The sequence below is a fragment of the Acidobacteriota bacterium genome (assembly GCA_009838525.1).
Lineage (GTDB): Bacteria > Acidobacteriota > Vicinamibacteria > Vicinamibacterales > UBA8438 > VXRJ01.
The window spans coordinates 1-57,042 of record VXRJ01000028.1; the positions used below are offsets into that span (position 1 = coordinate 1).

At 69.4% G+C, this 57,042-nt stretch carries 52 protein-coding genes and 1 pseudogene (1 of these 53 only partly in view); 24 read left to right on the top strand and 29 right to left on the bottom strand.

What is annotated here, in order from left to right; genetic code table 11:
- The 6 genes and pseudogenes from F4Y45_12130 to F4Y45_12155 form a co-directional block, all read right to left on the bottom strand.
- Positions 1-114, bottom strand: a pseudogene (locus F4Y45_12130) (RDD family protein).
- Between the two features lie 276 nt (positions 115-390).
- Complete coding sequence (locus tag F4Y45_12135) at positions 391-1,548, bottom strand: SAM-dependent methyltransferase (protein MXY25256.1); 1,158 nt, start codon at positions 1,546-1,548, stop codon at positions 391-393.
- Between the two features lie 49 nt (positions 1,549-1,597).
- Complete coding sequence (locus F4Y45_12140) at positions 1,598-3,109, bottom strand: PDZ domain-containing protein (protein MXY25257.1); 1,512 nt, start codon at positions 3,107-3,109, stop codon at positions 1,598-1,600.
- A 164-nt stretch (positions 3,110-3,273) separates the two neighbouring features.
- Positions 3,274-4,452, bottom strand: coding sequence for an aminopeptidase P family protein (locus F4Y45_12145; protein ID MXY25258.1), 1,179 nt, complete (start codon positions 4,450-4,452; stop codon positions 3,274-3,276).
- 99 nt (positions 4,453-4,551) lie between these two features.
- Positions 4,552-5,133, bottom strand: coding sequence for a hypothetical protein (locus tag F4Y45_12150; GenBank protein ID MXY25259.1), 582 nt, complete (start codon positions 5,131-5,133; stop codon positions 4,552-4,554).
- Positions 5,134-5,251: 118 nt separating this feature from the next.
- The gene (locus F4Y45_12155) at positions 5,252-5,710 is read right to left on the bottom strand and encodes a hypothetical protein (protein MXY25260.1); all 459 of its coding nucleotides are present in this window, start codon (positions 5,708-5,710) and stop codon (positions 5,252-5,254) included.
- Between the two features lie 15 nt (positions 5,711-5,725).
- Here F4Y45_12155 and F4Y45_12160 point away from each other — a divergent pair, with 15 nt between their 5' ends.
- Positions 5,726-6,142 (top strand): VOC family protein, encoded by a 417-nt coding sequence (locus F4Y45_12160; protein ID MXY25261.1) that lies wholly within the window; start codon positions 5,726-5,728, stop codon positions 6,140-6,142.
- A 21-nt stretch (positions 6,143-6,163) separates the two neighbouring features.
- On the opposite strand, the gene F4Y45_12165 is transcribed toward F4Y45_12160, so the two are convergent.
- The 6 genes from F4Y45_12165 to F4Y45_12190 are packed head-to-tail and all read right to left on the bottom strand — an operon-like array spanning position 6,164 to position 11,279.
- Complete coding sequence (locus F4Y45_12165; GenBank protein ID MXY25262.1) at positions 6,164-7,078, bottom strand: NAD(+) kinase; 915 nt, start codon at positions 7,076-7,078, stop codon at positions 6,164-6,166.
- Positions 7,079-7,082: 4 nt separating this feature from the next.
- Positions 7,083-7,838 carry a TlyA family RNA methyltransferase gene (locus F4Y45_12170; GenBank protein MXY25263.1) on the bottom strand — a complete coding sequence of 252 codons (756 nt, stop codon included), beginning with the start codon at positions 7,836-7,838 and terminating at the stop codon, positions 7,083-7,085.
- Positions 7,835-8,779, bottom strand: a complete 945-nt coding sequence (locus tag F4Y45_12175; protein MXY25264.1) for a polyprenyl synthetase family protein — start codon at positions 8,777-8,779, stop codon at positions 7,835-7,837. Before F4Y45_12175 ends, F4Y45_12170 begins: the two co-directional genes overlap by 4 nt.
- Before the next feature lie 7 nt (positions 8,780-8,786).
- Complete coding sequence (locus F4Y45_12180; GenBank protein MXY25265.1) at positions 8,787-9,047, bottom strand: exodeoxyribonuclease VII small subunit; 261 nt, start codon at positions 9,045-9,047, stop codon at positions 8,787-8,789.
- On the bottom strand, positions 9,040-10,458 hold the full coding sequence (locus tag F4Y45_12185) for an exodeoxyribonuclease VII large subunit (GenBank protein MXY25266.1): 1,419 nt from the start codon (positions 10,456-10,458) through the stop codon (positions 9,040-9,042). Before F4Y45_12185 ends, F4Y45_12180 begins: the two co-directional genes overlap by 8 nt.
- Positions 10,455-11,279: a TIGR00282 family metallophosphoesterase gene (locus tag F4Y45_12190; protein ID MXY25267.1), complete on the bottom strand. Its 825-nt coding sequence runs from the start codon at positions 11,277-11,279 to the stop codon at positions 10,455-10,457. Before F4Y45_12190 ends, F4Y45_12185 begins: the two co-directional genes overlap by 4 nt.
- A 105-nt stretch (positions 11,280-11,384) precedes the next feature.
- Here F4Y45_12190 and F4Y45_12195 point away from each other — a divergent pair, with 105 nt between their 5' ends.
- Positions 11,385-11,786 (top strand): DNA-directed RNA polymerase subunit omega, encoded by a 402-nt coding sequence (locus F4Y45_12195; protein ID MXY25268.1) that lies wholly within the window; start codon positions 11,385-11,387, stop codon positions 11,784-11,786.
- A gap of 5 nt (positions 11,787-11,791) precedes the next feature.
- Positions 11,792-12,070, top strand: coding sequence for a hypothetical protein (locus tag F4Y45_12200; GenBank protein ID MXY25269.1), 279 nt, complete (start codon positions 11,792-11,794; stop codon positions 12,068-12,070).
- Between the two features lie 67 nt (positions 12,071-12,137).
- On the opposite strand, the gene gatA is transcribed toward F4Y45_12200, so the two are convergent.
- On the bottom strand, positions 12,138-13,688 hold the full coding sequence (gene gatA, locus F4Y45_12205; GenBank protein MXY25270.1) for an Asp-tRNA(Asn)/Glu-tRNA(Gln) amidotransferase subunit GatA: 1,551 nt from the start codon (positions 13,686-13,688) through the stop codon (positions 12,138-12,140).
- A complete protein-coding gene (gene gatC, locus F4Y45_12210) occupies positions 13,685-14,008 on the bottom strand; it encodes an Asp-tRNA(Asn)/Glu-tRNA(Gln) amidotransferase subunit GatC (protein MXY25271.1) in 324 nt (107 codons plus the stop codon). Before gatC ends, gatA begins: the two co-directional genes overlap by 4 nt.
- Positions 14,009-14,127: 119 nt before the next feature.
- Here gatC and F4Y45_12215 point away from each other — a divergent pair, with 119 nt between their 5' ends.
- The gene (locus F4Y45_12215) at positions 14,128-15,000 is read left to right on the top strand and encodes a class I SAM-dependent methyltransferase (protein ID MXY25272.1); all 873 of its coding nucleotides are present in this window, start codon (positions 14,128-14,130) and stop codon (positions 14,998-15,000) included.
- A gap of 3 nt (positions 15,001-15,003) precedes the next feature.
- Here F4Y45_12215 and F4Y45_12220 read toward each other — a convergent pair whose 3' ends face one another.
- Complete coding sequence (locus F4Y45_12220) at positions 15,004-15,894, bottom strand: DUF1684 domain-containing protein (protein ID MXY25273.1); 891 nt, start codon at positions 15,892-15,894, stop codon at positions 15,004-15,006.
- 187 nt (positions 15,895-16,081) lie between these two features.
- On the opposite strand from F4Y45_12220, the gene F4Y45_12225 reads away from it, so the two are divergent.
- The 6 genes from F4Y45_12225 to F4Y45_12250 all read left to right on the top strand — a co-directional run bounded on the left by F4Y45_12225 (position 16,082) and on the right by F4Y45_12250 (position 26,327).
- On the top strand, positions 16,082-17,572 hold the full coding sequence (locus tag F4Y45_12225; GenBank protein MXY25274.1) for a hypothetical protein: 1,491 nt from the start codon (positions 16,082-16,084) through the stop codon (positions 17,570-17,572).
- A 54-nt stretch (positions 17,573-17,626) separates the two neighbouring features.
- A complete protein-coding gene (locus F4Y45_12230) occupies positions 17,627-19,000 on the top strand; it encodes an insulinase family protein (protein MXY25275.1) in 1,374 nt (457 codons plus the stop codon).
- Entirely contained in the window at positions 18,997-20,511 is a 1,515-nt protein-coding gene (locus F4Y45_12235) for an insulinase family protein (protein MXY25276.1), read from the top strand. Before F4Y45_12230 ends, F4Y45_12235 begins: the two co-directional genes overlap by 4 nt.
- A gap of 9 nt (positions 20,512-20,520) precedes the next feature.
- On the top strand, positions 20,521-21,672 hold the full coding sequence (lpxB, locus tag F4Y45_12240) for a lipid-A-disaccharide synthase (GenBank protein ID MXY25277.1): 1,152 nt from the start codon (positions 20,521-20,523) through the stop codon (positions 21,670-21,672).
- A gap of 9 nt (positions 21,673-21,681) precedes the next feature.
- Positions 21,682-24,978, top strand: a complete 3,297-nt coding sequence (locus F4Y45_12245) for a TonB-dependent receptor (protein MXY25278.1) — start codon at positions 21,682-21,684, stop codon at positions 24,976-24,978.
- An 86-nt stretch (positions 24,979-25,064) separates the two neighbouring features.
- Positions 25,065-26,327: an amidohydrolase family protein gene (locus F4Y45_12250; protein ID MXY25279.1), complete on the top strand. Its 1,263-nt coding sequence runs from the start codon at positions 25,065-25,067 to the stop codon at positions 26,325-26,327.
- A gap of 19 nt (positions 26,328-26,346) precedes the next feature.
- On the opposite strand, the gene F4Y45_12255 is transcribed toward F4Y45_12250, so the two are convergent.
- On the bottom strand, positions 26,347-28,188 hold the full coding sequence (locus F4Y45_12255) for an ABC transporter ATP-binding protein (GenBank protein ID MXY25280.1): 1,842 nt from the start codon (positions 28,186-28,188) through the stop codon (positions 26,347-26,349).
- Between the two features lie 63 nt (positions 28,189-28,251).
- Between F4Y45_12255 and dinB the strand changes: the two genes are divergently transcribed.
- The 5 genes from dinB (at position 28,252) to F4Y45_12280 (ending at position 32,478) form a co-directional block, all read left to right on the top strand.
- Positions 28,252-29,340 (top strand): DNA polymerase IV, encoded by a 1,089-nt coding sequence (gene dinB / locus F4Y45_12260; protein ID MXY25281.1) that lies wholly within the window; start codon positions 28,252-28,254, stop codon positions 29,338-29,340.
- The gene (gene rsgA / locus F4Y45_12265) at positions 29,255-30,400 is read left to right on the top strand and encodes a ribosome small subunit-dependent GTPase A (GenBank protein MXY25282.1); all 1,146 of its coding nucleotides are present in this window, start codon (positions 29,255-29,257) and stop codon (positions 30,398-30,400) included. The genes dinB and rsgA overlap by 86 nt, the downstream gene beginning before the upstream one ends.
- A 94-nt stretch (positions 30,401-30,494) precedes the next feature.
- A complete protein-coding gene (locus F4Y45_12270; GenBank protein MXY25283.1) occupies positions 30,495-30,833 on the top strand; it encodes a hypothetical protein in 339 nt (112 codons plus the stop codon).
- Positions 30,827-31,873, top strand: a complete 1,047-nt coding sequence (queG, locus tag F4Y45_12275; protein ID MXY25284.1) for a tRNA epoxyqueuosine(34) reductase QueG — start codon at positions 30,827-30,829, stop codon at positions 31,871-31,873. The genes F4Y45_12270 and queG overlap by 7 nt, the downstream gene beginning before the upstream one ends.
- Positions 31,874-31,899: 26 nt before the next feature.
- Positions 31,900-32,478 carry a YqgE/AlgH family protein gene (locus F4Y45_12280; protein MXY25285.1) on the top strand — a complete coding sequence of 193 codons (579 nt, stop codon included), beginning with the start codon at positions 31,900-31,902 and terminating at the stop codon, positions 32,476-32,478.
- A gap of 110 nt (positions 32,479-32,588) precedes the next feature.
- On the opposite strand, the gene ettA is transcribed toward F4Y45_12280, so the two are convergent.
- Both ettA and F4Y45_12290 read right to left on the bottom strand, forming a co-directional pair.
- Entirely contained in the window at positions 32,589-34,268 is a 1,680-nt protein-coding gene (ettA, locus tag F4Y45_12285; GenBank protein ID MXY25286.1) for an energy-dependent translational throttle protein EttA, read from the bottom strand.
- A gap of 80 nt (positions 34,269-34,348) precedes the next feature.
- Entirely contained in the window at positions 34,349-35,071 is a 723-nt protein-coding gene (locus tag F4Y45_12290; GenBank protein ID MXY25287.1) for a hypothetical protein, read from the bottom strand.
- 41 nt (positions 35,072-35,112) lie between these two features.
- Between F4Y45_12290 and F4Y45_12295 the strand changes: the two genes are divergently transcribed.
- Positions 35,113-36,195: an MBL fold metallo-hydrolase gene (locus tag F4Y45_12295; GenBank protein ID MXY25288.1), complete on the top strand. Its 1,083-nt coding sequence runs from the start codon at positions 35,113-35,115 to the stop codon at positions 36,193-36,195.
- Positions 36,196-36,229: 34 nt separating this feature from the next.
- Here the strand turns inward: F4Y45_12295 and F4Y45_12300 are convergent, their stop codons facing one another.
- The 6 genes from F4Y45_12300 to F4Y45_12325 form a co-directional block, all read right to left on the bottom strand.
- Positions 36,230-37,072, bottom strand: coding sequence for a hypothetical protein (locus tag F4Y45_12300; GenBank protein MXY25289.1), 843 nt, complete (start codon positions 37,070-37,072; stop codon positions 36,230-36,232).
- Positions 37,073-37,077: 5 nt separating this feature from the next.
- Positions 37,078-38,277 carry a hypothetical protein gene (locus F4Y45_12305; GenBank protein ID MXY25290.1) on the bottom strand — a complete coding sequence of 400 codons (1,200 nt, stop codon included), beginning with the start codon at positions 38,275-38,277 and terminating at the stop codon, positions 37,078-37,080.
- A gap of 138 nt (positions 38,278-38,415) precedes the next feature.
- Positions 38,416-38,841 (bottom strand): ferritin-like domain-containing protein, encoded by a 426-nt coding sequence (locus F4Y45_12310; protein ID MXY25291.1) that lies wholly within the window; start codon positions 38,839-38,841, stop codon positions 38,416-38,418.
- Between the two features lie 67 nt (positions 38,842-38,908).
- A complete protein-coding gene (locus F4Y45_12315) occupies positions 38,909-40,207 on the bottom strand; it encodes a beta-lactamase family protein (protein ID MXY25292.1) in 1,299 nt (432 codons plus the stop codon).
- Between the two features lie 40 nt (positions 40,208-40,247).
- Positions 40,248-42,254, bottom strand: a complete 2,007-nt coding sequence (locus tag F4Y45_12320; GenBank protein ID MXY25293.1) for a TRAP transporter fused permease subunit — start codon at positions 42,252-42,254, stop codon at positions 40,248-40,250.
- On the bottom strand, positions 42,230-43,261 hold the full coding sequence (locus tag F4Y45_12325) for a TAXI family TRAP transporter solute-binding subunit (protein ID MXY25294.1): 1,032 nt from the start codon (positions 43,259-43,261) through the stop codon (positions 42,230-42,232). Before F4Y45_12325 ends, F4Y45_12320 begins: the two co-directional genes overlap by 25 nt.
- A gap of 90 nt (positions 43,262-43,351) precedes the next feature.
- Between F4Y45_12325 and ggt the strand changes: the two genes are divergently transcribed.
- On the top strand, positions 43,352-45,073 hold the full coding sequence (ggt, locus tag F4Y45_12330) for a gamma-glutamyltransferase (protein MXY25295.1): 1,722 nt from the start codon (positions 43,352-43,354) through the stop codon (positions 45,071-45,073).
- Here the strand turns inward: ggt and F4Y45_12335 are convergent.
- Entirely contained in the window at positions 45,070-47,316 is a 2,247-nt protein-coding gene (locus F4Y45_12335; GenBank protein ID MXY25296.1) for a transglycosylase SLT domain-containing protein, read from the bottom strand. The two genes, ggt and F4Y45_12335, sit on opposite strands and share 4 nt — an antisense overlap.
- Before the next feature lie 114 nt (positions 47,317-47,430).
- Here F4Y45_12335 and F4Y45_12340 point away from each other — a divergent pair, with 114 nt between their 5' ends.
- Complete coding sequence (locus F4Y45_12340) at positions 47,431-47,694, top strand: hypothetical protein (protein MXY25297.1); 264 nt, start codon at positions 47,431-47,433, stop codon at positions 47,692-47,694.
- Position 47,695: 1 nt separating this feature from the next.
- On the opposite strand, the gene F4Y45_12345 is transcribed toward F4Y45_12340, so the two are convergent.
- The gene (locus F4Y45_12345) at positions 47,696-48,091 is read right to left on the bottom strand and encodes a hypothetical protein (GenBank protein ID MXY25298.1); all 396 of its coding nucleotides are present in this window, start codon (positions 48,089-48,091) and stop codon (positions 47,696-47,698) included.
- 78 nt (positions 48,092-48,169) lie between these two features.
- On the opposite strand from F4Y45_12345, the gene F4Y45_12350 reads away from it, so the two are divergent.
- Positions 48,170-49,252 carry a GAF domain-containing protein gene (locus F4Y45_12350; protein MXY25299.1) on the top strand — a complete coding sequence of 361 codons (1,083 nt, stop codon included), beginning with the start codon at positions 48,170-48,172 and terminating at the stop codon, positions 49,250-49,252.
- On the opposite strand, the gene F4Y45_12355 is transcribed toward F4Y45_12350, so the two are convergent.
- A complete protein-coding gene (locus F4Y45_12355) occupies positions 49,186-49,947 on the bottom strand; it encodes a uridine kinase (GenBank protein ID MXY25300.1) in 762 nt (253 codons plus the stop codon). The two genes, F4Y45_12350 and F4Y45_12355, sit on opposite strands and share 67 nt — an antisense overlap.
- Here F4Y45_12355 and F4Y45_12360 point away from each other — a divergent pair.
- The 3 genes from F4Y45_12360 to F4Y45_12370 all read left to right on the top strand — a co-directional run bounded on the left by F4Y45_12360 (position 49,872) and on the right by F4Y45_12370 (position 53,177).
- The gene (locus F4Y45_12360) at positions 49,872-50,666 is read left to right on the top strand and encodes a chlorite dismutase family protein (protein ID MXY25301.1); all 795 of its coding nucleotides are present in this window, start codon (positions 49,872-49,874) and stop codon (positions 50,664-50,666) included. The two genes, F4Y45_12355 and F4Y45_12360, sit on opposite strands and share 76 nt — an antisense overlap.
- 85 nt (positions 50,667-50,751) lie before the next feature.
- Positions 50,752-52,248 (top strand): divalent metal cation transporter, encoded by a 1,497-nt coding sequence (locus F4Y45_12365; GenBank protein ID MXY25302.1) that lies wholly within the window; start codon positions 50,752-50,754, stop codon positions 52,246-52,248.
- On the top strand, positions 52,248-53,177 hold the full coding sequence (locus tag F4Y45_12370; GenBank protein ID MXY25303.1) for a M23 family metallopeptidase: 930 nt from the start codon (positions 52,248-52,250) through the stop codon (positions 53,175-53,177). Before F4Y45_12365 ends, F4Y45_12370 begins: the two co-directional genes overlap by 1 nt.
- Before the next feature lie 60 nt (positions 53,178-53,237).
- Here the strand turns inward: F4Y45_12370 and F4Y45_12375 are convergent, their stop codons facing one another.
- Both F4Y45_12375 and F4Y45_12380 read right to left on the bottom strand, forming a co-directional pair.
- Entirely contained in the window at positions 53,238-54,197 is a 960-nt protein-coding gene (locus F4Y45_12375) for a hypothetical protein (GenBank protein ID MXY25304.1), read from the bottom strand.
- Positions 54,194-55,732, bottom strand: a complete 1,539-nt coding sequence (locus F4Y45_12380) for an AbgT family transporter (GenBank protein MXY25305.1) — start codon at positions 55,730-55,732, stop codon at positions 54,194-54,196. The genes F4Y45_12375 and F4Y45_12380 overlap by 4 nt, the downstream gene beginning before the upstream one ends.
- Before the next feature lie 82 nt (positions 55,733-55,814).
- Here F4Y45_12380 and F4Y45_12385 point away from each other — a divergent pair, with 82 nt between their 5' ends.
- Entirely contained in the window at positions 55,815-56,240 is a 426-nt protein-coding gene (locus F4Y45_12385) for a ferredoxin (GenBank protein MXY25306.1), read from the top strand.
- A gap of 87 nt (positions 56,241-56,327) precedes the next feature.
- Positions 56,328-57,042, top strand: the start of a protein-coding gene (locus tag F4Y45_12390; GenBank protein MXY25307.1) for a carbohydrate binding family 9 domain-containing protein. The gene runs 1,655 nt beyond the window's last position; the window shows 715 of its 2,370 coding nt (coding positions 1-715); it begins with the start codon at positions 56,328-56,330; its stop codon lies off the right edge, out of view.

Here is a 57,042-nt window from a genome sequence, read left to right on the forward strand (position 1 = left end):
GCCCCGGACCCCCCGCACTTCCCGTCCCCGGCGGCGGCGGGGGCGCGCGCCGGCGCCCGGGGGGGGGGGGGGGGGGGCGCCCCCCGGCCCCCCCGCCCCCGGCGGGGGGGGGGGGGCCCCCCGACTCGATTCGGACCCGCAGCGTCGATCGAGCCGTGCGCAGGCGGCCGTCCGCCGTGTCGAGGAGCCGGTCGTCCTGCAGCCGCCGGGCGCGGCGCGGCACGGCGCCCAGTCCGGCCACGGCGGCGCGCGCGGCATCCGCCGATGCGAACGCCAGTTTGACTTCGCGTTCGACGTGGGTGTCAGGCGTGCTCATCGGCGGTAACCGGTTCCCTGATCTTAGCCGCCCGCCAGGAGCTCGTGGTGAGACCCTCGCCAGACCACGGGCTGTTAGGTTGCGCGCAGTCGGTACGAGCAGCCGGCGACTGACGGGCGGCCGACCTCCACGCCGAAGATCAGGACCTTGTGCGTGCTGCCCAGGCCACCGGGAACGAGCAGCGTCTTGAGGGCCAACCGGGCGCGGAGGGCGGCGACACTCCCGGTTGCCGCAACGTCCACCGCTTCCAGGGCGCCCAGGCCGAGCAGGAAGTAGGTCTGATCGAGGACGCCGAGCGTCTCGGCGCCGGCCCGCTCGGCGGCGCCGCGGACCGCCGTCAGATCGACATGCGCCGTGATGTCGCACGCGCCCGGGTCGATCAGCCAGGGCGCCGGGCCATCGTCGCCGGCCGCCCCCGCCCGGTGATCGCGGAACGTCGTCAGCGTTCCCGCGGCGTGCGTGGCGGAGTAGAGCTCGTGCGCCTCGTGGCCATAGTCGATCAGCAACAGGAAGCCCTCGTCAATGGACGCAACGGCACGCGCCACCCAGTCGATGGCATCAGGGGTGACCTCGGCCCGCCATCCGGGTTCGAGGGTGATTTGATGCCGGTCGACGTGTTGCCGCGCGCGAGCGGACACGGGGCCGAGGCGCTCGACGAAGCGGTCGCCGCCTGCCGCAGTGTCCACATACACCTCGCGCAAGCCGCCCCCCGTCATGACGAGAACGTGCGGCGGCAGCGCATCGAGCAGCTCGTTCGCGAAGACGGCCCCGCGTATCCGCGGGGGCGGATCGGGGCCGGACGAAGCGAGGCGCGCGGCGTGCCGGCCGAGCGTCGCCGGCTGCGCGGCGCGCGCCGCCTCGCTCGGTTCCACCAGGTGGAGGTGGATCGCGTCGTAGAAAGGTGGATCGTCCCGCGCCGCGGCGTCCAGAATGTCGCGGGCCAACCGTCCGTTCCCGGCCGCCGCCTCCACCAGGTCGAACACGCCGGGTCCGGTACCTTCCGGCGACCCCGGAAGCAGGCGCCACATCTCCGCGAACTGGCGCGCGAGCAGGCGTCCGAACAGCGGACCGAGGTCGACGCTGGTGTAGAAGTCGCCGGCGCGGCCGGAGCGCTGCTCCGCGCGCGTGTAGTAGCCCAGGCCGGGGTGGTAGAGGGCCAGCGCGGCGAAGTCGGCGAACGGGATCGGGCCGGCCCGCCCGATCCGATCCCGGATCACCTCCGGCAGGGTCATCTCACGCCGGGTACGAGCCAAACGGCAGTTGCCGCGCTTCCGTGGCGCGCTACTGCTTCTCCACCTGGAGGAAGACGCGGTTCTCACCGCGCTGCACGAGCATGAACGCCGTCCGTCCGGAGTCTATGGCGTCGAGCACGTCGATCGCCTGGCTCGCCGTCTCCACCTCCGTCCGATTGATCCGGAGGATGACGTCGCCCTGCCGCACGTCGCTCGCCTCGGCGGCGCCGCCGCCCGCGACGCCGCTGACGACCGCGCCGGTCGTCCCTTCGGGCACGCCCAACTGCTGTGACAGGTTCGGTGTCAGGTTCTGCAGCGTGATGCCGAAGCCTTCGCTCGTCTCTTCGCCATTGTCGTTCGTCATCACCGCGGTCCGTTCCTCATCGAGGTTCAGCTCGCCGATGGTGACGTCGAGAGTCATCCTTTCGAGGTCGCGCACGATTTCGACGGGTACGACGGTGCCGGGTGTGGTGGCGACGACGCGTCCCTGAAGGTCCTCGGTATTCATCACCGGTTCGCCGTTGTAGGCGACAATCACGTCGCCCGGCCGCATCCCCGCGTCGTCGGCCGGACCGCCGTCATTGACGGCGCTGATGGCCACGCCGTTCGGCTCGTCCAGGCCGAGGACCTCGTAGCCTTCTCGTGGGACGTCGGCGATTCCGACGCCGATCACGCCGCGCGTCACCTTGCCGTCGTGCAACTGTTCCAGCAGGTCGCGCACCGTGTTGATGGGAACCGCGAAGCCGATCCCGACGTTGCCCATCCGGTCGCTGATGATCGCCGTGTTCACTCCCACGACCTCGCCGCGGATGTTCAGGAGCGGCCCGCCGGAATTGCCCGGATTGATCGCCGCGTCGGTCTGCAGCATGTCGACGGGGCGGCCGCGGACCGGGCGGAGGCCCCGGCCCGTCGCGGAGATAATGCCGACCGTCAGGGTGTGACCGTAACCGAACGGATTGCCGATGGCCATCACCCAGTCGCCGGGCGCCATCTGCGAGGAATCGCCGAACGTGGCGGACGTCAGCTCCCAGTCCGGCTTTTCGACCAGCTCGAGGAGCGCGCTGTCGGACAGCGGATCCCGCCCCAGCACGCGCGCCTCGTAGAAGTCGCGCTCGTCATCGCCGAAGAAATCGATCTCGATCTTGGTGGCGTTCTCGACCACGTGGCTGTTCGTCAGGATCAGGCCGCTCGGGTCGATGACGAACCCGCTGCCGGCCGAGCGCACGACCTCGTCACGAGGTTCCTGCTGCGGTGGCGGGTCGCCGAAGAACCGGCGGAAGAACTCGTTGCCGCCGCCGAAGAAGTCGTTCAGATCGGTCTGGGTCTGGCGCGCCGCGATCCGGATGTTGACCACCATGCCGGTCTGCGTCTCGGCAATCTCACGGAACGTCGTGGCGGTCAACCCGCCGGTGATCGGCGCCGGATTCACCGGGGTCTGAATCCGCTGCGCCGACGAAGCGGGGGTCAGGTTGAAGCGGGAGGCAACCACCATGCCAATCGCCATCGACGTCACGGCGATGAGCGCGGCAGTGGCGAACGTGGTGCGCGCGGTCGACTTCATGACTATCTCCTCCAACGGTGCCGGCCGGCGCGGCCGACACGCATGCTCAGCGGGCGCGGTCCTCGCGCACCCTTACGTTAGCGCAACCGACACGGCCCCGCCACCCGGGCGGCGCCAGCGGCCGGCCTCCCAACGCGCCCGCCAGGGCGCGCGGGCTCCAACCATCACGCGAGCGGCACGACGGCAGCCTGCCTCGGGCCGGTCACCTCGGCCGACTCCCGGCCGACGTACATGTTGATTTCGGTGCGGACCCCAAAATCCTCCCGGTAGATGCCCGGCTCGATGGTGAACCCGGTACCGGGCAGCAGCCGGCGTTCGTCGTGCGTTTCGTAGTCGTCCATGTGGACGCCGTTCCCATGCACCTCCTCGCCGAGACTGTGGCCGGTTCGATGGATGAACGACGCGCCCCATCCTGCCGAGTCGATCACCTCGCGAGCGGCGCGGTCCACCTCCCAGCCCGCGAGCGGCGCCCCGGTGGCGGCCCGCTCGGTCACCAGGGCCACTGCGGCTTCGCGGGCGTCGCGCGCCGCCGCGAATCGCTCCGCGACGGCCGGCGGCACGCCTGCCGCGGTATAGCCCACCCAGGTGATGTCGGCATAGACCGCGCCCGGGCGGTCGAGCTTCCCCCACAGATCCAGCAGCACCACCATGTCGGCGCCGATGGGACGGTGCGACTCCGCCGTCGGCAGATAGTGCGCGTTGCCGCTGCTCGCCTGGGCCGCGACGACCGGCGGGCAGTCGGTCACGAGGCCGGCTTCCGCAAACCAGCCGACCATTGCCTGCTGCACGCTGTACTCGTTCAGGCTGCCGTCGCGCGCGCCGTTCCGGACCATGTCGAAGGCGCGATCCTTGATCGCGTACAGGTGCTCGGATGCCGCGCGATGCGTCGCGAGCGCCGCGTCATCCCAGACCGCCTCGAAGCGCTGGGCCAGGTCTCCCGACGACACGACCTCCGCGCCGAGGGCGCGCACCCGATCGATGGTGCCGGCATCAACGCGCGCGATGTACGGGATGGAGCCGTTCGGCGAGTACTCCATCGCGACCCGGCGAACGCCGCGCAACAGCGTGGCAAGGCCGGTCTCGAGTTCGGCGCGTCCGGCGTAGATCTGCCGGTCGCCGGGCAGATGCGCGAGGCTGTCCCGCTCGATTCCGTGGACCAGCGCGCGGGGTGCGCCGTCCGCCGGCACCAGGTAGTACCAACGGCGGGTGGTCAGTTTCGCCCCGCCGTCAAGGCCGGCTACCCGTCGGGCGATGGGATTGGAGCCGTGGAAGTCGTACAGGAGCCAACCGTCCAACTGCTCGTCCCGAAGCGCCGCCTGAATGGCCGATAGGTCGAATGCCATGCGTAGTTGCCCGCCGTCGTCACTTGTGACGACAGCGGGCGGCGGATGGTCTGGAGCAACGGGGCGTGGGCCCGCCGGGTGGCGGCCGACGAACGGCGGCTAGGCCGACTCGTCCGCGTCCTCGCCCTCTTCTTCTTCGGGCTCGGGCGGAGCCTCTATCTCGTCCAGAAGCGTGGCTACGATGTCGCCGTTCTGGTGGGAGAATTCGTAGTTGCTGCGGTCCATCGTCGGCACGCGCGGCACGCGGAGCTCGATGTCCCGCACCTCACCCACCAGGATCGGCTGGCGGAAGCGGACCTGATCTCCAGTAACCGTGTTGCCTCCGGCGTCGAACCAGAACTCGTCCACCGTGAAGCCGGCGATGGCGTTCTCCGACGTGTTCCGGATCCGGATCGACGTCACGATGAACTCCCCGTCTTCGCGGGCGATGGGCTGCGTATAGCCGATATTGGCCGTCCCGCGTTGGGTCGGCACCAGCTCCACGCCGTCGCGGAGTCGCGCCGCCAGGCGATTGGCCGCCGCCACCGCCTGGGGATCGGGCGGGGCTGCCTCGACCACGGCGGCCGCTTCACCCTCACCCCCACCTTCAGCCATCTCTGCCTCGCCGCCGCCGCCGCAGGCGACAGCCACCATCGACAAGACGACGACACCGAACATCAGCAGGCGATTCAGACGGTCCATAACCTCTCCTCCGAAGGCGCGCGCAACACGCGACGCGGAAACGGGATTATAAGTCTCACCGGCAGAAAGCTCAACCACTACACCGATGGGTTCGGCAACCCCTCGCCCTCCGGCCCGGCTACAGTTCTCCGTGCCAGTCTTCGGGTTCCGGCGTGGCGGAACGAAACACCTCCAGGTGCCACTTCCCGCCTCCCCACGGCTCGACGACCTCGGCCGCAATGACGTCGACGAGCAGCTCCGCGAAGGAGCGCCCCTCGGGGTCTCCTTCCAGAAAATACGCCGGCTCGTCCCACGCGAACGTGGGGTAGAGCACGAGGTTCAGAAACAGGTCGTAGCCGTCGTCGACGACGATCAACTGCCCGCACGGACGCTTCTGCGTGGCGTGGTAGACGAGGTACTTCTCGGCGCTCTGGGCCCGGATGTAGCGCTTGATCGCGAACTCCTGGGCGACCACCTCTTCCACCGCCATCTTCTTGGTCCAGCACGCCCGGCAGTACATGGCGGTGTCGCGCGGCTCCGAAACCTCGGCGGCGCCGCACAGCGCGCAGATGGCGGTGTCGGTCGAACGGGGCGACATCACGTGTAGGCTACCATGTTGCCCGTGCCGACGGATCGACCCCCGATTCGCCCCATCCACCGCGGTTTGCGGCACCTGGCGCTCCATGCCCGGGCGTACGCCGCCATGCGTGCTTTCTACACCGGCGTACTCGGATTCGACGTGGAATGGGAGCCCGATCCCGACAATGTCTATCTGACGTCGGGGGCCGACAACCTCGCCTTGCACCGCTCGCCGGAGGGTCGTTCGGGCGGCGGCGCGCTCGACCACCTCGGCCTGATCGTCGCCACCGCGGAGGACGTCGATCGGTGGGCGGCCTGGCTCGAGTCGCAGGGCGTGGCGCTCGATGCCGCTCCCCGCACGCATCGCGACGGAGCGCGCTCGTGTTACTTCTCGGATCCGGACGGGAACCGGATTCAGATCCTGCACCACCCGCCGATCAGCGGCGGCTGATCCCGGGCGGGCAATCGGCCGTCAGCCGCCGCCCCACTGCAGTTTCTCGCGCAGCACGCCGAAGTAGTGGCGCGATTCCGAGCGGACTACGCGCAGCGGGTGCGGCGCCCGCTCGATCTGCACGGCGTCCCCTTCTTCGAGTTCGACGCTCATCTGGCCGTCGAACGTCGCAGCCGCCTCCCGGTGGCTGCCGCGCAGGTCGGGGCGGAGCGTGACCGGCGCGTCGTCCGGTATCACGACCGGCCGCTGCGTCAGGGAGTGCGGGGCGATCGGGGTGATGATCAGCGCGCCGACCGTCGGGTAGACAATCGGGCCGCCCGCCGCGAGGTTGTAGCCCGTCGACCCGGTGGGCGTGGCCACCATCACGCCGTCGGCGCGCCAGCGGGTGACGAGGTGGCCACGGACGGTGATGGCCACGTCGATGATGCTCGATCGGGCGGAGCGTTGCACCACCAGGTCGTTCAGCACGGTCCTGTCGGCCAGCTCGCGATCGCCCCGGCGGATGAAGGCGCGCGCCATCGGCCGCAGGTCGATGAGGGCCCGCCCGTCGAGGGCGAGCTGCAGCGCTTCGGTCATCTCGGGACGCGTGATCTCGGTCAGGAAACCCAGGCTTCCGCAGTTGACGGCGAGGACCGGCGTGTCGGGCGCAACCGCGGCCACGACATGGGCGACGCTCAGCAGCGTGCCGTCTCCACCCAGCACGAGCACCAGGTCGACCGCGGCGGGGAGCTCCTCGCGCGGGCAGCGCTCGCCGCCGTTGAGACCGGCGCCGCGCGCCGTCACCTCATCCACCACCACCCGGACGGGACGCTGGCCGAGCCAGGCGATCGCATCGCGCACGGCCGCCGCGGCCGGCTCCGAATGCGACTTGCCGGTGACGCCAATGCTCCTGACCGGACCGATCGGCGCGGCGGGCGGCGCTGCTGTAGCGGACATGGCGTTACGGGACCTCGCGGAGGCGGAGGTGCAGGAAGATCTCCTGGTTCCCGCCGGCGCCTCGCAACGGCGACGGCGCCGCCGCCACCCGCGGCAATCCTACCGCATCGGCTGCCGCGGCAACCTCGTCGACCACCCGCGCCCGTACCGCCGGGTCGCGGACGATGCCTCCCTTGCCGACCTCGGCGCGCGTCGCCTCGAACTGCGGCTTGACCAACGCCACGACGTCGCCGGCGGGCGCGAGCAGCGCGGGAACGGCGGGAAGGACAAGGCGTAGCGAGATGAACGCGACATCGATGGTGACGATGTTCGCCGGCCGCGCTTCGGGCGGCAGCATTGCGGGCCTGACGCCCCGTGCGTTCACCCCGTCCAGGACGATGACACGCGGGTCGCTTCTCAACCGCCAGTCCAGTTGTCCCCGTCCCACATCGAGGGCGACCACCCGCGCGGCGCCGCGCTGCAGCAGGGCATCGGTGAAACCCCCGGTCGAGGCGCCGATGTCGATCGCGGTCCGCGCGGCCACGTCAATGCCGAACCGATCGAGCGCCTCGGCCAGCTTGACGCCCCCGCGGCCGACGTAGGGATGGTCGGGGGTGACCAGCGCGATCTCGGCCTCCGGGGCGACAGCGGTTCCCGCCTTGGAGACGACGGCGTCGTTCACTCTCACCTGCCCGGCAAGGATCAGGGCGCGCGCGCGCGCCCGGGTGTCGGCGAGGCCCCGTTCGACCACGAGCGCGTCGAGACGCGCGCGGCGGGTCACCGGGTGCGGCTCAGGACGCGTTCGGCGATCGTGGCGAGATGGCCCTGGAGGCTGGCCGCGTCGAGGGCGGCGCAGGCGGCCTCGACGGAGCGGGCGGCGAGCCGGCGCGACTCGTCGATGCCGAACAGCGCCGGGTACGTTGGCTTGTCGGCGGCGGCGTCCTTGCCCTTTGTCTTGCCGAGGTGCTCGGAGACTCCCTCGACATCGAGGATGTCGTCGACGATCTGGAACGCGAGGCCCACGTGGGTGGCGTAGGCGTCCACGGCGGCGACCGCGTCGTCGGCGCCGCCGCCGAGGGTGGCGCCTGCCACGGCGGCGGCACGGATCAATGCGCCGGTCTTCTTCGCATGCATGGTGCGGAGTCCGTCGGCATCCAGGGAGACGGCGCCTTTGCCGGTGGCCAGTAGATCGATCGCCTGTCCGCCCACCATTCCCTCCGCCCCAACCGCCTGCGCAATGCGGCCGATGGTTCGGAGCTTGCGGACGCGCAGGTCGTCGTCATGCGGTCCGTCGGCTGCCGGGTAGCGCGCCAGCACGCCGAACGCCTCGGTCAGCAGCGCGTCGCCGGCCAGCACGGCAATGCCTTCGCCGTAGACGACGTGCGCGGTTGGACGACCGCGCCGGAGCGTGTCGTCATCCATCGACGGCAGGTCGTCATGGATGAGCGAGTAGGTGTGGATCATTTCGACGGCGCAGCTGGCCGGGAGCACGGTGGCGTCGTCCGGCGCCATGCCGGCCGGGCACACGCTGTCGGCGGCGGCGAGGGTCAATAAGGGACGGAGGCGCTTGCCGCCGGCAAAGATGCTGTAGCGGACGGCCTCGGCGATCAGCGGCGGGCAGGCGGGGGGTATGGGCAGCAGCCGGTCGAGTTCGGCGTCGATCGCCGCGCGCGCCGACTGCGCGTACGTCCCGAAATCCTCCCGTGCGGCTGCTCGCACCATGGCTCGATCAGTCGTCGTCGCCGGCCGCGACCGCGTCGGGTGCTTCGAGCCCTTCCGGCGCCGGCCGCAGCTCGCCTCGCTCGTTAAGCAGTTCGATGCGCTTCTCCGCCGCTTCGAGCCGCTCGTGACAGTAACGGGAGAGCGTGATGCCCCGCTCGAACCGTTCCAGTGACTGCTCCAGGGTGAGCTGGCCGTCCTCGAGCGTCTGCACGATGGTCTCCAGCTCGGCGAGCGCCGATTCGAAGTCCTTGATGGTCGGGTCATCCATGTTGCGCACCCTCGCTGATTTCCCGCACACCGCAGCGCAATTCTCCTTCGTGCAGCGTGACGCGGACGGTCTCGCCGGCGCGGACGTCGCGAGCGCGGCGCACGATCGCGGTCCGGTCGTCATTCCAGCAGACGGCATAGCCGCGCGCCAGCACGGCGAGCGGACTGAGCGCGGCTAGCTGCGCCGCGACACGTTCGAGGCGGCGGCGGCCGCTCGCGGCCCGGCCTTCGGCGGCGCCGGCCAACCGTTCGGCCGCCAACGCCAGTGCGGCGCGGACCCGGGCGAGACGAACGCCGACATCGAGCTGGTCGAGCCGCTGGCGGAGTACCCGGGTCTGCCGGGCGCGCTCCGAGATCAGGTCGCGCGCGCCGTCGCCCAGCCGGTCCGTCAGCTCCTCGACCTGCCGATGGCGAAGTGTGATCCGCGCCGGCCAGGACGCCATTCCGGGGCTGGTCCGGGCCCGCTCCACGAGGTCGCGGCGGCGTCGAGCGGCGTCGCGCGCGGCTTGGACGAGGCGATCGGCGCCGCGCGCCACGCGCCCGTCAAGGTCCACCTTTCGTGCGACGACGATCTCCGCTGCGGCGGAGGGGGTGGGGGCCCGGATGTCCGCGACGAAGTCGGTGATCGTGAAGTCGGTTTCGTGGCCCACGGCCGAGATGACCGGCACCGGGCAGGCGGCGATGGCGCGCGCGAGCCTCTCGTCGTTGAACTCCCAGAGGTCTTCCGTCGAGCCGCCGCCCCGGCCGACGATGACGACATCGAGCCGCGAAACGCGGGCCAGCCGGTTGAGCGCCCCCACCAGCTCGGCCGCCGCACCGTCGCCCTGCACGCGGGCCGGGCTAATCACGACCTGTGCGGTCGGGAAGCGGCGTCGGAGCACCGTCAGAATGTCGCGGAGGGCCGCGCCGTCGAGCGACGTGACAACGCCGATTCGCCGCGGCAGCATCGGCAGGGCCCGTTTCCGCTCCGCGGCGAACAGGCCTTCCCGTTCGAGCCGCTGGCGAAGCTGATCGAAGGCGAGCTGCCGCGCGCCGACCCCCGCCGGCTCGAAGTGCTCGGCGACGAGCTGGTACTCGCCCTTCGGCTCGTAGACGGTGACGCGCCCGCGCGCGACCACGTGCAACCCGTCCTCCGGCTCGAACCGGAGAGTGTGGACCGCCGAGCGGAACATCACGCCGCGGATCTGCGCGTTCCCGTCCTTCAGCGTGAAGTAAACGTGGCCGGTCCGCCAGGGTCGGACGTTCGACAGCTCGCCTTCGACCCAGACGGTCGGGTAGGCCGACTCCAGCTTCCGGCGGATCTGGGTTGTCAGTTGGCTGACGGTCAGCACTTGCCGGCGCGGGCGCGATGCCGCGGCCGGCGCGATGGAGGGTGCGGGCGCCGCGTCATCGAACGGCAGGCGTTCGGTCATGACGGGGTGGTCTCCAGCGCGTCGACGTCGTCGGCCGACAGGTCGAGCCGTTCAATCGCCCGCGAGCGGCCCGTATCGTCGTCGGCGGTGACGAGTACGGCGTTCAACCTCGGATTCCCCCGCGCGGTCTCGAACTTCGCCGGCATACCGTCGAGAAAGCGCCTAATAGCCGGCCCCGGCTCGACGCCGATGATCGAGTCGTGCGGGCCGGTCATGCCGACGTCGGTCAGGTACGCCGTCCCCTTCGGCAGGATGCGTGCGTCGGCCGTCTGCACATGGGTGTGGGTTCCGACCACGGCGGTCACTTCGCCGTCGAGGTGCCACGCCAGGGCCTGCTTCTCCGATGTCGTCTCGGCGTGGAAGTCGACGAAGACGATCCGCGCCCCCTCGGCCCGGACGGCGGCGATCTCGTCGCGGACGACCCGAAACGGATTGTCGAGCGCGTTCATGAAGATGCGTCCCATGACGTTGACGACGCCTACCCGCACACCGGAGCCGGTGGTGGCGACGTAGCGCCCGCGCCCCGGGACGCCGTCCGGGTAGTTCGCGGGACGGAGCAGCCGGGGCTCGTCGTCGATGTAGTGAATCGCTTCCTTCTTGTCCCAGATGTGGTTGCCGCTCGTCATCACGTCGATGCCGTCGTCGCGGAGCGCCTCGGCGATCTCACGCGTGATCCCATTGCCACCGGCGGCATTCTCGACATTGGCGACCACCAGGTCGACGCCGTGGCGAACGACCAGCGGCGGTACCGCCTGACGGATGATCCGCCGTCCCGGCTTGCCGACGATATCGCCGATGAAGAGCAGGGTGGTCGACGCCATGCGCGCCACATGATCGCACATCGGATCGCGGATCGCCCCTGGCGGACCGATGAAAGAGGGACGTTCGCTTCGCAGGCGGCGCCGGATTCGCGTATCCTAGAAAACATGGCGAAGGAGGCGGTATCCGTGGACGAGGCGGCGAAACTGCCGGAGGATGAGGCGGTCGCCCTGGAGCAACCGGCGGCGGACGACACAGCGGCGTCCGACGCGGCAGCGGCCGGGACCGGGGCGGCGGAGGACAACCCGGAGCTGGCGGCGGAGGCGGAGCCTGGCGAGACCGCCCCGATCGAGAGCCGGTTCCTCTACGTGGATGTCGCCGCGCAGCGGGCGAAGCAGTTGCGGCGAGGCGCGGTGCCGAGGCTGGCTGACGTGCCGGCGCCCGATCTCGACAACCCGCATTCGGCCGGGCAGCGGCTGAAACTCGAGCGGGTCGCCATGCGCGAAGTGGACGCGGGGAAGATCGTTTATGAAGTGCCGACGGACGACGACACCGCGAAGGCGGACTGAACATCATGCCTGACACGAACGCCATCGCGGACGGCGCGATGCTGACGCTGATCGGCCTGGCGCTATCGACCGGGTTCCTGCTTGCTCTCTTCATCGGGTTCCTGGTGATTGCCGGCTTCACCAAGCTGCGGAAGATTGGTCCCAAGTCGCTTGTCGTGCGGAATCTCGTCGATCGAATGGAGGGCGAGCAGTTCCAGTACCTCGAGCCCGACGCGGTCACCGGCAATACGGATCAACTCCGCACTCCCGAGCTCCTCGAGCAACAGAACAAGCCGTCTTCGTAACGGTGCGCCGGCTTGGTGCGCCGGCGTTCACGCCGGCGCGTAGACACCCGCCTCTCGGTCGGCGCGCTCATGCGTCAGGCGTGAGGATGGGTTCGCCCGGGCGGGTCTTCTCGTACACGTCGGCGAGCCGCAGCAACGTCGCCTCGTCGAACGCCGGTCCGGTCAACTGCAATCCCACCGGCAGCCGTGCCCGCGTCAGCCCCGCGGGCACGCTGATCGCGGGCAATCCCGCCAGGTTGGCGCTCACCGTGAAGATGTCGCCCAGGTACATCGCCAGGGGATCCTCGATCCTCTCGCCGAGGCGAAATGCCGGTGTCGGCGTTGTCGGCATGGCGACCGCGTGCACGCCCGCTCCGGCGTCGCCGCCGTCGAATACCGTCTCGTAGTCCCCTCGAATCAGCCGCCGGACACGCTGCGCCCGCAGGTAGTACGCATCGTAGTACCCCTGGCTCAGCGCATACGTCCCCAGCATGATCCGCCGCTTCACCTCGGCGCCGAATCCGGCGTCGCGGGTCCGGTCGTACATCCGGCTGAGGGGAGACGCGGTACGGTCTCCCAAGGCGCCGCCGGCGTCGGCCGCGGCGCGCGCGCCGTAGCGCACACCGTCGTAGCGGGCGAGGTTCGAGGAGGCTTCGGCCGGCGCCAGCAGGTAGTAGGCCGGCACGGCATACGCCGCATGCGGCAACTCGATATCGACCAGAACCGCACCCGCCGCCTCGATCGTCTCGAGTGCGCGGTCGAACGCGTCGAGCACGTCCGGATCGAGCCCGGTGTCGGCGTCCTCGAGGAGCCGCCGCGGCACGCCGACCCGCAGATCGTCCGCGCGTCCGGTGAGCGCCGCCGTGTAGCCCTCGGCAGGCCGATCGACGGAGGTCGCATCGTGCAGGTCGCGTCCCGCCAGGACGCCGAGCAGCAGGGCGGCGTCGGCGACGGTCAGCGTGACCGGCCCGATCTGATCGAGGGAAGATGCATAGGCGAGCAGTCCGTAGCGCGACACCCGGCCGTAGGTCGGCTTCAGACCGACGACACCGCAGAACGCCGCCGGCTGGCGGATCGATCCGCCGGTATCGGATCCGATCGCGACGGGACCGCAACCCGCCGCCACCGCCGCCGCCGCGCCGCCGCTCGATCCGCCCGGTGTCCGATCGGCGTCCCACGGGTTGCGCGTCGGCCCGTACGCTGAGTGCTCGGTCGACGATCCCATGGCGAACTCGTCGCAGTTGGTCGAGCCGACGATCACCGCGCCTGCTTTGCGCAGACGCCGGACGACCGTCGCTTCGTAAGGTGGCCGGAAGCCGTCGAGGATGCGGGACGCCGCCGTGGTCAACTTGCCCTGGACGCAGATCACGTCCTTGATGGAGATGGGCACGCCCAGAAGTGGACGGTCCAGACCCTCGCCGGCATCGCGTTCCCGGTCGATGGCGGCCGCCCGTGCGAGCGCATCGTCGCGAAAGACCGCAGTGAAGGCGTGCCATCGCTGGTCTTCCGCCTCGATCCGGTCGAGGCAGGCTCGACACACCTCCACCGCCGTGCGACGCCCGGAGCGGACGGCGTCGCGGATTTCAGCGGCGGTGCCGGCGGGGGACGGACCGTAACCCGCGTCCGGTCCGGCCGTCATGAACCGAGGACCCGCGGCACGCGGAAGAAGCCGCCGTCGTTCGACCGGCGATCGGCGACGCCGTCCGGCGCGTTGGCGAGCGTTGCATCACGGTCGAGCGAAGGACGCGGCTCATCGTCCCGTTGCGGGCAGGCGTCGCCGCCCGGATGCCACGTGGCGTCGCCCACGTCGGCACCCGGGTCCACTTCCGCCAGCCGCGCCGCGTACTCGAGGATGTCGGCAAGCTGGGGCGTGTATCGCTCGACTTCGTCCGGAGTCAGCTCCAGGTGGGCGAGCGCCGCGATCTTCTCCACCTCGTCACGTGTCAGGCGGTCCGGCATGACGCGCACCCTACCACAGCCCCCTGGAGCCTACGGCTCCCAGCGCTGGGACGGCCCGCGACGTCAGCCGGCGACCTGGATGCCGGCGACGTGAGCCAACGACGTGAGAGGATCGCCGCGTGAGCAAGTCGCTCTTCGGGCGACCGCGCGCCGAGGTGGAGGCGGCGCTTCCGGACCGGGAGCCTGTCGTCTGCCCCTTGTGCCGATGCGAACCCAGCCCGTTCGCGGTCGACTTCCAGGGCTTTCACCTTGCCCGGTGCCCGTCATGCGGCCTCGAATGCCAGAATCCCCGCCCGGTCCTCGCGCAGCTCTCCGAGGCGGTGTACGGCGCTACTTACCACCCGACGGCTCATGCCGGGGACGATCCCTACCGGGAGCGGACTTTCGCCCGCCAGTTGGCGCGGATCGGCCGTCATGTCGCTGCGCGTCCGGCGAGCGTGCTGGATGTCGGCTGCGGCGCCGGGGCGTTCCTCCGCTACGCGCGCGGGCAAGGCTGGGACGCTTCCGGCGCCGACATCCACCTGACGGATGCCGCACGCGGCACCGGCGCGTCCCTATACGAAGGCGCGCTCACCGCGATCGACTTCGGCGGCGCAACGTTCGACGCCGTCCGCTTCAACCAGGTCCTGGAGCACACGCCGGACCCGCTGGCCGAGCTTCGCGCCGCGCGCCGGCTCACGCGCCCCGACGGCCTGCTCGTCGTTGGCGTTCCGAACCTCGCCGGCTGGAACATCCGTCTCAAGAGCGCGCAGAGCCGCCTCGGTTTGAAACGGCGTCCCTGGAAGCACTACGGCGCGCTTCACCATCTCTGGTTCTTCACGCCGGCGACCCTCGCGCGTCTGGCCGAAGCGGCCGGTTTCGAGGTGGTCGACTGGGAAACCCCGGCCGACGGTCGCCCGGAAGCGCCCGGGGTGTTGCGTGATCTCGTCGCCCGGCCCGTCGCGGCGCTCCGCGCCGGCGGCATTCTCGATCTCTATGCGGCCCCGTGCTAGCAGCTACGGCGCGTGATAGTCCAGCTCGCCCGCCTCGACCCGGACGGGCAGGCGGTTCTCGAGCGGGGGCAGCGGGCAGGTGGTGTGCGGGTTGAAGGCGCACGGGGGGTTGTAGGCGCGGTTGAAGTCGACCGTGGTCGTGCCGTTCGCGCCCGGCACGTCGGCGTAGAGGAAGCGCGCGGCGGGATAGGTCTCCGCACCGCTTGTGAGGTCGCGGAAGATGAACCAGAGCCGGCCGCCCGAGTCGACCGCGGTCATCCGCACCTCCGCCCCGCCCACCGTCATCGCGACCGAGCCCGACGTCCGGAACGTCTCGACATCGCCCAGGATGTTCGGGAGCTCCATCGCGCGGGGTTCGTCATGGGGGATGAACGTCCCCTCCACGCGGAACGTGTCGTCGACCGGGTACCAGCGAAGGCCGGTGAACTCCTGGCGGATCGCGCTCTCCTGATCCCGCATCCGTATGGCGAGCCGGTCGCCGCTGTAGTGACCGAAGAGGCTGAGGGGGCCGAGCGCGATCGTCGGCCGGTCGTTGCCTTCGTACGGCCAGAGCCGCGCCTCCGTGACGTCGCGGCCGTCGACGTTGAGGGTCGTTCCCTCCGCCGCCCGCACCGTCACCACGTTGTTCCTCAGCGTGAATGTGCCCGCCTGTTCCGGACCCGTCCGGAGAAGAATGTCGTTCAAGGGTGACGAGCCGAACGTCTGCGTTCCCTCGTTGAGGAAGAACAGCCCGGCGACCGTCAGCCAGCCGTCGTCGGCGGCGAGGCGGGCTTCGCGGTCGACGCGCCAGGCCTCGATCTCCGCCGCGTAGTCCTGTGCGCCGGCGCCCGCCGTCATCAGGAACGCCGCCGCCAGGCCGAGCGCAACGCTTCGCCCGAAGTGTCGGTGCAGCATGGGAGCCAGCCTATCACGCCGCAGCACGGCCGGAGCTTCGGTAGAGTAGAGCGACCGCCTCGAGGTAGTCGCGGCGCCGTCGGCGGACTAGCGGGGCCGGGCGCGGCTTGCGCCGCAGGCGCAGGCTGGACGATCATGAACGGTTCCGAGAAGAGGATAGTGCAGGTCCCGCGAGTGCTCGTTCCCCTTGCCTGACGTCGACGTCTATCTCGTGCCGATCGGCCCCACGCTGTACGAGCTTTACTGCGAGTCGGTCGAGGCCGGTCAGACCGACGACTCCGCGGGCGCGGGGCGAGGCGGCTGGTACGCGCGTTTCCGGCAGATGATGGCGGAGGCGCAGGAAGCGCGCCGGACCCGGCGCCTGTCGACGCTGCCGACCGACCCCTCGGAAAGAAGGTCCTGGCTCATCCGCCTCCGCAACGTGATCATCGGCTGGATCGCCGAGGCGATCGTCGACTGGCGAATGCTGTGGCACCTGCGGAGCCAGAGCTCGGTCACCCTGGTCCATCCCGACGACCTGCAGCCCGACGACGCCGTCGCGGTCGCCCGAGCCGGCCTTCAGCGCGATGCCGACCGCCACGTCCGGCGCCTTGTGGGATCGAGCATCGCGGCGGCCATCCTCGGGCCGCTCCTCTTCTTCGTGCCGGGTCCCAACCTGATCGCCTACTACTTCGTCTTCCTCGCCGTCGGGCATCTGCTTGCCTGGCGCGGGGCGCGGCACGGGTTGACCGGCGTGAAGTGGCGGCCCGCGCCGAGTGCGCCGCTGACGGAGCTGCGCGGCATCCTGAAGGACGATCCGGAGCGCCGCGCGGCGCATCTGCGCGACGTAGCGGCGCGGCTGAAGCTGGACCACCTGGTGCCCTTCGTCGAGCGGATGCTGGGCCGTCTGCTGGTGGTCGCGCTGCTGATGCTGGCCAGCGCCGTTCCGGCGGCGGCACAGGCGGTGGGCGGGCCGCGCCCGGCCCAGACGAGCGATCCGCAGCTCGGCTTTCTGACGCGGTACCTCGCCCATGTCGAGGGCGCCCGCCTCCCGGGCAACGGCGCGGAGGACTTCTCGTGGGACACCGATGTCGGCGTCGACATGGATGTCTTCGATCTTTGGTACCTGCGAGGCAACGTCTTCCTCAATCTGGAAACGGTCGTGGGCGACGAGCGGCGGCCGATCGATCCGACGCAGACCGCCTACACGATTGACCTGTCGGTCTTTGCCCGGCTGGTGCGAGGGGAGGTGGGGCTTACGTTCCACCATGTCTCGCGTCACCGGACCGACCGGGAGAGCCCCGGTTCGCCGGCCTGGAACCACATTGGCCTCTCCTACGGCGACCGGATGCAGATGGGATCGTTCGACGTCGATCTCGGCATCCGCGCGATGACGCTGATCACCGGGTCCGAGGTGGACTACAAGCAGGAGGCGAACGTCTGGGTCCGCGTCATCCGCCCCGTCACCAGTCGCATCTCGCTCATCGGCGAGCTGGACGGTACCTTGCTCCGGAGCGATCCCGACTGGTTCGGCCGGCACGGCGACTATGGCGGCATCGCGCGGTTCGGGCTGCGGTTCCGCGGCGGGGTCGGGGCGGGCGAAGTGCTGATCGGCCGTGAGCGGCGGATCGATCCCGGCCTGTACGTCCGCGAGCCGGCGCGCTGGACCCGTCTGGCGTTTCGCTTCGTGCTCGACTGACCGCCCGGCTCCCCAACCGCCGGCGGCACGGGATCACTGTGAGATAATCGGCCCATGCGTTCCCGGCCGCGTTTCTGCCGTGCCGCTGCGTTCGCGGCAATCACCGCCGTCCTGGCGGGCGTTTTCGTCGTTGCGGGGGGCGCGCAGGTTCGGCCGACGAAGTTCGATTACCGACTCGAAACGCTCGACAATGGACTGAGGGTGATCCTCTCCGAGGACCGCTCCACCCCTATTGTCCACCTGCAGCTCTGGTACCACGTCGGATCGCGCGACGAGCCGCCGGGCCGCACCGGGTTCGCCCACCTGTTCGAGCACCTCATGTTCCAGGGGTCGCACAACCTTCAACGGGGCGACCACCTGGCCCTCATCACGCGCATCGGCGGCGAAGGCAACGCCTACACGACCGACGACTCCACCGTCTACCACGCAACGGTCCCGGGCGAGTACCTGCCGCTGGTGCTGTGGATGGAAGCGGATCGGATGGCGACCCTCCGGATCAACCAGGAGGGACTTGACGCCGAACGCGAAGTGGTGAAGGAAGAGCGCCGCCTCCGGTACGAGAACGAGCCGTTCGGCCTTCTGAACGAGATTCTGTACGAGCACGCCTTCACCACGCACCCCTACCGGCATACAACGATCGGTTCGATGGAAGACATAGAGGCGGCGCGGATCGAGGACGTGCGGGAGTTCTTCGACACCTACTACGTCCCGGAGAACGCCACGCTGGCCCTGGTGGGCGACTTCGACACCGACTACGCGTTCCAGCTCGTGCAGCACTTCTTCGGGCGGGTCCCGAAGGCGGAACGCCCGGTGCCTCGCGACCTGCCGCGCGAGCCCGCGCCGGCGGGCCCGCGCAACGTGACCGTCGAAGCCGACAACTGGCCGTTGCCGGCGGTCATCGTGGCCCACCCCGTGACCTACGACGGGCACCCCGACGCCTACCCGCTCCACATCCTCTCGAAGGTGCTGTCCGATGGGCAGAGCGCGCGGATCTACCGGCGGCTGGTGTACGAGCAGCAGGTCGCGGTCACCGCTTTCGGCCAGTCGGTGCTGATCGAGGATCCGAACCTCTTCTACGCGGTGGCGCTCGTGCCGCCGGGACGGTCGACGGACGAAGCGGCGGCGGCGCTGATCGCGGAGCTCGACCGGGCGAAGACCGATCCGCCGACCGACGCCGAGCTGCAGCGGGCCAAGAACCAGTTCGCTCGCGATTACGTCATCGGCCGGATCACGATCGAGCAGAAGGCGATGCATCTCGCGCACGCGGTGGTGGCGCATGACGACGTGACCACCGCCGACGCCGAGTTCGACATCTTCATGAACGTGTCGAGCGACGACGTGCAGCGGGTGGCCCGGACCTACCTGCGCGACGAGAATCGCCTCGTGCTGACGATCCTGCCCCGGGGCAGCGGGGGGGGCGGACAGTGAGGGCGGCCCGTACCTGGAGGACGCCCGCGCCTGCCGCCGCCGCGGCGCTGGCATGCGCCGTCGCGACCCTGGCCATCGCCTCGTCCGCCTCCGCCCAGCGGGTCGACTGGCCGCGGGAACAGCCGCCGCCGCCGCTCGACCGGCGCGCCATGGTCTTCCCGCACTACGAGATCCGGTCGCTCGCGAACGGCCTGCAAGTGATCTACGTCGGCCACCACGAGCAGCCGGCCGTGAGTGTCCGCATGATCCTGCGGGCCGGGACCGCGTCCGATCCAGCCGGCAAACCGGGCGTTGCCCAGTTCGTGGGCCGGCTGCTCGATCAGGGGACCACGACCCGCTCGGCGCAGGAGATCGCCACGACCATCGACAGCATCGGCGGCGCGCTCGGTGTCGGCGCGGCCCGCGAGCTGAGCTTCGTGGACGCGCTGGTCCTGAAGAACGACTTCGACCTCGCGCTCGATCTGCTGTCCGACGTGGCGCGGCGCCCGGCGTTCGATCCGGCCGAGATCGAACGGCAGCGCACGCAGGTCCTCAACAGCTTCCAGGTGAGCTACGAGGATCCTGGCTATCTCGCGGGAGTCGTCTTCAACCGCCTGGTGTACGGCTTCCATCCGTACGGGATGCCCCAGGGGGGAACGCCCGAATCGGTTCGCGCGGTCACGCGCGAGGACCTCGTGGCGTTTCACCGAACCCACTATCTGCCGAACAACGCGTTGATCGCGGTGGTGGGCGACGTCACGGCCGACGAGGCGTTCGCCGGGGTGGAGCGGGTGCTGGGTGACTGGCCGGCGGGAGCCGTGGAGCCGCCCGCGGCGGGAGTCGAGACGATTCCGATGCCGACCCGCCGCCTCGTCGTGATCAACCGCCCGGGCGCCGTGCAGACCGTCATCCGGGCCGGCCATGTCGCGCTGCCGCGCGACCACGACGATTTCCTGACGTTCGACCTGGCGATCAAGATCCTGGGGGGTGACGGAGGCAACCGGCTCGCTGGCGTGCTCCGGACCGACCGGCAACTCACGTACTCGGCGAGCGCCGATCTGGCGGGGCAGCTTCTGTCGGGCGACTTCCTCGCCCAGACCGACACGCGCACCGAGGCCACCGCCGAGGCCCTCCGGGTCATGGTGGACGAAATCGCCCGGCTCCGGCGGGACCGCGTCAGCCGCCGCGAGCTGCGCGGGGCGCAGGACTACCTGGCCGGGAGCTTTCCGATCACGCTAGAGACGCCCAACGCCATCGCCGCGCGTGTGCTCGAGGCGATGCTCTTCGGCCTCGACCTCGACACGATCGAGCAGTACCCGCAACGGATCAACGCGGTGACGCCGCGCGAGATCCAGCGTGCGGCGGAGGCGCACCTCCATCCCGACAACCTGTCAATCGTGCTGGTGGGCGACGCGTCCACGTTCATCCGCGACCTGCCGGCCGTCGGGTTCGACCGGATCGAAGTCGTGCCGGTCGCCGAACTCGACCTGACCGCGCCCGACCTCCGCGGAGGCGGGCGACGCGGGCAGTAGTCCACGCCAGTGATCCTCATCTCGTGCGGCGAACCCTCGGGTGACCTGTACGCCGGCGCCCTGACCCGCGCGTTGCGTGCGGTTGATCCCTCGGTGACGGTTTGCGGCCTCGGCGGCGACCACCTGCGCGATGCCGGCGCGGAGCTGGTGGGGCACTACCGGGGGCTGGCCGCGACCGGGTTGTCGGAAGCGCTCGCGGTAGTGCCCCGCTCGTTCGCGACCTACCGGCGCATGGTGGCGCGCGCCCGCGCGGAGAGGCCGGATGTCTTCGTAGCGATCGATTTCCCGGAGATCAACTTCCGCGTCGCCGCGGCGATGCGCCGCCTGGGCGTGCCCGTCGTCTACTACATCGGACCGCAGCTCTGGGCGTGGCGGCGGGGCCGGATCCGGACGATGGGGCAGGTCGTCGACCGGGTTCTCGTGATCTTTCCGTTCGAGACGGAGATCTATCGCCAGGCGGATATCCCGGTCGAGTTCGTGGGCCATCCGCTGCTGGAAGTGACGACGCCGTCGGTTGCGCGGGAGCCCTTCCTGCGTGAGCTGGGGCTCGATCCGGCCGCGCCGACCGTCGCCCTGCTGCCGGGGAGCCGGCCGAACGAGCTGCGCGCAATCCTGCCCGATGTGGCGCACGCGGCCAGGCGCATCCGCGAGCGCGTGCCGGGCGCGCAGTTTGTCGTCGCCCGGGCGCCGCAGCTTGACGAGGACCTCTTTGCGCCAATCGGACCGCTCGTGTCCGCAGGCGTGGCGGCGGTGGTGGAAGGGCGGACCGACGACGCCCTGGCGGCGTCCGACGCCGTAGTTACCGCGTCGGGCACGGCGACCGTGCAGGCCGCCATCCATCAGAAGCCGATGGTGATCGTCTACCGGTTGTCGGCCATCACCTTCTGCATCGTGAAGGCGTTTTCTCACGTCCCGAACGCGGGGATGGTGAATCTGATCGCGGGAAGGCAGGTGGTGCCGGAACTCCTGCAGGATGCCTTCACGCCGGACGCGGTGGCCGACGAAGTGGTCCGTTTCCTGACGGATACGGAACTCGCCGTCCGCACGCGCGCCGCGCTCGCGGACGTGCGCGACCGACTGGGCAGTCCGGGCGCCAGCCGTCGCGCCGCGGCGCGTATTCTGGAGTCCGCGCGACGGACGGGCCAGCCCAACCCCATATAATCATCCGTCATGCTGGTATCCGTCTGTCCCGCCGTAGGAGCGGTTCGTGCGGCCGCGCTGGTGGCCGTGCTGCTTCTCGGCAGCGCGGTTTCCGTGGCCGGCCAGGCGAATACCGGGACCCTGGAAGGGGTCGTTCGCGATGAATCGGGGGGTGTCCTGCCAGGTGCTACGGTGGTCGCGACCCATGCCGAGAGCGGCTTCTCGGTCGAACGGGTGACGGGCGCCGACGGACGCTACTACATGGCGTCGCTGCCCATCGGGGAATGGACCATCAGCGCCGAAGTGCCCGGCTTCCGCCGGGTGGTCCAGACCGGCGTCTTCCTCGATCTGGGACGCACCCTGGATCTGGCGTTTCAGCTCGACCTGGGACAGATCACCGAAGAGGTGACGGTCACCGCGGCGGCGCCGCTGCTGCAGTCGACGACGGCGGAAATCAGCGACGTGATCGACACGCGCGAGGTGGAGCAGATCCCCCTGAACGGACGCCAGTTCCTGCAGCTCGCGCAACTGAGTGACGCGGTCGTGATCCCGCCGGGCGGGACGCGCGGCGCGGCGTTGCAGCAGGCGGGACCGCTGCCGAACGTCGGCGGCCAGCGCGCCGGCCACAACATCTACCTGCTCGACGGGGTGAAGGTGACCGACGAGCTGTTCAACAACCTGGTGATCAATCCGTCGGTCGATTCGATCCAGGAATTCAAGATCCAGAAATCGATGTATCCGCCGGAGTTCGGTGGCAAGGCGTCGGCGCTCATAAACGTCGCCACCAAGTCGGGTGGCAACCAGATTCATGGCAGCGCCTTCGCCTTCGTCCGCGACGAGCGGTTCGACGCGCACAACTACTTCGACCCCCCCGACGAGCCGGTCCCGCCGCTCGATCAACGCCAGTTCGGCGGCAGTCTGGGCGGGCCGCTCGTCACCGACCGGACGTTCGCCTTCGTCAGCTTCGAAGGACAGCGGACCCAGCGGTCGCTCACGAAGACCTTCTCCGTGCCCTCGGTGCCGGTCCGCGGCGGCGACTTCGCCGGCCAGGCGCCGATCTGCGATCCGCTCACGCGCGATCCGGCGACGGGCGCCTGCGGTACGTTCTTTCCCGGCAACCGAATTCCGGCCGGCCGGATCGACCCGGTCGCCGCCGCGTTTCTCCAGGCGGTGCCAATGCCGAGTGGCAGCGGCGAGGTGCAGAACCTGACCTCGGTCGAGCAGTCGGAGTCGGACATCAATCAGTTCAGCGCCCGGATCGATCACCGCTTCGGGCAGGCGGATCAGTTCTTCGCGCGCTTCTCGACATTCGACGCCGAGGACCTCCAGCCGTTCGGGACCAGCATCCAGCAGGAGTCGCTCATCCCGGGCTTCGGCCGGACTCTCACCACGCGCACGCGCAACCTCGCGCTGAGCTGGGCGCGGCCCATCGGAACGACATTCCTGAGCGAGACGCGGTTCGGCTGGATGCGGGTGGAAGGCGGGCAGGCGAGCCTGAACCGGGGCGTCGACTTCGCCGGCCCGCTCGGCATCGCGGGAGTGACCCGCGATCCGCGCGACGTCGGCTATCCCCAGATCGACACCGCCGGTCTGTACAGCGCCATGGGCGATCCGGCCAGCTTCGTCTACCGGAACAACGAGCACTTCGAGCTGTACCAGAACGTGCTGATCGACCGGGGCAACCACCACCTGAAATTCGGGGGTTACTGGTTCCACCTTCGGTTCCGGCCGGAGAATCCCGACACCCCCCGGGGTCGTTTCGCCTACACGGGGCGCTTCAGCGGCAATCCCTTCGCGGATTTCCTGCTGGGCTATCCGGTCTCCGCCCGCGCCGGCATCGGCGGCCGCGGCGACGAGAATGCCCGCACGAACTGGATGCACCTGTTCGCCCAGGACGACTGGCGCGTGCGCGACGGCCTGACTCTGAACTTCGGGCTGCGCTACGAGTTCAATCAGCACATGCGCGACGTGGACAACCGGCTGTCGACGATCGACCTGTCCGTTCCGGGGGGGCGTTATGTGATTGCGAGCGACGACGCGGGGAACATCTCGCCCGCGGCCGAGGCGTTGCTGCCGCTCATTCCGATTCCGTGGGTGACGTCGGCCGAGGCGGGATGGGACCGGAGCCTGCTGCGGCCGAGCAAGGTGCGGCTTGCGCCGCGCTTCGGCTTTGCGTGGCAGCCGGATGACGGCGGACGGACCGTGGTGCGGGGAGGCTACGGCGTCTTCCTGAACCAGTGGGCCTACAGCGTGCAGACCGCCTTCGCCCGCAATCTGCCGTTCTTCCTGCTGAAGCAGGTGGATGTGCCGGCGGGCCAGTTCGTGCCGCTGGCCGACACGCGGACGATTCTGGCGTCAGACCCGACGGGCAGCATCGGCGGCTCGATCATGGACTACGACTACTTCGTCGAGTACACGCAGACCTGGAGCGGCGGCCTGCAGACGGAGCTGGGGCCGAGCCAGATGCTCGAGCTCTTCTACATGGGGTCGTACACGATCGGCGCCGACAACTCGACCATCCACAACGTGCCGGTCCCCGGCCCCGGGCCGATCAGCGCGCGGCGCCCGGTGCCGCAGCTCGCCGGCATCCGCGCCATCCGCTTCGACGGCAAGTCGATCTATCACGCCGTCACTGTCAAGACGGTCCGCCGCATCCGCGACGGCCTGGCGTTCGACCTCGCCTACACGCTGTCGCGGTCGGAGGACGATGCGTCCAGCCCGGGGGCGACCGCCTTCGAGAGGAACGTGCCGCAGGACGTGCGCAACATCTTCCCGGGCGAGGTGGCGCTGTCGAGCTTCGATCACCGTCACCAGTTCGTGGGGAGCGCGACCTACGAGCTTCCGTTCGCGGCCGGCGCCGGCGGCGCGCGCGAGGCGCTGTTCGGCAACTGGCGGGTGAACGGCATCGTCTCCGCGCAGTCGGGTGCGCCGTTCACGGTGAACGTCACCGACGACATCGCCAATATCGGCGCCGGCCCGGCCCAGCGCCCCGACTTGACCGGCGACCCCAACCTGCCGCTGGGCCAGCGGACGCCGGAGCGCTGGTTCGATACCGACGCGTTCAGCCTTCAGGATCCGTTCACGTACGGCAGCGCGCCGCGCAACCCGGTCTTCGCCCCCGGCTATTTCAACATCGACCTGTCGGTCGCCAAGAACTGGTTCCTCGACGACGGCAGCCGGCTGGAGTTCCGCTGGGAGATCTTCAACCTGCTCAACCGCGCCAACTTCGACCTCCCGAACCGCTTCTTCGGGTCTCCCAACTTCGGCCGTATCTTCAGCGCCCTCAACGCGCGGGAGATGCAGTTCGGCCTCCGCTGGGCGTTCTAGTATCGTTAACTCCGGTGCGCCGGCGCCGCCGCCGGCCGCATCCGGAAGGACGGACATCCGGGATTCGTTCGCACGGGAGACGTGCCATGACACGGACGAGAGTCGTAGCCGGAGTCATCAGCGTTCTGTTCCTCGCCCTCGGGCTGCCCGTATCCGGGCTGCTCGCGCCGATCGATGCCCAGGCGCCGGACGGCGATAGCCGGGTCCTGATCCGGGCCGGCCTGTTACTCGACGGAACCGGCGGGATGCGCGAGAACGCACGCCTTACGGTTGACGGCAACCGGATCACGCGGGTCGACGGGTTGCGCGGGGCCGTCGACTACGACCTGTCGGACCTGACCCTGATGCCCGGCTGGATCGACACGCACGTCCACCTCACCTCGCACTTCGACGCGAGCGGCAGGGTGCACGGCGCCCCCGGCGCTCGGGAAGAGAGCGAGGGAGAGCTGATGCTGCACGCCGTGGCGAACGCCTGGCGCAACCTGCAGGCGGGTGTCACCACGGTGCAGAGTCTCGGCAGCGAGATCGACGGACCGCTCCGCGATCGGATCGCCGCCGGCGACATTCCGGGCCCGCGGGTGCTGACGTCGCTTCGTCCGGTGACCGCCGCCACCGGCGACGTGGACGCGATCCGTGCGTTCGTCCGGCAACTCGAGGCGGACGGCGCCGATGTCATCAAGATCTTCGCTTCGGGCAGCATCCGCGACGGCGGCGAGCGGACGCTGAGCGACGAGCAGATCGAGGCGGCCTGCGACGAGGCGCGCGCCCAGGGGCTCCGCTCCGCCGTGCACGCCTACGGTGCGGAAGTGGTTAGCGCGGTGGCCCGGGCCGGTTGCAACCAGGTGGAGCATGCCAACCACTATGACGCCGACACCATCGCCCTGCTCGCCGAGCACGGTACGTTCGTCGGTTTCCACACCGGCCTGCTCTGGGACAACTACGCGCAGTTCCGCCCGCGGTTCATCGGCGTCGGGAACTACACCGAGATCGGCTTCGAGCGGATGCGTGAAGCGCGCCGCGTCGGCCTCGACACGTTGCGCGAAACACTTCGCCACGGCGACGTCCAGATCGTCTTCGGAACCGACGCCACGGCGGGCGCGCACGGACGAAACTTCGAGGAGTTAATCGTTCGCGTGGACGAAGCGGGCCAGAATCCGATGGACGCGATCATCTCCGCCACCTCGATGGCCGCGCGCGCGATCGGCATGGAGGACGACCTGGGTCAGATCGCTCCCGGGTTCATCGCCGACCTCGTCGCCGTCGAGGGCAACCCCGCCATCAACATCGAGGCGTTGCGCAACGTCCGGTTCGTCATGCGGGACGGGATCGTCTACCGGAACGATCCGTAGGGAGCGGCATCGCCGACCGCTACCCGTGGCTCCTTGGGATAGCGACGGGCGCCGGATCGGGCGTGAAGTCCTCCCCCGGATTGATGAAGCGGTTCCGCTCAAGGCCGTACTGCCGGTCGTAGAGCTGCTTGTACCGCCCGTCGAGAGCCATGAGCTCATCGTGCGTCCCCTGCTCGACGACTTCGCCAGCTTCCAGCACGAGGATCTGATCCGCGCTGCGGATCGTCGACAGCCGGTGCGCGATGACGAAGCTGGTGCGTCCGGCGCGCAGGGCGCGCAGCCCGTCCTGAATCAGCGCCTCGCTCTCGCTGTCGAGGCTGGACGTCGCCTCGTCCAGAATCAGGATGCCGGGGTCGGCGAGGATGGCGCGTGCGATCGCGACGCGCTGCCGCTGACCGCCGGAGAGCTTGACGCCCCGCTCGCCCACGATCGTGTCGTAGCCGTCGGGGAACTGATTGATGAACTCGTCGCAGTGCGCCAAGCGACTCACCTCGCGGATTTCCTCGTCCGTCGCACGCGGGTTCGAGAACGCGAGGTTGGCGCGGATGGTGCCATCGAAGAGGAAGTTCTCCTGCAGCACGACGCCGAGACGGGCGCGGTAGTCCTTCAGGCTGATGTTCTGGAGGTCGCGTCCGTCGATCAGGACGCGGCCGGCCGTCGGACGGTTGAATGCCATCACCAGGCTGATCAGCGTGCTCTTGCCCGAGCCGCTCGATCCGACCAGCGCGGTGGTGGTGCCGGGAGCCGCCTCGAGTGAGACTCCCTTCAGGACCGGCACGTCCGGCTCGTACTCGAACCAGATGTCCTCCAGCCGGATTTCGCCGCGGCACGCACCCAGCCGGTCCCGCGTTTCGTCCTCCTGATCCTCGGTCGCCATCTCTCGGACCTCGCGGATCCGGTCGAGTCCCGCGAACGCCTCGGTGACCTGCGTCCCGATCTGAGAAATCTGAATAACCGGGGCGATGACGAGTCCGGTGAAGATGAGGTACTGCAGCAGCTCGCCGGTCGTCCACGACCCGGACATCAGCGCGTTGCCTCCGAGGACGATCATCATGGCGCCGATGAGCCCCATCACGAACGTGGAGATGGACGTAACGGCGGAAACTCCGGTTACCGTCTTGGCGACGTTGCGGAACAGGCGATGGGCGCCGCGCGCAAAGACCAGTTGCTCGCGCTTCTCGACGCCGTAGGCCTTCACGATCCGGATGCCGCTGAGGGTCTCGCCGAGCCGCCCCGTGACTTCGGCGTTGATCTTCCCCCGCTCCCGGAAAACGGGCCGGATCCGCGAGAAGGCGACGGCCATCGTGATCCCGAACAGACCGAGCACGAGCACCGTCAGCAGCGTCAGCCGCCAGTTGAGCCAGAAGAGCCACACGAGCGCGATCGACGCGGTGAGCAATCCCCCCGCCAGGTGAGCCAGCCCGGTGCCGACGAGGTTCCGGATCCCTTCGGCGTCGGTCATGACCCGGGATATCAGAACGCCGGTCTGCGTCGAATCGAAGTAGCGGATCGGCAGGCGCGAGACGTGGGCCATCACCTGCTTCCGCATCTCGGTGATGGCGCGCTGGGCGGCGACGCCGAGCACCTGCGACAGGGCGAAGCCGGTCGCGGACTGCACGACCGCGGCGGCAAGGCCGACCCCGGCCAGCATGAACAGCTCGTCGGTCCGTTGCGCCGGAATCACCTCGTCGAGGATGTAGCGCGACATCGCCGGCAGCACCAGGCCGGCGAGGCGACTCACCAGGATCAGCACCAGACCGAGGGCCAGCCGGTAGCGGTAGCGCCACATCAGGCCACGCGCTTCCTCCCACGCCGTGGCGGTCAGCTTGCGTTTCCTGCGAGGCTGGGGCACGTCGGGCATGCACCATCATGGTAGTAGACTTCCGCCGTGACCGATCGGCGACGCCGTATCGTGCACATCGACATGGACGCGTTCTACGCGTCGGTGGAACAGCGTGATCGGCCGGAGCTGCGCGGCAGGCCGGTCGCCGTGGGTGGACGGCCGGAAGGGCGCGGCGTGGTCGCGGCGGCCAGCTACGAGGCGCGCGAGTTCGGCGTCCGGTCGGCGCTGTCGATGGCGCAGGCGGTCCGCCGTTGTCCCCAACTGGAAATTGTCCGCCCCGATTTCGCGAAGTATCGCGCGATCTCGCAGCAAGTGTTCGATCTGTTTCGCGCCGTAACCCCCAAGGTGGAGCCCCTCTCGCTCGACGAGGCGTACCTCGACGTGACGGAAAACGCCTGGGGCGAACCGTATGCGACACGCGTCGCGAAGCGGTTGAAGGCGCAGATTCGGGAAACGACCGGCCTGACCGCATCCGCCGGCGTCGCTCCGAACAAGTTCCTCGCCAAGATCGCGTCGGGATGGCAGAAGCCGGACGGACTGACCGTCGTGTCGCACGACCGCGTCGAGCCGTTCCTCCAGCAGTTGCCGGTGGGCGCGCTGTGGGGTGTCGGCCCGGTCACCGAGCGCCGGCTGCGAAAAGCGGGCATCGAGCGGCTGGTGGACGTGCGCGCCATCGACGACGCGGCGCTCCATCGCCTGGTGGGAAGCCATGCCGAGTCGCTCCGGCGTCTGGCGCACGGCATCGACGAGCGCCCGGTGGTCGCGCACCGCGAGCGAAAGTCCAAGAGTTCGGAGCAGACCTACGCGCTCGATCTCGTCGATATGGAGACGATTCGGGCCGAGATCGATCGGATGGCGCGTGGCTCCGGCGACTGGCTGCGGCGCGCTGGCATCCGTGCGCGAACCGTCACCGTGAAGGTGCGCTATGACGACTTCACGACAATAACGCGGAGTCACACGGCGCGGCCCGCTACGGACGATCCCGACGAAGTCGCGCGCCGCGCGCAGATGCTGATCGATCGCACCGACGCCGGCGCCCGCCCGGTACGCCTCCTCGGGGTCGGCGTCCATAGTCTCGCCGCCGATGGTGACGACGACGATCCCGGCGAAACCGGCCACGACTGGCCCCGTCTCTGGGATCTCCCGCCCGGCGAGCCGGCGCATCCATGATGCGATGAGCGATCGCTCCGTGCCGCCCGGTCTGGCCGCACTTGGTTGGGACAAGACGTTCGCCGCCGCATTCGCGGCGCTGAACGACGCCGCGCTCGTTCCCGCGCGCGTCGGCATCGAGCACAACCACATCTACCGCGTCGTGACGGCGGACGGCGAACGGATGGCGCAGGCGGCGGGACGGCTACGGCACGAGGCGGCGGGCCAGGACCAGCTTCCCGCAGTGGGCGACTGGGTGGCGGTCGCCCTGAACAAGACCGACGACACCGCGACCATCCGCTTCGTCCTGCCGCGCCGCAGCAGCTTCGCCCGCAAGGCGGCGGGCGACCCGACGACGCGCCAGGTGGTGGCAGCGAACATCGACGTCGTCCTCGTCGTGGCCGGACTCGACCGCGATTTCAACCCGCGCCGTATCGCGCGGTATCTGGTCGCGGTGGCCGAGAGCGGAGCCCGGCCGGCCGTCGTGCTGAACAAGTGTGACCTGTGCGACGACCTGGATGCGGCGATCGCCCAGGTGCGGGACGCCGCGCCCGGCGTTCCGATACACGCCACATGCGGCAAGACCGGCCAGGGCGTCGATCAGCTCCAGCCCTATCTGGCGCCCGGCCGCACCGCGGCGCTGCTCGGGTCGTCCGGCACCGGCAAGTCGACCCTGATCAACCGCCTGCTCGGCGAGGAACGCCAGCGGACGCAGCCGGTCCGCGGCATCGATCAACGCGGCCGCCACACCACCATCCACCGCGAGCTCATCCTGGGCCCCGGCGGCGGCCTCATCATCGACACGCCGGGCCTGCGCGAGTTGCAGATCTGGGACAGCGCCCGTGCGCTGGAGGACGCCTTCGCCGACATCGACGAACTGGCCGCCGACTGCCGCTTCCGGGACTGCCAGCATGGCGCGGAACCGGGTTGCGCCGTCCGCGATGCGGTCGACGCGGGCCGCCTCGATCCCGCGCGGCTCGACCAGTACCGCCACCTTGCCGAGGAGCGAGAATTGCTGGTGCGGCGGCGCGAAGAACTGGCCCGCCGCCAGGAGCGGGCCCAGACCCGCAGGAAACGGTAGGGACGGCGAGACGGTCGGCGCGGTCGCGCCGGTCGGCGTGGGCGCCCCTGTGGGAGAATGGCGCAAACGACGACCGGCCCCAGGGGAGAACGCCATGCCATTGACCCGCGCTCTCATCGCGCTGTTGTTTGCCGCCCTTCTGATTCCCTCTGCCGCCACCGCCCAACCGGCGTGGCAGCTCCCCGACACCGTCGAGCACAAGCCGGTCGACATCTGGAGCGAGGGCACCCGCATGCGGACCGACAAGGCCCCCAACCTGAACGGCTGGGCCCATCTCGACAAGGTGCTGGAGTACCGCCCGGTCAACGACGCCCACCGCATCACGATCCCGCTTCTCGTCATCGACGCGGAGCACGAAGAGCTGTTCGACCGCCACCAGGCGGGCGAGCTGGTTCAACGACTGCCTGAAATAGCGACTGCCGCACGATGCTGAAGGCGTCCGAGGTGAAGCGGATGGCCCGGGAGGCCGGGTTCGATCTGTGCGGCATCGCCCCCGCGGAAGCGTTCCCGGAACTGAAGTACTTCGACACGTGGCTGGCCGCGGGCCATGCCGGCGAGATGCGGTATCTGTCGCGGTCCGCGGCGCGACGGGCCGACGTGCGGAACGTGGTGCCGGCGGCGCGGTCCGTCGTTGCTCTGGGCGTCATCTACAACACCGACCGGCCGTACTCGACCGAGGTGGGCGACCCCGACGCGGCGCTCATCTCACGCTACGCCTGGGGCGAGGACTACCACGACGTGCTCGGCCGGCGCGCGGACGCTCTGCTGGCGGAAATGCGCGAGGCATGCGACGAGCCGTTCGAGGCGCGTTGGTACGTCGACACCGGACCCGTCCAGGAACGCGTCTACGCGCAGTACGCCGGCCTGGGCTGGATTGGGAAGAACACCTGTCTCATCCACCCCGAACAGGGGTCGTGGATCTTCCTCGGCGAGATCATCACCAGCCTTGCACTCGAGCCCGACGCGCCGCAGCTCGATCAGTGCGGCACGTGCACGCTCTGCATCGAGGCATGCCCGACCGACGCGCTGCGCGAGCCGTGGGTGCTCGATTCGACGCGATGCCTGTCGTACCTGACCATCGAGCTGCGCGGTCCGATCCCCGAGACCTGGCGCGACGCCATCGGCACGCACGTCTACGGTTGCGACATCTGCCAGGATGTCTGCCCCTACAACCATCCCGCGGCTCGCTCGGGCGACGCCGCGTGGCGGCCGCGGCCCGCTCTCGACCAACCGACGCTGATCGACCTGTGGCGCCGATCGGACGCGGATACTCAGGCGTTGCTCGCCGACAGCGCGATGTCGCGTGCGAAGCTGAACGGATTCCGGCGAAACGTGGCGGTCGCCTTGGGCAACAGGGGGACGGCCGCGGCCCGTGCGGCGCTCGACGCATCGGGCGGCGCGGAGCGCGCGTCGACACGGGATCCGGTCGTCGCGGAACATGTGGCGTGGGCGCGCCGGCGAGACGAACCGTGACACAATGACTGCGTGGCAGGCACCCCATGACTGACTCGGAACCTCCGAAGAAGGGCATCGCATCGCTCGCTCCGTCGCTGCTGATCTCGATGCCGCAGATGGTCGATCCCAACTTCCATCAGACGGTCATTCTGCTGTGCGAGCACGGCGAGGATGGCGCGTTCGGACTGGTGCTGAACCGGCGAACGGAGACGCCCGCAGCGGAGGTCGTCGGGATGTCGCCGCCGGTGTCGGGCCAGAGCGACCTGGAGCTCTGGATCGGCGGGCCGGTTTCGCCGGAACGGGGCTGGATTCTGCTGGGCAACGAGCCGAGCGAAGCGGATTCCGTCCGGGTCTGCGACGGGGTCTTCCTGTCCACGTCGCAGACGCTGCTGCGCCGCCTGCTCGAGTCGCCGCCGCCGCCGCGGACTCGCCTGCTGACCGGCTACGCCGGCTGGGGCCCCGGCCAACTCGACGCCGAGCTGTCCCTGTCGTCGTGGCTCAATGCCGACATCGACCTGGACATCGTCTTCGACACCGAGCCCGACCGGATGTGGGATGCGGTGATCCGGCGTCTGGGCGTCGATCCCGCCCTTCTGCAGACCGGCGGCACCTCCGTCAACTGACGAGGGCGCGCTCGGCTCAGCCCGTTCCGCATGCAACCAGGTAGGTGCCAAACGAAGCCGACGAACTCGAGCAGCGCACCGGGCCGCCGCCAAATTCGCGGTTGGCACCGTCACGCCCGCGTCAGCTTGCGGAACTTGATCCGCTGCGGATGGTCCGCCTTCCAGCCGAGGCGCCGCTTCCGGTCGGCTTCGTAGTCGCTGTAGTTCCCAGCGAACCAGACGACTTCGCTGTTCCCCTCGAACGCGATGATGTGCGTGGCGATCCGGTCGAGGAACCACCGGTCGTGGCTGACCACGACGGCGCAGCCGGCGAAGGCGAGGAGGGCATCTTCGAGCGCCCGCAGCGTGTCGACGTCGAGGTCGTTGGTCGGCTCGTCCAGCAGCAGCAGGTTGGCGCCGTTGCGCAGCAGCCGGGCCAGGTGAACGCGGTTGCGCTCGCCGCCGGACAGCGTTCCCACCTTCCGTTGCTGATCGGAGCCGCGGAAGTTGAACCACGAGACGTAGGCGCGTGAGGCGACGGTCCGCTTCCCGAGGGTGACGTCGTCCTGCCGGTCGGAGATCGCCTCCCAGACCGTTGCGTCCGGGTCGAGATCGCGATCCTGATCGACGTAGCCAACCTGGACGGTCTCGCCCAGGCGGATGGTCCCCGCGTCGGGCTCTTCCTCGCCGGTGATGAGCCGGAGCAGCGTCGTCTTGCCGGCGCCGTTGGCTCCGACGACGCCGACGATTCCGGCGGGCGGAAGGGCGAACGACAGTCCGCCGATCAGGGCCCGCTCGCCGTAGCCCTGGATCACATTGTCCGCTTCCACCACCACGTCACCGAGGCGCGGCCCGGGCGGGATGTAGATCTCGACCGTCTCGATCGCCTTGGCGGACTCTTCCGACAGCAGGCGCTCGTAGGCGTTCAGGCGCGCCTTCCCCTTGGCCTGCCGGGCGCGGGGCGACATGTTGATCCACTCCAGCTCGCGCTCCAGCGTCCGCCGCCGCTTCGCCTCTTGCTGCGCCTCGATGCTGAGGCGTTGCTGCTTCTGGGCCAGCCACGACGAGTAGTTGCCTTCCCACGGGATGCCGGCGCCGCGGTCCAGTTCGAGGATCCAGCCGGCGACGTTATCGAGGAAGTACCGGTCGTGGGTTACGGCCACAACCGTGCCGGGGTAGTCGGCGAGGAACCGTTCCAGCCAGGCGACCGACTCGGCGTCGAGGTGGTTCGTCGGCTCGTCCAGCAGGAGGAGGTCGGGCGACTGCAGCAGCAGCCGGCAAAGGGCGACGCGGCGCCGTTCGCCTCCTGACAGGGTCGTGACGTCGGCATGTCCGGGAGGCAGGCGGAGTGACTCCATCGCCATTCGGATACGCGAATCGAGGTCCCACGCCCCCATGGCGTCGATCTTCGTCTGCAGCTCGCCCTGCTCATCGAGAGCCTCCTCCATTTCGAGCGAGCCGGGTCCGCTCTGCGCCACGTCGGCGGTGATCTGGTCGTAGCGGCGGAGGAGGGCCCGCAGGTCCGCCACGCCCTCGTTGACGTTGCCGGCGACGTCCTTGTTGGGGTCGAGCTGCGGCTCCTGCGCCAGGTACCCGACTGACACGCCGGCGGCGGGGAACGCCTCGCCGTCGAACTCGGTGATCTCGCCCGCCATGATCCGGAGCAGCGTGCTCTTGCCCGCGCCGTTCAAACCGAGGACGCCGATCTTCGCTCCCGGCAGGAACGACAGCCAGATGTCCTTGAGCACGACGCGGTCCGGGGGGTACCGCTTGCCGAGCCCCTTCATCGTGTAGACGTACTGTGGCGCCATAGGCGGGGATTGTATGCCGTGCCAGCGGTGCGCCGGTGTCCTTGGTGCGCCGGCGTCCACGCCGGCACGGACAACCGCTGTTACTCGAGCGCGAGCGTGAAGTCCGCTTCCGCCGTTCCGCCCGCCGTGACCTGGATCGCGCGCGTCATCCCGGCCGTGCGTTCGTGCCAGACGGTGAGCGTGTAATCCCCCGGCGGTATGCCGGTCAGCTCGTAACGCCCGTCCGAGCCGGTCACGGTCCCGAGGTCGTCGGAGACGTAGACCCAGCCGCGCATCCAGCCGTGCGAGTCGCACTCGATACGCACCGGGCCGGGCCGGCGCATCGGTCGCTGCACTTCCATGCCGGGGATCGGGATTGCGATGTTGAACAATGTCCGCTGCCGGTCGTCGTAGGCGTGCGTCGTGTGGAGCGTGTCGTCCTCGCTCCGCACCGTCACCACCGTCCGGGTCGGCACCACCTGCACGCGCGGCACGAAGTAGCAGCCGGAGTTGTTGATCTCCGGATCCATCGGGGTGGCATCGCCCCACGGCGCTCCGGCGACGATCACGACCGCGTTGGCGAGGCCGCCCGAGTCGTCGACGACCACCGCGCGATCCTCGACCTCGTTCCCACAGACCGCCTGATCCGCGGTCACCTCCAGCATGCGCGGCTCGACGGTCCCGTCGAGGGTGATGCGGCCGCTGATGGCGCCGCCTGCCTGCTCCGCCCCGACTGCCCCGGAGGTGCCTGACAGCGCAGCGACGACTGCCGCCAGCACGTAGATGGCCAGCAACGTCCTGCAGGCGCGCGCCGGTAGCCTCATTACGGTTGATCCTATACGGTGGGCTGAACGGAGGGGATGAGATGCGCACGATCCGGATGCTCGTAGTCGGCCTACCGCTCGCGTTGGCCGCGACCGCCCTGGCGCTGGGGCAGGGGCCGGCGGACGGGACGCTGGACATCTACGTGATCGACGTCGAGGGCGGCGAGGCGACGCTCTTCGTCGGCCCCTCGGGGGATTCCCTACTGGTCGACACCGGCTGGCCGGGCTTCGACGGGCGCGATGCCGACCGGATCGCGGCGGCGGCGCGTGACGCCGGCGTGACCGAGCTCGACTACGTCATCGTGACCCACTTCCACACCGACCACATGGGTGGCTCGGTGCAGCTCGCGGAGCGCATCCCGGTGCGGACCTGGCTGGACCATGGCACGACGGTCGACGAGGGGGAACGGCGGCTGGCCGCGTTCGGGATCTACACCGACCTGCGTAGCACCGGCGAGCACCGCGTCGTAGCGCCGGGCGACACCGTGGAGATGGAGGGTCTCGAGGTCACCATCATCGCGTCGCACGGCGAAGTGCTGGCGGACCCGCTACCCGGCGCGGGCGGGCCGAACCCGCGGTGCGGCGACTTCGTCTTTCACGGCGAGGACATCACCAGCCGCTATGGCGACGCCGAGGATGCGCGTTCCATCAGCGCGTTCATCCGCTTCGGCGAGTTCCGCACCGTGATCATGGGGGACCTGACGTGGAACAAGGAGCACCCTCTGGTCTGCCCCGACAACAAGCTGGGGACGGTCGACCTCTACCTCGTGTCGCACCACGGCTCGGACACGTCCGGCGCGCCGGCCTTCGTTCACGCGCTGGCGCCGCGCGTCGGTGTCATGAACAACGGGCCCCGGAAGGGTGGGGCGGTGCTGACGTTCCAGATCCTCGAGGAGAGTGCCACCCTCGAGGACCTCTGGCAGAACCACTACTCGCTGCCGGGAGGCGACCGCTACAACGCGCCGGGACAGTACATCGCGAACGTCACGGAGGGCACCGCGCTACCCGACGGGCGCACCGTCCATATGGGCGCCGCGCACTGGATCCACGTCTCGGCCAGCTCCGACGGCTCGTTCGAGGTGACGAACAGCCGGAACGGGTTCAGCCGCCGCTACGAGCCGTAGCTAACGCCAGGACGGCAGGGTTTGCCGCGGGCTGCTAGGAACAACTGGACCCGGTTCGCTCCCCGCGAACCCACCCGGCCAGCATCTGCCACTCCGGGTCGTCACGGCTCTGCCAGCGTCGCGGACCGTTGTGCGTGTAAGCGCCGCCGCCGTCGGGATGAAGGGGCTTCAGCAGAAGCCGACTCTGCTCCGGGTTGCCCGGCGTGATCACGCGGGTGATCAGCTGATAGGCGCGCTGGGCCTCTTCGTCGCTCCACTCGTCGCCACGTCCGGGAGCCGGCGCGAAGCCGATGAGCCCCGTGGAATGGCAGTTGCTGCAGCGGAGCTGCCCTTCGCGCGGATTCGCGAAGACGGGCTGCACGCACGCGCGGAAGAAATTGAAGTCGATCTCGGGCTCCGGCGGAGGGACGAAGGCGTCATCCGGCATGCTTCGAATCCAATCGAGCAGCGCCACGTACTCTGGGTCGTCAGCGGAGGTCCAGTAGGTCCCCCCAGTGTGAGTCAGTCCGCCCGCATCGGGTGACAGGGGCTTCAAGAGCAGCCGGCTGCTCTCGGGGTCGGCCGTGTTGATGAGCTGGCTCACCACCTCGAAGTTGCGCATCGACTGCTCGCTGCTCCAGCCGGCATTGGAGTTCGGGGTCTCCAGACTGAAGCGCACGCTCGTCTGCCACGTGTGACACATCACGCACGACGCATAGCCTCCAATCGTGCCCCCGCGGTCTTCCATGAAGACGCTCTCGACGGTGCCGCGATACGTCTCCAACTCCTCAGTGCTCAGGGTCTGGGCGGCGACCGGCGCGACAATGCCTGGCGGTAGCGCCACGGCCGCCACCGCAGCCAGACAGCAGACCAGCCCCAGGCCGACTCTCGTCATCATGACGCCTACTCTTCCTCCGACGACCGCATGTTGGTGCCCTTGGGATTCACGCGGTCGGGGGGCAGGATGACGGTGCTGATGCGGGCCGGCCGCGAGCCGGTCGTGATGGTGGCGACCACCTCGAGCTTCTCCAGATCGACCGCCAGCGTCTGGTCGGTCCCGGACACCGCGACATACATGTATTTGCTGTCGGGTGTCGACGTCATCCAATTGGCGCTCGGGCCCACCTTGACGCCGCCGATGAACTCGAGGTCGGGCAGACTCCAGCCGTAGATGCGGCTGTCGAGCCGGCTCGAAGCCCACACGGCGGAGCGATCCGGCAGCACCTCGAGACCGTGCATATCGCCGGTCTGTATCCCGTCGGCGTTCTTTTCCCACAAGGGCAGCTCGGGCGGCCACAGCATGTCGACGACCTCGCGGCTCTCCCAGTCGATTACCCACACGGCGTTGATCCCGGTCGCCTGCGCGAAGATCCGTTTGGTCGACCCGTCATCGTTTGCCTCGAAGGCCATCGGTCGCACCGTGTGGTGCGTGCGGCCGTATTGCTCGTATCCGCTCAGCCCGAGCGACCAGGCCACGGTGTCGGTCTCGGGGTCAATCACCTGGATCGTCGGATCATCCGGCCCGGCCTGGCCGCGGAGACCGAGCACGATCCACCGTTCGTCAGGGGTCACGAAGACGTTGTGCACCGGATAGTGCACCTCGATGCTCCTGACGGTCTCGTGCGTATCGATGTCGATGACATCGACGAGGGCCGGCGCCGACCGGTTCGGATCGACCTCGACCCCGGGGCCGACCGGATTCGTCGACCGCCGCGTGATCCCTGCATAGATCTTCCGGTACTTCTTGCTGACCGCGACCTTGTTCGGTCGTTGCGACAGCTTGATCTGCTCGACCAGATCGAGCGTCTTCGTGTCGAACACGTCGACCGTATGGTCCTGCTCGTTCGCGCAGTAGTAGTAGCGCGCGTCGGGATGCATCGTCAGGTTGTGCGGATGCGGACAACCTCTGATCAGCCCTACGACCTCGTTCAGCTCGGGGTCGATGACGTGCTGGATGGTGCCCGCGTTGTTGCTCTGCAGGATCCGCACGACCACCCCGTCGTAGGAATCGAGCTGGGGCACCGCCTGTGCCGCCGCGGACGAGGCGAGAAGCAGACTGGCAACGACGACCAGGAGTGCGCGGCCGAAGAGTGAACGTGTCATCTGAACCTCCGTGTCATGGCCCATGGCGTAACGGACTGCTGCGCCGCACCACCGGCCTAGGTCCCGTCCGGACAGCCTATGATAGCGGAGACGGACGTCCGCGTCCTGCCCACACGAAATCCTGAAGCGGCCTTTGCGCTACAGCGGCCAGTCCTCCAGGATCCGCTCGGTTTCCTCGACGTGGCTGCTCTCGGCCCGTATGAAGTCCTCGAGCTGAACGACGAGGCCCTTGTCGCCGTACTCCTCGGCGTCCTTGGCTCGCTGGACGTACGCCTCGGTGGCGCGTTTCTCGGCCGCGACCACTTCCTCCAGCATGGCGCGGTCGCCGTCCGGGAGCGGCACGTGGCGCGGCGTGGTCGTGGGAGTGCCGCCGAGCGCGGCGATCTTGTTCGCCAGGTACTGCGCGTGCGCCTGTTCGTCGGCCACTTCCGCGAGGAAGAACTGAGCCAGTTGCGGGCGATAGGGGCCGGTCGCGCGGGCCGCGTAGATGATGTACTGGATGATGGCGCCGAGTTCGTCGGCCAGGTCGTGGTTCAGTTTCTCGATCAGTTCGTCTTTGGTCACGGTCGTTGGTCCCTCCGCCGTCGTTTGCAGGGCCGGCCAGCCGCCGGGTCGGCCGGCCCGCTCCGGATCAGTCGATGATCGCCTGGTAGACCAGCGTCCGGAGCTTCTGCTGATCGTCCAGGTTGATGGCCGGGATGATCTGCGTCAGGTAGACCACCACCATCTCTTCCTTCGGGTCGGCCCAGTACGTCGAGTGATACGCGCCGCCCCAACCAAACTCGCCGGCCGAACCGGGCAGCCCGGCGGCCGCCGGGTCGTGCATGATGGAGAAGCCGAGGCCGAACCCCTGGCCCGGCCGGAACGGGATGTCGCCGAGGTGGTCCGAGAGTATCGACTCGACCGTCTTGCGTGACAGGATCCGCGTTCCGTTGAATTCGCCGCCGTTCAGCAGCATCTGCAGGAACGTGGCGTAGTCGGTCGCCGTCGACAGCGAGCCCGCGCCGGCGGAGAAGGCCTTGCGGGGACCGTTCACGTAGTGACCCTGACTCACCATCGTGCCCGTGTCCGGCGCCCGCTCGAAGCCGCTGCCCCCGTCGACGGAGGAGTAGACCGTCGCCAGCCGGCCCACCTTGTCCTGCGGCAGGAAGAAGTGGGTGTCGGTCATGCCGAGCGGATCGAACAGCCGCTCCTTCAGGAACGCCTCGAGCGTCTGGCCGCTGATCTTCTCGATCATCGCGCCCAGAATGTCGGTGTTGTAGCCGTAAATCCAGCTCTCTCCCGGGTGCGCGTCCATCGGCAGGTCCGCGAGCCGCGCCATCGTTTCGCCGACTGTCTCGTCACGATCGGCGAGGTACCAGCCGGTGATTCCTGCTTCTTCCCACGCATCGGCGGCCGGCCCGCGACTGCCGAGCAGGCCCATGCCGTAGCTGATGCCGGCGGTATGCGTCAGCAGGTCCCGGATGTTGATCGGCCGGCGCGCCGCCACTATCTCGTGGCCGCCACTGTCGTCTGTCTCCAGCACCCTGGTTTCGGCGAATGCCGGCAGGTACTTGCCGACGGGGTCGGTGATCAGCAGCTTGCCCTCTTCCTGCAGCATCATCACCCCGATGCTGGCCAGCGCCTTGGTCTGCGACGCGATGCGGAAGATGGCGTCGGCCGGCATCGGCGCCTGCGCGTCGACATCGCGGTGCCCGATCGCCTCGAGGTAGGCAATCTTCCCGCGCCGCACGACGATGGCGACGGCGCCGGCGAGACGGCCTTCGTCGACGTACTCCTCGATCGCGAGGCTGAGGCGGTCGAGCCGCTCCGAGGACATGCCGACCTCTTCCGGAGCGACGCGCTCCAGTCCCTGCGCGACCAACGCCTGGGGGACGAGCAGCAGCGCGAATGCGACAACGAACGCCGTCAGGCGCATGCGTGATTTCATGACGGTCACCTCAATACTCCAACCAGTGCTTCCGTTTCCGTTACCGGGTCCGAACCAGGTGCAGCACGACGGCCGCACCGAAGATGACTAATCCCATGATATCCGTGGTCGTGGTCGCGTAAAAGAGGAGCAGGCCGCCGGTGACGGCGAGCGCCCGTTCCGGCATCGACGCCGCCCGGCGGAGCCAGCCGCCCAGCCCCATCGCCAGCGCACTGACGCCGATGGCGGCGGTGCCGACGGTCCGGATGATGTCGCCGGCGGGCGCCTGCAGCAGGACTCCCGCGCCCTCCGGGCTCACCGTGAAAGCGAACGGCACGAGGAATGCCGGCAGCGTGTACTTCCACGTGAGCATCATCGTCTGGAAGGGGTTGCCTCCCGTGATTGCCGCCGCCGCGAAGGGTGACAGCGCCGTCGGCGGCGACACCTCCGACAGCACCGCGTAGTAGAAGATGAACATGTGCGCGGCGAAGTCCGGTACCCCCACCAGGGTGAGGGCCGGCGCGATCATCACCGCCGCGATGATGTAGGACGCGGTGACCGGCACCGCGAGGCCGAGCATCCAGACCGCGACCGCGGCGTAGACGACGGTCAGAAAGATGTTGCCCCCCGCCAGGTCGACGATGATGCCGGAGATCTTCAGGCCGAGGCCGGTGAGGGTCACCACGCCGACGATGATCCCGGCCGTTGCCGTCGTCGCCGCGACCGGAAGCACGCCCCGGCCGCCCGCTTCGAGGGCCGCCACCAGGCGACGCGGCACGAGCGCGTTCTCCCGCCGGAGGAAGCTGAGGGCGATCGCGAGCAGCGTCGACAGGAAGACCGCGCGGAACGGGGTCATGCCGCTGACCAGCAGTACGACGATGGCGATTAGCGGGAGGAACTGGTAGCCGAAGCGGCGGGTCAACTCGCCGACGGACGGGAGGTTGACGTCGACCGCGTGCGTCCCGAGGCGGCGGGCGTCGGCTTCGATCATCAGGACGATCGAGAAGTAGTAGAGGACGGCGGGCACGATGGCCATCACGATCACCTGCAGATAGGTGATCTGCAGGAACTCGGCGATCAGGAACGCCGCCGCGCCCATCGTCGGCGGGGCCATGATCGCGCCGATTCCGCTAGCCGACAGGATCCCGCCGCCGATTTCGGCCGAGAAACCGGCGCGGCGGAGGAGCGGCCAGGCCACGGCGCCGAGGGTGACGGTGGTCGCGACGCCGCTCCCGGAGACGGTTCCGAGCAGGAAGCCGGAGAGGGTCACCGTCCGTCCCGGCCCGGCGCCGCTGTGGGACCGGCCGAATGCCGACATCGTCCACTGTATGAAGAATTGCCCGGCGCCCGAGTGGGCCAGGATGGCCCCGAAGATGGTGAACAGGATGATGAACGTCGAGGTGACGTTCAGCGGGACGCCGAAGATCCCCTCCAGCGTCATGTAGAGCGTGCCTACGAGGCGGGCGACGTCGTAACCCCGGTGCGCGAAGAGATCGAGGCCGATCAGCTCGAGATACGGCCCGTAGTAGCCGTACAGCAGGAACGCGACCGCGGTGACGGGCAGGATCGGGCCGACGGTCCGCCGCGTCGCCTCCAGCACGACCAGCGTCGTTACCGTTCCCAGCAGCAGGTCGGTGGTGGACGGCGTCGCGGCGCGGTAGACGAACTGATCGAAGTCGATGATCGGCCAGGCGAGCGCCACCAGCGAGATCGCTCCCAGTATCCAGTCGAGCGGAGTGACACGTGGGCGCCAGCGGGCGTGCATCGGGAAGACGAGGAACGTCAGGATGAGCGTGATCGCCAGGAAGCTGACGCGGTAGATCTGCGGCTGGACGATGAACACCACCCAGTAGAGGGCGTAGAGCGACAGCCCGGCGGCGAGAGTGGTGGCGATGCGGCCGGTCGTCCCGCTCAGCGTGCGGGTCGGGACGTCCGGCTCGGTGTCGTCGAGCGGCGCCGCGACCGGCGTGATCGGTTCCGTGCGGTCTGCCCCGGATCCGTCGGCCGGCTCCGTCGATCCCGTTGGCGGCGTGTCCGATGCGGTCAGTTTGATCCCCCGTCCGTCCAGGCGCCCGCTTCGCGATAGTAGCGGATGGCGCCGTCATGGAACGGGATGGGGGAGCCGACGGTGGCGCTGTCGAGGGTCAGGACCGCCGCCATCGGATGGACCGCGGCCAGCTCGGTGTGGTGGGCGAACAGCACGCGCGTCAGGTCGTAGGCGAGTTGCTCGTCCATGTCGGCATGCACGACCAGCACGTTCGAGACCGCCACGACGGTTACCGTCTCTTCCATGCCGGGGTAAGTGGAGGGCGGGATGGGGGAGTTGTGATAGACGAGCGAGCCGAACTCCGCCTGAAGCGTGTCCAGCGTGTCGCCGTTCGGCACGACCTTGATGGTCCGCCCCGGCGTCGACGCGAGGTCGAGAATGGCGCCGGTTGGCAGGCCTCCGCTGAAGAAGAAGGCGTCGATCTTGTCGTCCTTGATGGCGTCGACCGACGCTGCCGCGCTCAGGCTCTGCCGGGTGATGTCGGCATTCGGATCGACGCCCGAGGCTTCGAGAATCCGGAACGCGCTGATCTCCGTGCCGCTCCCGGGCGCGCCGGTCGAGACGATGCGCCCCTTCAGATCGGCGACCGTCTCGACACCCGTGCTCGTGACCGAGATGAGGTGGTTGTAGTTGTCGTAGAGCACGGCGAGGGCGCGCATCGGCACCGCGCCGAAGTCGGCGAAGGGACCGCGCTGGTTGGCCGCGTCATCCAGCGAGTCGGCCAGCGCGAAGGCGATGTCGGCCGACCGGTTCCCGATGAACTTCAGGTTGTCGACGGTTCCCGCCGTCACCTCGGCGGTGGCTTCGACGCCGTCGACGTTGTCGCTGATCACCTTGGCGATGCCGCCGCCGTAGGGGTAGTAGACGCCCCCGGTCCCGCCCGTAGCGATGGACAGCCGCACAGTGAGTCCCGTGCCGCCGCCCGGCCCGCCGCATGCCACGGCGGCTGCCAGCGCAATCGCCACCGCCGCCACCAGGGCCACGCGCCGCCTCGGCTCAAAAGACCGTCCAGAGTGTCGTGCCGTCATTCCGCGCCCCCTGTCGGATGCCTCTCGTCGTGCCGTGCATTATGCCCGATCGCGTGTCCGTCAGGGCGCGCCTGCGGCTATGCTGAATGCATGACTTCGAGCCGGGGACAGAACCGCTCGCTGGAACCTGTGCGCCGGGCCGTAGCGGCGGCCGTCGTCGCGGTCCTGGCGGTGGCGCACGTCGCGGGGCAGTCGGCGCCGGTGCGGAGCCGGGCCGGGATGGTCGTGGCGTCCGATCGGATCGCGGCGGAGGTGGGGCGCGACGTTCTGCGCGATGGCGGATCAGCGGCAGACGCGACGGTGGCGACGGCGTTCGCCCTGGCCGTTACCTTCCCGAGCGCGGGCAACATCGGTGGCGGCGGATTCCTCATCTACCGGGGCGCGGACGGCGAAGCGGTGGCCTACGACTTCCGCGAGACCGCGCCGGCCGCCGCGTCGGCCGAGATGTTTCTCGCGGGCGGCGAATACGACGCGGCGCGCCATCACGACAGTCACGTCGCAGTCGGCGTCCCCGGCTCGGTGGCGGGGCTGCATCGCGTCTGGGTCGATCACGGGCGGTTGCCGTGGCGCCGCCTGGTCGAGCCGGCCGTCGCGCTGGCCGGTGACGGGTTCGAGCTGACCGTGGATCGGGCGGCGGCGTTTGCGGGCGTGCTGCCGCGGATGGCTCGCTATCCGGCGTCGGTCGCGGCCTTTTCGAAGGACGGAACGCCATACTCGGCGGGGGAGCGGTTCCGCCAGCCGGAGCTCGCGGCCACCCTGGAGCGGATTGCCGAGGGCGGGCCCGACGGCTTCTACCGGGGCCGGACGGCTGAGTTGATCGCGCGGGAGATGGCGGCGAACGGCGGACTCATCACCGAGGCGGATCTGGCGGCGTACGAAGCCCACGCGCGCGAGCCGATCCGCGGGACCTACCGCGGCCACGAGGTGATTTCGATGCCCCCGCCCAGCTCCGGCGGGGTGACGCTGGTGCAGATGCTGAACGTCCTCGAGGGGTACGACCTGGCGGAGGCGGGACATGGTTCCGCCCTGAACGTGCACCGGATGATCGAGGCGATGCGCCGCGGCTTCGCCGATCGTGCGCGGCACCTGGGCGATCCCGATTTCAACCCGCGGATGCCGGTGGCCGAACTGACGTCCAAGGCGTACGCGGGCCGGCAGCGCGCGACGATCGATCCGGCGCGGGCGTCCGCGTCGGGGCCGGAGCGTTTCGAGTGGCCGCCGGTCGGCGACGAGACGACGCACGTCTCGGTCGTCGACGCCGACCGGAACGCGGTGTCGCTCACGACCACGCTGGAGCAGAGCTACGGCTCGAAGATCGTCGTGCCGGGGGGCGGGTTCCTGCTGAACAACGAGATGGGCGACTTCAACGCGGGACCCGGTTTGACGACGGAGAACGGACTGATCGGCACCGAACCGAACCTTGCCGCGCCGGGCAAGCGGATGCTGTCGAGCATGACGCCGACCATCGTGACGCGCGACGGGCGGCTGGCGCTGGTGACCGGCAGCCCGGGGGGGCGGACGATCATCAACACGGTGCTGCACACGATCGTGAACGTGATCGACTTCGGCATGAACGTTCAGGAGGCGATCGACGCCCCGCGTTTTCACCATCAGTGGTTGCCCGACGTGGTGCGCTACGAGCGGCGGGGACTGTCGCCGGACACCCTGGCCCTGCTGGAGACGCGCGGTCACCGGCTGCAGGCGATACGCGCGCAGGGCGCGGCGCATGCCATCGCCTTCGATCCCGATTCGGACCTGCTGGAGGGCGCGCCGGATCGACGGCGCCCGGATGCCGCCGCCGCGGGCTATTAGCGCCCGCCGTAAATCCGCTGGTAGTTCGCGTAGTTCGCGACCACTTCCTTCACGAAGTTCCGCGTTTCCGTGTACGGGATGCCGTCGATGAAGAAGTCGCGGCGCAGCTGGCGGGCGGCGTTCCACCAGTCGCCGGCGTGGTCCTCACCGGCGTTGTAGGAGACCATTACGGGCAGGTGCTCGCCGTCGAATAGCGCCAGCAGGTCGGCGTTGAGGCGGGCGGCGATCGCGACGTTGACGCGGGGATCGGCGAGGATCGCCTCGTCCACGCCCGCGGGGGTGACGACCTCGGCGACCCCCGCCCGCTCCGCCAGCGCCTCGGCCGTGTACGGCATCACCTGCAGCAGACCGACCGCCCCGACCGCCGAGCGCGCGTCCGGATCGAACCGCGACTCCCGGCGCATGAGCGAAACCAGCAGGACCGGATCGGAGCCGTGAGCGTCGGCCGCGCCGACGACGGTCGGCCAGAACGGCCGCGGGTAGGCGATTGTCCAGAAGTCGTCTGGCAGGCCGGTCGCGGCCTGCGAGAAGAACCCGCCGAACGAAGCGAACAGCACGCGCGCGGCGCTCGCATGGTCGCGGGCTGCCGACGAGGCGCGGGCGGCCAGGAGGGCGAGGCCCCGGTCGCCGCCGTGACGGCCCAGCAGCCGCCGGAGGTACCACGCCGCATCGCCCGTCAGGCCGGCGCGGGCCAGCGTCATCGCGGCGCGGTACTCGGCCCGGGCGCGCGCGCCGCGGCCGACGGAGAGGCGCGGGAAGGCGATCCGCTCGAGTTGCACGGCCGCTTCGTCTGCTGCGCCGCCGGCATCGAGTTCGGCCAGGCGTTCGCGCGCCGTCAGCCCGTAGTAGTGGTAGGGGTAGCGAGCCGCCAGCGGCCGGAAACGGCGGATGGCGGCGTCGGTCTCGCCGTTCTGTTCGTGGGCCACGCCGAGCCAGTACTGCGCCGCCAGGGCCAGGTTGCCGCCGGGGCCGCGGTCGATCAGCGCGTGCAGATTCGTGAAGGCGCGCTCGTAGTCGCCGTCGCGGACGGCGGCGACGCCGGCGCGCCAGAGCATGGCCCGCGCGTCGTCGGGTGTCGGCGCCGCCTCGAACAGGCCAGGGTAGAGGGCGAGGCCACCCGGGACATCGCCCCGCCCGACAAGAACCGCGGCCAGGAGGACTGCCGCGTCGCCGCGTTGCTGCGCGTTGGCTCCGGCGACCCGGCCCTCCCAGAGATCGAGCCCGAGAGGTCGGGCCCGGTCGAGATCGCGCATGCGGATCGCGAGGCGGAAATCGATCAGGCGAATGCCGGGTGTCCGCGCGCTGGAAGGGAATCGCCTGTAGAACGCGGCGCACGCATCGACCGCGGCCTGGTTGTCGCGCTGGGCGTAGAGGGTCGCGATGCGCTCCGACGCGACCCGCTCCTGGGTCGGCTCGGCGGGGTACGCGGCGGCCCAGGCGTCGAGCGCGGCGAGCGCCGGCGGAAAACGCGACGCGTTCCGCAGGCGCTGAACGATGAGGGCGTACTCGTTCTCGGCGAATGGCGGCAGCACCGCGCCGCGGGAGCGCGCCAGGCGGGCGGCTTCCCGGGATGCGGTCTCGTACGCGTTCCCCGTCCGAAAGCGGAGCTGCGCCAGCCGCAGCGTCTCGAGCGCCGCGGCCGTGTCGCCCGCTGCCTCCTGCGCGGCGGCGAGACCGAGACGGGCGGCATCGGTGTCGGCATTCCGGCCTCCGCCCGCCAGCACCCGCCGGTAGAGCGCCGCCGCCAGGTTGGGAGCGCCCGCGTCGAGATGGGCCTCGGCGACGCGCAACACCAGGTCGCGGTGGCGAACCGCGTCGCCGGCGACCAGCGTGTCGAGGTACGGCGCCGCCTCGTCCGGCAACCCGCGGTCGGCGAGGCTCGTGACGATCGCGCGCCGGGCGAACGTCCGCATGTAGACGGCGCCGTCGATCACCGTCCGCCATGCGGCTTCCGCGTCGGCACGACGGCCCGCCTGGGTCAGAAGGGTTGCCCGGAGAACCGTTGCTTCAAGCGGTGCTTCGTCGTCGCCGAGCGCCCGGTCGAGAATCGCCAGCGCCGCTTCCGGATCGCTGGCGCGCATCGCGGCGACGGCGGCCGGCCAGTCCGGAGGGGGAAGCTGAATCGCCGCGTTCGGGTCGGCCTCCTGCCCGAGCAGGAGAGCCCGTTCGGCCTGGGCGGCGAGGAGAAGGAGCGTGGCGGCGAGGACGTGCGCGGCGGGGCAACGTAACAGGTACGCAACCATGGTCCGGATGCTGAGAGCCTACACGAAGCACGGAACGTCGCGAGCGGGCCGTCGTGAAACCCTGCATAGCACCGAGGGCGGCGGTTTCACGACGGCCTGCTAGTATCCCGCCCCGTGGCGTACCACTACCGGCCGATGGTGCTGGAGGCGCTCGCGACGCACGGTGTCCGGCCGACGCTGGAAACCCGTCCCGCCCTCGTGCACGAGTTCGTGAGCGACCTGTACCGCTTCGAGTTGCGGCGCCTGCGGGCCCGCCAGGTGCGGGGTGAGATTCCGAAGGAAGACTACTCGCGCCACGTCATCGCGCTCCGCAAGCGGTACCTGCTGGTGTCGCTGCCGCTACCGCACTGGACGACGGACGAGCCGGTGGAGCAGTGAGCTACGGCCGGCGCCAGTTCCCGAGGAGGTTGCCCATCGTGATCGCGCGCGGACGCCATTCCTTCGGCGTCATCACCTCGAACATCTCGGTGTGAGTCGGGGAGCCGTACGCGGCGGGCGCGGTGTCGAGGACGATGAAGTTCTGAAAGAACTCGATATCCGGCGCGCGCCCATAGACGTTGACGCGGTAGCTGAGCCGGAGCGGCGCGCGGGTCTCGTCCAGCTCGGGCAGCGCCGCCATCCGGTCCTTGATCCGGCTGACCGACACGGGTAGTTCCAGCACCTCCAGCGCCGTGGACGAGCCGGCCGCAGCTGCATCCTGCGCCACGGCCGTGGCTGGCGCGACCAGCCCGACCGCGAGGGCGCCGATCGAGACGATAGACCAGATGAACCGCATTGGATGCTGGCCCGCTTGAAGCCCTGTACACGCTACGGGGCCGGCGCCGACCTGTCAAGGTGCCGGTAAGATGACGGCGTGGTTCTGGTCGGTCTCCTGGGCGGCGTCATCGTACTTCTCGTTGCGCTGCTGGGGCTGTTCGCCTGGCGCCTGCACGGGGCGCGCGACGGCGAGGCGGTGGCGCGCGGGCGGATGGCGGCGCTTCTCGCCAACGATGCCTCCGGCCTCGCGGTGTGGGACGCCGGCGGGCGCCTCGTTGCCTGCAACGAGCGCTTCCGTGAGTTCTATCCGTCGGTGACGCTGAAGCGCGGACTCGAGTACGAGGATCTGGTCCGCTACACGGCGACCCGGGCCGTCCTCCTCATCCCGGAGCAGGAGATAGGCGCCTGGATCGAGGCGCACCTGGGCCACCTGACCCAGGCGACAACGGAAGAACATCGCACGCCGGATGCCCGCTGGATCGAGATCCGGACCCGCCCCACGGATCAGGGCGAAACGCTTCTCATCTATACCGACGTGACGGCGGCGCACGAGGCGGCCGCGGCGGCGGCAGACGTGATTGCCGGGGGGGAGGAGGCGCCGGCCGACGGGATCGCGAGTGCGGCGACCGCGCACGCCGCCGACCTCCGCATGCTCCGGGACGCGGTGACGATCGGCCGTGAGGCGGTGTCGTTCCACGCCGCAGCGCGCGACCTGTTGCGGGTCGTCGCCGAATGGGGCGGCTGGGACGCCGGCACCGCGTATCTGGCCGCCGCCGAGGGAGACGAGCCGTTGATCTCGACCGGTGTATGGCATGTCGGTGAAAGGCGGTCGCTCTCGGTCACGGCGCGCGGCGCGATCGACGCGTGCTGCGGCGACATGGACGACCACGTGCTGCACCGCGCCGCCGCATCCGCGGAACCGACCTGGGTTGCGGCCATCGCCGTCGATCCGCGGTTCTCCGACGCGCGCCGCCTCGCGTTGCGGGATCTCCGTTCGCTCTGCGCCATCCCGGTGAGCGTGGCGGGGCAGGTCGTGGCGGTTGTGGAGCTGTTCTCCCGCGACGGCGTGCCGCCGGATGTGATGCGGCAGCGGCTGCTTGCTGAAGCGGCGGATCAGTTGGCGCGGGTCTTCGAACGCGAACGCGCCGCGCTCGTCGCCGGCGCCGACGCACGCACCTGATCGATCGCCGCGGCGACGCAGGCCTCGAGGGGGGCCGCGCCGTCCACCGTCATGTGAGCGAAGCGCGCGCTCGGCGCAATCCACCGCAGGTAGCCCGGCCAGACGGTGGCGCGCCACTGTCGGTGAACGGACGCCTCGTCGCGGCCCCGCTCGCGCCTGTCGCGGGCGATGCGGCGGGCAAGCGCCGTCGCCTGGTCTATCTCGATATAGACGCGGGTGTCGGCCATCCCGCGGATCGCCGGCCAGTGCAGGACCAGCAGGCCCTCGAGCAGGAGGAACGGCAGCGGCCGCAGGCTGATGGTTGCTTCGGTGCGGCGGTGGGTTCTGAAGTCGTAGACGGGACGTTCGGCGGGACGGCCGGCGCGCAGCAGGTCGAGCTGCCGGCGCAGCAGCGTCACGTCAATCGAATCCGGCGAGTCGTAGTTGGCCGCGGCGCGCTTCGCCAGGTCGTATTCCGGATGGTCCCGGTAGTAGGCGTCCATCGGAATGACCGCGGCGGGTCCCACCTCGAGGGCGTCGGCCAGATGGTGCGCCAGCGTCGTCTTGCCGGCGCCGGACGCCCCCGCGATCGCTATGAGGTGCGGCCGTCTCATCGGAGCGTCAGTATAGGATCGTCGCCGTGACCGAACCCACGGCGCACGTCGCCGCCCCCGGCCATGCACCGCCCGCCGTCGGGCGCCACGCGCCGCCCACATCCGAGGGGCCGCCCGATCTGCGCGAGCACGGCGCGCCCGTCCGGGGCGCCCCGCAGACGTCGACGCGCCGCCTCTTTGTGCAACTGCAGGTGCTGACCGGCTGTCTCGAGGCCGCGCCGGTCATCGAGGCGGTGCGCGCCAGCGGCCTCGACGCCGTGGTCTACGCCGACGTGAACGACCCGCGCGGCGTTGGCGTGCTCCTGATGAGCGAGGATCCCGCCTGTTTCGCGGAGGCGGGACGGGCGCTGCTGACTGGCGAGCCGTTCCGCGACCTCGTTCCGCGAGCCGGACTGACGATGATTGGGCGCACCTACTCCTCCGGCCGCGAGCCGGATCTGGAGGACTTCCTGCTGCGAAAGGTCCCCCGCAACGTGCTCGATCCCGCGCATCCGTGGGCGGTCTGGTACCCGCTGCGGCGCATAGGCGCGTTCAACCAGTTGCCGCGCGCCGAGCAGGGGAAGATCCTGATGGAACACGGCATGCTGGGCCGGCGGTACGGCGAGGCGGGCTATGCCGTCGACGTCCGGCTGGAATGCCATGGCCTGGACCAGGACGACAACGAATTCGTCATCGGCCTGATCGGCCCGGAGCTCTACCCGCTGTCGCGACTCGTGAAGGACATGCGGTCGACGCGGCAGACGTCGGAGTTCATTCAGCAGATGGGCCCGTTCTTCGTCGGCCGGACGCTCTTCCAGTCGCCGCTGCCGGCCGCCGGCTGAGCTCCCGCCGCGTTCGGCGGGAACGCGCGGCGTCCGCCGGGAGGACCGCGGCCGCCGGGCTGGGCCGTCTGCTAGAATCGGCGCGATGCCGAGCGACCGGAAGCCGCAGGCCGACGAGTCGCTCAGCCAGTTGCCCCTTCCCGATACGAACCCGCGCGGTCTGCTGCGCCACTTCGGCCCCGGGCTGATCCTGATGATGACCGGCATCGGGACCTCGCACCTGGTGACCGCGCCGGCGGCGGGAGGGCGCTTCGAGTACGCGCTCCTCTGGTGCATTCCGGTCGCCTACATCTTCAAGTACTACGGCTTCGAGATGGCGTTCCGCTTCACCAACGCCACGGGCCGCAGCATGCTCGATGCCTATACCACGGCGCCGGGGAAATGGCCGGTCTGGTACGTCCTGATCACCACGATCATTCAGTGCGCCCTCGGGCAGGCGGGGCGCCTCGCCGCCGCCGCCGCGGTCCTCTTCTACGTCTTTTCGGAATACCTGGCGCTCGGTTTGCCGAGTTGGGTGTACGGGCTGGGCCTCGGCGTGCTCTCGGTGGGGATCATCCTCTATGGACGCTATAGCGCTGTCGAGCTGACGACGAAGGTGTTCGCGGGACTGCTGTTCGTCTCCACCATCGGCGTTTACCTGTTCGAGCCGGCGCCGATCTCGGCGATGGGGCGTTTCTTCGTCGTCGAAACTCCGGCCGGATCGTGGCTGCTGATCGCCGCGTTCCTCGGCCTCCTGCCAACTGGTATCGACGTGTCGCTACAGGCGTCGGAATGGGGCAAGGCGAAGCGGGTCGGGATGGGGCGCATCCGCGAGCAGCTCGAGCGCACGGGCATCGCACGCCGCTTCGACCCGTTCGGTTCGACCAAGGAAGACCTCGCCGTCGACGTCTCGCAGTTGCCTGATCAGGCGCAGGAGTACTGTCGCCGCTGGTTCCGGATCGGGCTGTGGGATTTCACCCTGGGGCACATCGTCTCGTTCGTGCTGGCGATAATCTTCCTGCTGCTCGCGGCGGTCTGGCTCTACCCGAGCGAGGTGTCGGGCAACGCGGTGATCGGGGAGATCGCGCGGATCTTCACCGACAGCATCGGCCCCGGCATGATGCTGATCTTCCTGCTGGGCGCCTTCGCCGCGACGTTCTCCACCGCCTTCAACTACTTCGATGGCTGGCCGCGCGTCGTGGCGGCCTGCTGCCGCAACCTGTTCCGCCCGACCGCGGCGCTTCCGGGCATCGCCGCCGAACAGCTCACGGACAACCACCGCCGGACGCTCGTCTCCGAATACAACATCTATCGCCTGACGATGTTCTACTCGCTGATCGCCGCGGTGCTGATCATCGCCGGGCTGCCCCGGCCGGTCTACCTCGTGCTCGTCTCGTCCGCGCTCGCCTTCTTCATTGCGCCGGTCATCTACTTTCTCAACGTCTACTACTGCGTCACCGTGATCCCGAAGGACAACGCCGCGTTCTACCCGTCGGCGCCGGTTCGGGCGTTCGCCTGGTTCAGCCTGGTGGTCTTCACCGGACTGACGGCCCTCGTGATCCTGGATCGGGTCTTCGGGGTGGCGCTGTTCGGGGGTTCGTAATGATGGTCATCCGCCGCTGCCGGTATTGCCCGCGGTTGCGCTACGGGCTCGTGTGCGTGGCACTCGTCGTGCTTCTCGCCGCGCCGGCCGCCGCCCAGAACGGGGACGGCGAGTTGATTCAGTCGATCTCGCACCGGGCGCGCGCGCTGCACCCCGGGGAAGTGGTGGTGCTGAACGTCCGGATCGACGGGCCTACCCGTTCGCTCACCGGCTCCGCGTTCGGGAAGGACCTCCATTTCTTCCCGGCCGGACCGGCAAATGTCTCCTCCGCCCTGATCGGCGTCGATCTGACGGTCGACGCCGGCGCGCATCCCGTAACGGTGCGGGCGGAGGGAGCCGGCGGCAACGTCGACGAACGGACCTACACCCTCGAAGTTGAACCGAAGCAGTTTCCGACGCGCGAGCTGACCGTCAACCCGAGCTTTGTCGATCCGCCCGCGGAAGTGATCGAGCGGATCCAGCGCGAGGCGCGCCAACTCGCCGCCATCTTCCCGGTGGCGAGCCCCGAGCGGCTGTGGAGCGGCGGTTTCCTCCGGCCGGTGCCGGGCGCGGCGACCAGTGCTTTCGGGCGCCGCAGCGTCTTCAACGGCCAGCCGCGCAGCCCCCATAGCGGCGCCGACTTCCGCGCGGCGGAAGGGACGCCGATCCGGGCGCCGAACGACGGCGTCGTGGTGCTGGCGGCCGACCTCTACTTCTCGGGCAACGTCGTGATCCTCGACCACGGCTGGGGGCTTTATTCCTACTTCGCCCACCTCTCGGCCATCGACGTGGCGGAGGGAGACAGTGTCAGCCAGGGCGAGACCGTCGGGAAGGTCGGCGCTACCGGCCGGGTCACGGGACCGCACCTGCACTGGACGGTCCGCCTGAACGACGCGCGCGTCGATCCGGTCGCGCTGATGGAGCTCTTTCCGGCCGCTGGCGCACGGTAGCTAGCTGCCACAGGCTGGCCGGGGGCGCACCTGCTCCGGCGCCAGACTCCCGGCACCCCGTCAGAAGCGCAGGCGCAGGCCACCCGCGAGATTCGGGCCGCCCAGTGCGAAGGGCACCGGTGTCCTGGGGATGTCGTGCGACGTGATGCTGGCCCTGGAGTAGCGGACGCCGCCGCCCAGGCCGACGCGGTCGTTGAGCAGCCAGGTGACGTCCGCGCCGATGTTGTAGCCCAACTTGGTCGCCCTGGCGACGGCAACGCGGTGGCCCGTCAGGAATGCCTGGTCGAAGGAGGGCATGACGTCGCCGGTGCCTATGTGAGTAACGGCATCCTGCCGCGCAATGAAGATGGTGGGGCCGGCGAAACCGCGGAGAAGCAGCCGGTCGGTGAGCGCGCGCCAATACTGGCCCTGAACGTCTATGCCCATCTCCCGTCGCGTCAAGCCCGTGATGAAGGTCTCGAACTCGCGGGGGAACGAGAGGATGTAGGGATGGGGTACGCGCGCGTCGAGTTGAACCGTCATCGGCTTGTCGATCCTGGAGAATCCGAGGCCGAGACCGAAATATCCGCCCAGCCTGCGACGACCAAGGCGCCAGGCGAGGCTCGCGTTCAATGCGAGCGCCCTTTCCGCGTCGTAGTACGTCCTGAAATCACCCGACTCGTCATGTAACAGGAAGAGGTGGATCGTATTGAACTGAACGCCAATCAACCGGCGGCCGAAGTCGAGGGCGAACAGCCGCGTCGGGACCTCGGACATCCGGACGCCCGCCGGCGCCTGGGCGTCCGTCGATGCCCGTGCGTCGGCCGACGCCTGTGCGCCGGTTGACGGTTGCCCATCGGCTGACGTCGGGGCAACGGTTGATGCCTGGGCCCCGGCCGGGGCCGGGCGCATGATCACGGCGGTGGCGAGCAGAGCCAATACCACGGCGGCGGCACGGGCGGCGGGAGGTCGTAAGGTCATGCCGGTGAGAAGCGCGCGGGCGTCAATCCAGCGGGTCGCAACATTCGTCGGTTCCGTCATTGTGGAAGGTATAGTCCAGCCCCTGGCCCGACCGGCAGTCCCAGCAGCATCCAGATGACCAGCATCACCGACCAGCACGCGAGAAAGACGACGGTGTACGGCAGCATGGTCGCCACGACGGTGCCAATGCCCGACGTCTTGTCGTACCGTTCGAAGAACGCGACGATCAGCGCGAAGTAGGACATCATCGGCGCGATGACGTTCGACGTGCTGTCGCCGATTCGATAGGCGGTCTGGGTCAGCTCGGGGGAGTAGCCCAACAGCATGAACATCGGCACGAAGACGGGCGCCATCACCGCCCACTTCGCCGAAGCACTCCCCATGATCAGGTTCAGCACCGACGACAGCAGCACGAACGCCAGCATCAGGGGGATGCCGCCCAGCCCGGAGGCGCGGAGCGTTTCCGCACCCTTCACCGCCACGATCAGCCCGAGATTCGTCCAGTTGAAGTAGGCGACGAACTGCGCGGCGAAGAAGACGAGCACCAGGTAGGTGCCGAGGGTGCCGATCGTCTTCCCCATGCCGTTCATCACGTCGGTGTCGTTCTTGAACTTGCGCGCGCCGGCGCCGTAGGCAATCCCGATCCAGGTCCCTCCCAGGAAGATGAACGCCACGATGCCGGAGAGGAAGGGCGAGCGGAGCAGGCTGCCGGTCTCGGGGTTCCGGAGGAAGCCGCCGGCCGGCGCCGTGCCCCAGAGAAGCAGCGCGCCGAACAGGGCCGCTGCCACTCCCGCGAAGCGGAGGCCGCGCTTCTCGTCGTCCGACAGGCGATCGATCGCGGTCGACTGTGCCGTGCCCTTGTACGGCCCGAGTCGCGGAATGACGATCGACTCGGTCACCCACGTGCCGGCGGCGGAGACGACGAACGTCGAAACGACCATGAAGAAGTAATTCGCGGCCGGGTTGACGGCGTAGCCTGGCTGGACGATCTGCGCCGCCTCCTCGGAGAGGCCCGCCAACAGCGGATCGATGGTGCCGAGCAGAAGGTTGGCGCTGTAACCGCCGGACACGCCGGCGAAGGCGGCGGCCAATCCCGCGATGGGATGGCGCCCCGCGCCGAGGAAGATGATTCCCCCGAGCGGCACCAGCAGGACGTAGCCGATCTCGCTCGCCGTGTTCGACAGGACGCCGGAAAGGACAATGACGAACGTCAACAGCCGCTTGGGCGCGGACAGCACGAGCAGGCGGAGAACGGCGCCGATCAGTCCGCTCGCCTCCATCACGCCGATCCCGAGCATCGAGACCAGCACCGTGCCGAGCGGGGCGAAGTTCGTGAAGTTGGTCACCATCTCCACCAGGATCCGGTGCAGGCCGGCGACCGTCAGCAAACTGATTGGCGTAATGGTCTCGCCGGTTCCGGGGTGGACGGCCTCTAGTCCGGTCCGGGCCGCAACCGCCGACAGGAGGATGACAACCCCGGCGAGAATCGCGAACAGCGTGGCGGGGTGCGGCAGAGCGTTCCCGCCCCGTTCCACCGCGGTGAGGAATACCGATGTCCAGTCGTTGAGGAACGAGAAACGGGGGCGTCTGGCCATGCCGAGGGTACCGATTCAGCGCTGTCTGCGACCATCGGCGCGCCATCCGGGACGCTGCCGGTCGCGTGCTATCCTACGGCAATTGGAGCCCTTCCGCCCCGACGTCCCGGGAACACGCCGGTCCGCGGCCGAGACGGACAGCCGGGAGAGCCAGCGCCGCGCGGCCACCGCGGTCGGCGTGGATGTCGCCCGCCGCCACATCTTCCTCTGCTGCGATCAGACCATTCCCAAGTGCTGCGACAAGGCGCGGGGGCTTGAGGCCTGGGCTTATCTGAAGCGCCGCCTGAACGAGCTGGGCCTGTCGGAAAAGGGCGGCGTGCTGCGCACCAAAGCCAACTGCCTTCGCGTCTGCGAGCGTGGACCGATCGCGGTCGTCTACCCGGAGGGGACCTGGTATGGCGGATGCGATCCCGACGTGCTGGAGCGCGTCATTCGCGAGCATGTCGTCGGCGGCCAGCCGGTGGCGGATTACGTCATCACCCGGAACCCGCTGGACCGCTCAAGCTGAACCGGGCGGCCCGGCGATGCAGACTCGGGCAGGGCCCGGAACGGGCCGGGAAACGCTAGAATTAGATTCCCTGTCTCTACGAATACGATGACCGTACGAATCAGCCGTCTTGCAGTTGCCGTAGTGTGCGCTTTGTCGGTCGCCGGGTTGCCGTCCTACGCGGCGGCGCAGCAGTCGGCCGACGACGCGGAACTGACCGCGCCGGAAGCGCGCGACTTGACCGCTGATGGGTTTCCGCTGGCCAGCGCCCGGCAGGTTTCCGCTCCCCCCATCGTCGATGGCGACGTGCTGGGCGACGGGTCGTATGCGGATGCGCCTTTCGCAACAGGCTTCGTGCAGAGCCGGCCGTTCGAAGGGCAGCCCGCCTCCGAACGGACGGAGGTGCGCGTCGTCTACACCGAGGACACGCTCTACTTCGGCATCGTCTGCTTCACGGAGGATCCGGCGACGATCATCGTCGCCGACAGCCGGCGCGACTCCGACCTCACCGAAACCGACAGCTTCCAGATCATCCTGGATACGTATCACGACGGACTGAACGGGTTCGTTTTCGGCACCAATCCGGCTGGCGTCGAATACGACGGTCAGGTGACGAACGAGGGGCAGGGGAGCGGCCGGTTCGGTGGCGGCGGTTCCGGGCGCCCTAGCAACAGCCGGCAGCAGCGTGGCTCCGGTGGCGGCCTCAACGTGAACTGGGACGGCGTGTGGCAGGTCGTGACCAGCGTGACGGACGTCGGCTGGAGCGCGGAGATCGCCATACCGTTCCGGACGCTGCGCTATCCCCCGGGAGAAGTCCAGACGT

Excerpts from the sequence above, each read along its gene's own strand:
- F4Y45_12135 (MXY25256.1), bottom strand. The coding sequence starts at position 1,548 with ATGACCCTGCCGGAGGTGATCCGGGATCGGATCGGGCGGGCCGGCCCG.
- F4Y45_12140 (MXY25257.1), bottom strand. The coding sequence starts at position 3,109 with ATGAAGTCGACCGCGCGCACCACGTTCGCCACTGCCGCGCTCATCGCC.
- F4Y45_12145 (MXY25258.1), bottom strand. The coding sequence starts at position 4,452 with ATGGCATTCGACCTATCGGCCATTCAGGCGGCGCTTCGGGACGAGCAG.
- F4Y45_12150 (MXY25259.1), bottom strand. The coding sequence starts at position 5,133 with ATGGACCGTCTGAATCGCCTGCTGATGTTCGGTGTCGTCGTCTTGTCG.
- F4Y45_12155 (MXY25260.1), bottom strand. The coding sequence starts at position 5,710 with ATGTCGCCCCGTTCGACCGACACCGCCATCTGCGCGCTGTGCGGCGCC.
- F4Y45_12160 (MXY25261.1), top strand. The coding sequence starts at position 5,726 with ATGTTGCCCGTGCCGACGGATCGACCCCCGATTCGCCCCATCCACCGC.
- F4Y45_12165 (MXY25262.1), bottom strand. The coding sequence starts at position 7,078 with ATGTCCGCTACAGCAGCGCCGCCCGCCGCGCCGATCGGTCCGGTCAGG.
- F4Y45_12175 (MXY25264.1), bottom strand. The coding sequence starts at position 8,779 with ATGGTGCGAGCAGCCGCACGGGAGGATTTCGGGACGTACGCGCAGTCG.
- F4Y45_12180 (MXY25265.1), bottom strand. The coding sequence starts at position 9,047 with ATGGATGACCCGACCATCAAGGACTTCGAATCGGCGCTCGCCGAGCTG.
- F4Y45_12185 (MXY25266.1), bottom strand. The coding sequence starts at position 10,458 with ATGACCGAACGCCTGCCGTTCGATGACGCGGCGCCCGCACCCTCCATC.
- F4Y45_12190 (MXY25267.1), bottom strand. The coding sequence starts at position 11,279 with ATGGCGTCGACCACCCTGCTCTTCATCGGCGATATCGTCGGCAAGCCG.
- F4Y45_12195 (MXY25268.1), top strand. The coding sequence starts at position 11,385 with ATGGCGAAGGAGGCGGTATCCGTGGACGAGGCGGCGAAACTGCCGGAG.
- F4Y45_12200 (MXY25269.1), top strand. The coding sequence starts at position 11,792 with ATGCCTGACACGAACGCCATCGCGGACGGCGCGATGCTGACGCTGATC.
- gatA (MXY25270.1), bottom strand. The coding sequence starts at position 13,688 with ATGACGGCCGGACCGGACGCGGGTTACGGTCCGTCCCCCGCCGGCACC.
- gatC (MXY25271.1), bottom strand. The coding sequence starts at position 14,008 with ATGCCGGACCGCCTGACACGTGACGAGGTGGAGAAGATCGCGGCGCTC.
- F4Y45_12220 (MXY25273.1), bottom strand. The coding sequence starts at position 15,894 with ATGCTGCACCGACACTTCGGGCGAAGCGTTGCGCTCGGCCTGGCGGCG.
- F4Y45_12230 (MXY25275.1), top strand. The coding sequence starts at position 17,627 with ATGCGTTCCCGGCCGCGTTTCTGCCGTGCCGCTGCGTTCGCGGCAATC.
- F4Y45_12245 (MXY25278.1), top strand. The coding sequence starts at position 21,682 with ATGCTGGTATCCGTCTGTCCCGCCGTAGGAGCGGTTCGTGCGGCCGCG.
- F4Y45_12250 (MXY25279.1), top strand. The coding sequence starts at position 25,065 with ATGACACGGACGAGAGTCGTAGCCGGAGTCATCAGCGTTCTGTTCCTC.
- F4Y45_12255 (MXY25280.1), bottom strand. The coding sequence starts at position 28,188 with ATGCCCGACGTGCCCCAGCCTCGCAGGAAACGCAAGCTGACCGCCACG.
- dinB (MXY25281.1), top strand. The coding sequence starts at position 28,252 with ATGGACGCGTTCTACGCGTCGGTGGAACAGCGTGATCGGCCGGAGCTG.
- rsgA (MXY25282.1), top strand. The coding sequence starts at position 29,255 with ATGGTGACGACGACGATCCCGGCGAAACCGGCCACGACTGGCCCCGTC.
- F4Y45_12270 (MXY25283.1), top strand. The coding sequence starts at position 30,495 with ATGCCATTGACCCGCGCTCTCATCGCGCTGTTGTTTGCCGCCCTTCTG.
- queG (MXY25284.1), top strand. The coding sequence starts at position 30,827 with ATGCTGAAGGCGTCCGAGGTGAAGCGGATGGCCCGGGAGGCCGGGTTC.
- F4Y45_12280 (MXY25285.1), top strand. The coding sequence starts at position 31,900 with ATGACTGACTCGGAACCTCCGAAGAAGGGCATCGCATCGCTCGCTCCG.
- ettA (MXY25286.1), bottom strand. The coding sequence starts at position 34,268 with ATGGCGCCACAGTACGTCTACACGATGAAGGGGCTCGGCAAGCGGTAC.
- F4Y45_12290 (MXY25287.1), bottom strand. The coding sequence starts at position 35,071 with ATGAGGCTACCGGCGCGCGCCTGCAGGACGTTGCTGGCCATCTACGTG.
- F4Y45_12295 (MXY25288.1), top strand. The coding sequence starts at position 35,113 with ATGCGCACGATCCGGATGCTCGTAGTCGGCCTACCGCTCGCGTTGGCC.
- F4Y45_12300 (MXY25289.1), bottom strand. The coding sequence starts at position 37,072 with ATGATGACGAGAGTCGGCCTGGGGCTGGTCTGCTGTCTGGCTGCGGTG.
- F4Y45_12305 (MXY25290.1), bottom strand. The coding sequence starts at position 38,277 with ATGACACGTTCACTCTTCGGCCGCGCACTCCTGGTCGTCGTTGCCAGT.
- F4Y45_12315 (MXY25292.1), bottom strand. The coding sequence starts at position 40,207 with ATGAAATCACGCATGCGCCTGACGGCGTTCGTTGTCGCATTCGCGCTG.
- F4Y45_12325 (MXY25294.1), bottom strand. The coding sequence starts at position 43,261 with ATGACGGCACGACACTCTGGACGGTCTTTTGAGCCGAGGCGGCGCGTG.
- ggt (MXY25295.1), top strand. The coding sequence starts at position 43,352 with ATGACTTCGAGCCGGGGACAGAACCGCTCGCTGGAACCTGTGCGCCGG.
- F4Y45_12335 (MXY25296.1), bottom strand. The coding sequence starts at position 47,316 with ATGGTTGCGTACCTGTTACGTTGCCCCGCCGCGCACGTCCTCGCCGCC.
- F4Y45_12345 (MXY25298.1), bottom strand. The coding sequence starts at position 48,091 with ATGCGGTTCATCTGGTCTATCGTCTCGATCGGCGCCCTCGCGGTCGGG.
- F4Y45_12355 (MXY25300.1), bottom strand. The coding sequence starts at position 49,947 with ATGTGGGCGGCGCGTGGCGCCCGACGGCGGGCGGTGCATGGCCGGGGG.
- F4Y45_12365 (MXY25302.1), top strand. The coding sequence starts at position 50,752 with ATGCCGAGCGACCGGAAGCCGCAGGCCGACGAGTCGCTCAGCCAGTTG.
- F4Y45_12370 (MXY25303.1), top strand. The coding sequence starts at position 52,248 with ATGATGGTCATCCGCCGCTGCCGGTATTGCCCGCGGTTGCGCTACGGG.
- F4Y45_12375 (MXY25304.1), bottom strand. The coding sequence starts at position 54,197 with ATGACGGAACCGACGAATGTTGCGACCCGCTGGATTGACGCCCGCGCG.
- F4Y45_12380 (MXY25305.1), bottom strand. The coding sequence starts at position 55,732 with ATGGCCAGACGCCCCCGTTTCTCGTTCCTCAACGACTGGACATCGGTA.